The following is a 57,671-nucleotide window of genomic DNA, read 5'->3' on the forward strand; positions in this document are numbered from 1 at the left end:
CGAGGGCGGCCGCGTTCACGTGACGATGGAGGTCGAACCGGCGCACGTGTCGGTGAAGGTGAGCGATAACGGTATCGGCATGTCGGCTGACATGACCTCGCATGCATTCAAACTGTTCGCCCAGGCCGAACGCACTTCCGACCGCACCCAGGGCGGGCTCGGGATTGGTCTGGCGCTGGTCCGAAGCCTTGTGAAACTGCACGATGGAACGGTCTCAGCGAAGAGTGCTGGTGCCGGCGCGGGCAGCGAGTTCACGCTCTGTCTACCGCGGATTGCTACCTCGAAGGACGCGCCGCAGGTGGAGCGCACGACTCTCCTAAAGGCGGTCGTCACCCCCATGCGTGTGTTGGTCGTCGATGACAACGAGGACGCCGCGAACATGCTTGCAATGTTCCTCGAGGCTCTGGGCCATGCAACGTTCGTGGAGTACGGCTCGCGGCAGGGGCTCGCCCGTGCCCTGGCTGAGCAACCCGATGCCTGCCTGCTCGACATCGGCCTGCCGGATATGGACGGGAACGAGCTTGCACGGCAACTGCGAGCGGACCCGCGTACGGCGAGCACGATGCTGATTGCCGTGACTGGTTACGGGCAGGAGCTCGACCGGGCCAGCACGTGTGACTCCGGATTCGACCACCATCTGGTCAAGCCACTGGACCCGTCCGTCCTTGCAGGGCTTCTCGCGGCGGGAAGACGCGCCGGATAGCGCAGTAGAGCGAACGCGCCGGAGTCGAATGCCGGCGCTCCAGTTCATCGCCTCCTGTCTGGGCTGCCCGCGGGTACCGGACATGCTGGCCCTGCCGGCATAGCACCTGCAGCACCGCGCGCTTCGGCAGCGCCGGTCAAGATCAGGCCGCGCGTTGGGGTGCCTATGTTCTCGATGTGCGCCTCTGGCCGAGAGCGGACATGGCCAAATCCAGCGGCGCCAGGCTCGACTGGCGCCAGTGATCAGGCTGATCGGTGTGCGAAGCGGGGCACTGTGCTGCCGTCCCGCTGCTCGGACGAATGTTCCAGCGCCCGCCTTCGCGCAGCGCTGGAACAGCCCAGCCCACTCACCGTGACCGCGGCGGCGGAGCCTCATCGTCAGCTCGCGTTGGCGACCCCGGTTCGATCATCTGCCGCAGCTTCGCCCGCGCCTGGTCGAATCGCGCCTGCATGCGCGGCATCTCGACCTCCCCGTAGCTGGAACGCGCACGGCGCTCGGCGAAATCGATGCCGCGGATCAGGTCTGCCGCTGCAGCAGAACGGGCCTGCGCTTCGGTGCTGCCCACGCGGTTGATCCAGATCGGTGAGGCGTGGACGAAGGGCCTGGCGTGCATGGTCGGCCAGGCGTCCGCGACGGGTGTCGAAGTGTATGCACGCGCCGCGATCCAACCGCCCTGTGGGAGCGTGGTCTCGCCCGTGTACGTGCGGCTCTTGCCGGCCTCCACGCCACCCAGGCGCTGGACGACCGCGCCATTGACCAGGATCTCAAGCACATCCACCGCGACGGTCGAGGTCAACTCGACGCGCCACGATTGCCGGCCGGCCGGCGTGACGCCGCCGGGTTGTACGCCGTTGCCCAGCTGGAAGAGCAGGGCCGGCCCGGTAGTGACGAAACTGCGGCCGACCGCGGCCGCCTCGCGCACCGCCTCGGCCGTCGGATTTGCAGCATCGAGCCGCACATATGTCCGCCCCGTGCCCACGGCCGGTGTGCGGTGGAAGTCCACCCACATGTCTGTCCCGGACATCGCCGCCACGGGCTGGCCCACGTTGAGCAGGCGATACCAGAGATGGGAATTGCCCAGGGGACTGGTCCAGGCGCAGACCATTTCCAGGCCGATGCGGTCGGCCAACACCGCATCCGACAGCAACTCCGTCGGGATCGGCGCGTCCTCGAGATGGGTGAACGGATCGACGTCCGTCGCGATCGGGTGGACGTAGGTGACGAACGCATCGTTGGACCGTGCGAACGCGATCACGTCGCCGTTGGTGAGGTCTGGATTGCCCAGCGTCGGGTTGCCCGGGCCGAAGAACCACGGCGCGAACGGCCGTTCGGTGCCCAACAGGCTGACGTGGCCGTGGAAATGCGAACGGACCTCCTGGCCCTGATCCACCACGCGTCCGGCCTCGGTGGTTTCAACCCCGATCAGGGGCGCATCAATGCGGCGCTCCCAGCGATCCCAGGACATCGGCGACACCTGCTTCAGGTCTTCGCCTGCCAGCAGGCGCAGCGCGTCCTGATGGGTCGCGCGATGGTGCCCATCCCCGTTGAGGTGGATGTGGTGGTCGGCCGAGACGTAGCCCGCCGAGCTGGCATCCCACAACGGCGCCAGGGTCGCGGCGACGGTCGCGGCCGCATCTGCGCGCACTTGGACCTTCTGAGTAACCACCGACACCATCGGGCCGCGCGCGACGGTGACCTGATACTCGCCGACGGGCACATTCAACGTCGCCTGGCCCGGAACGTAAAAGTAGTGCCGGCCGGTCTGCGAATCGAAATAGGTGGCGTCCCGGTCAAACGCGACCGGATGCCCGGTGCCCGATTTCGCCGATCCTGCGATCGCGACCCGCGCGGTGACCGGTTGGCCGGCTGCATCGGTCAACGACAGCGACAAGGTGCCAGTCGGCGCCTGGTAGTCCCATCGCTTGATCTCCACCAGCGACGCCTCGCCGCCATAAGTGCGCATGCGCTTGATACGGAACTGGCGCGCCTCGTCCAGATCCACGAAGTACACGTGCTCGCCGTCGGCGCTGAAGGCCGGGGTGAGTGCGAACGACTTGCCATCGGTCAACCGGTGCCTGACCGTGGGATGGTCGATATCGAGCGTCCACAGGTGGTAGTCGTTATCGATCGGCGCGCTGTAGACGATCAGCCGCTGCTTCGGGTGGGTATCGGCGGTGAGGTGATAGGTCTGGGTTTCGGCGTGGATGACCCGATCGGTGCCCGTGACGAACTCACGCATGCGCAGCACGCGGCTTTCGCGGTTGCCGTGCAGGTAGATCAGCCCACCGGGCATGCGACGGGCATTGCGCTCGACCTGCGGCAGATCGGTGAGCTGCTCATCCACACCGGACGACAGGTGGCGTCGCCAGAGGCTCAGTACACCGCCGCGGCCGGAGCTGTAGTAGAGGTAGTCGCCATCGGCCGAGAACTCCGGATCCAGCTCGATCGACGGCGTATTGATGACCTGCTCGCGCCCGGTGGCGGTGGACAGGATGACGATCGAGGTGTCCTTGCCGTCATCGCGCACCAGCGCCAGCCGATCGCCGCTCGGTGACCAGCGCGGGCGCGAGTCCACGCCGCTGCCATCGGTGAGGCGCGTGGCCACACCGGATTCCAGGTTCAAGCGCCAGATCCAGCCCTTCGCCGCGAAGGCCAGGGTCTTGCCGTCAGGCGCCGGTGCGGGATCGGTAGGCCCGGCGGCCAGAATCGGCAGCTCGTGCTGCTCGAAATAGACGTGGTGACCGAAATCCGACAGCTTCTCGTAGCGATTCGTCCACTGCGCGCAAGCAGGCGTGGGTGATAGCACGCCGGCCACGCCTATCGCGACGGCACAGCAGGTTAGCAATCGCAAAGTCATGCAATTTCCCCAGGCTGACAGGACACGGATCAGGACGCCGTGTCATTAGCGAGCGTACACGCGGCCGGCTGACCGGGCCGCTCACGACGGCGTGCTCGCGTCATCCCGCCATGCGCGGACATTTGCGCCGCGTTCGCGGCAATCAGTGCGGGCCTATTCGGTGGCGCTGTCGCGATGAAGTCGTTGCGACTTCAGGAGGAGCCGCAGATCAGGCTTGACGAGGCCGGGGTAGGTCTCCCATGCAGCTTTCTCGGTAGCAACCGCGGGCAGCAAGTTCCGCAAGCCAGCGCCGCGCCGCGGGAGGCTCCTTGAGCGTGCATCGCGCAGCCAATGTCCGCTTCTTGCCGATAGCGCACGAGGCAAGCCCCTCAGGCCAATCGCGTGGGGTTGATGCTCGCCACCGACAGTCCAGGTGCGCCTACTGACGAGCGAGGACGTGACCAGCCGGCGTGCCAACAAGCGGTCAGGCTTCGAAGCTGGCGTCCTTGGCTGGGAAATGCAAAAGGCTGCAGGTCGGCGTACTGGGCAGCGGCGTGCTGGTCCTTCCGCGCCGGTCGTAACCCCGCTGTTCGGGCTGCCACTCACGTCGTGAGTCACCGGGGACACGACGCGCCGTGTCCCACTAGGGAGCTGCAGCCGACACCGCTGGGCGATCGGGCTTAGTTCGGGTGTCTGAAGCGGCCGCGATGCCGTCTGAAGCCGCCGTTATCAATCCGAGCGGCCGCGGAAACGTGCCTGGTGGGCCTTCCGGGTGTTCTGGCGGCGCTGGCACGGTTCTGTATGGGGGTGGAGTCGCCCGCATCTCACTCAAAGCCTCAAGGCGGGGGCATAAGCCTCCACCGGGCCGTTAGCAAGCTCTTCACGAAAAATTCTCGGCACGCTTACGAATGCCCGAGCGCCCGCTGTGGGCAGGGTTCCGTTACTCTTGTGACGCGGTTCACACCACGGGTGAAAACCGCGTCAAGGATCGGGCCGGTCGGCCTCGTCCAGCCAGTGGGCTCAACAGGGAGAGCACAAATGAACATCAAGACATCGCCGGCGCGCCTGCGCGCGCTCGGCGCGGTGGCGCTTATCGCTTCTGCATGCGCAGGGCAGGCCGCCGCCGCGACAGTCACCGCCGGCTGCGACAACGCGCCGTCGAAGGCCACCGCCATCTTCACCAACCTCGCCAACCAGGCACCGGGCGCGCCAGAGGTGGTCGTCTCGACCGCGACCGCGACCAACAGTGGTGACGTGCCCTGGGGCACGAACACCACGTCACTCACCTATTCGCCGATCGAGTTCAGCTACAACGGCTCGAGCCTGACGGGCAAGGCCCGCGGCACGAGCGTCGGGCTTGCCTCGGGCTCGATCGGCCGGGCGAACTTCGCCCGCATCACGATCCACACGGCAAGCGATGACAAGCAGCACCCGATCACCGTCCAGCTGCAGAACGCGATGGTGGGCCCGGTTCCGCTGGGCACGCTGAAGGCCGGCGCCGTCAAGTGCTGGACGGTCAGCAACATCACGCTCGATAGCAGCTTCTCCGTTACCGGCAGCCTCGCGCTGAAGGGCAACATCCCGGGCGGCAAGGCGTCGGTACAGATCGACGTCGGCTATGTCGGGCCGTCCGACGTTGACGCGCCGGTCGTGACCGACGTCGACGTCAATCCCGACCCCGTCGTCCTCAATGGCACCGCTACCGTTTCGGCGATCATCAACGACGTCGACACCGGCGGCAGCGTGATCACCTCGGCGGAGTATTCGCTCAACGACGGCGCGTGGATGCCGATGGCGGCGGTCGACGCATTCGATACCTCGCTCGAGGGCGCGCTCGCGAGCTTCACGGCCGCCAAGATCGGCGAGAACCGCGTCTGCGTCCGCGGTACCGATGCGGCCGGCCTCACCAGCGCGCCGCAATGCCAGCACTTCCGGACCATCTACAACTTCGAGGGGTTCTACAGCCCGATCGACATGGGCATCCTGAACTCGGCAAGGGCCGGGCAGAGCATCCCGACGAAGTGGCGCCTGACGGACGCCAACGGCGCGCCGATCAACGATCCCGCCAGCTTCCGCGCGCTGTACTCGTCCGCCAATGCCTGCGCCGGCGGCCTGCCGACGGACGCGATCGAAGAGGACGCCTCGGGCTCCAGCGGCCTGCAGTACCTCGGCGATGGCTACTGGCAGTTCAACTGGAAGACGCCGAAGACCTACGCCAGCACCTGCCGCGGCATGTATGTCGAGTTCCAGGGCGGCCAGACCTCGCCGCTCGTGCTGTTCCAGTTCCGTCGCTAAACGCTTCGGGACAGGCTGACCAACGGGGCCCTTCGGGGCCCCGTTGCGTTTCCGGCGGAGCAGAATCGCGGGAGCGTCGACCGTCCAGCCTGCACGCTGCAGACCTGTCGATGTCTCGTTCCGACCGAAGCGGACATACTCCGCAGGAACCCCAATTTGGTCTAGCCATGGTCGCCACAACGCTGGTACGCCGACTGGAAGTCGATCCTGCTTCCCATCCCAGGGGACAGCCGCACATCAGCTCGGCCAGCGGCCTGGCCATCATCGGCGACTGGTTCTACTTCGTCGCCGATGACGAGAACCACCTGATCACCGTGCCGACAGATGACGTCGAAGCCGGGGCCTTCCAGATGCTGCCGCTTGGGGCAGGCCGACTGCCGACCGACGACGGGGAACGCAAGCGGCGGAAGAAGGATCTGGAACTGGTATTCGATGTGCCCGCGAGTGCAGGCGCACCGCGCATGCTGGTCGCGTGGGGTTCGGGTTCGCGCCCTTCGCGCGATGCCGGCTACGTGATGGCACTCGCCCCGGACGGAAGCCTCGAGAGCAGCCCGCGGCGCGTTTGCCTGGCGCCATTGCACGAGCTGCTGCGCCGCCACACCCCCGAGTTGAACATCGAGGCCGGGCTGGTGGTCGGCGATGAGCTGCATCTGTTCAGCCGTGCGAGCGCGAAAGCGCCGTCGAACGGATGGTTCCGGATCGACCTGGACGCGGTCATCGCGTTCCTGCTGGCCGACGGTGGCACCTCGCAGGTACCCGCCGTCCGCTTCGCGGAGCTGGACCTGGGGCGGATGGGGGGCGTACCTCTCGGCATCAGCGATGCGACCGCGCGCACCGATGGAGGATGGCTGCTCAGCGCGTCGGCTGAACACACGTCGGATGCCTATGACGATGGGCGGGTCGAGGGCAGCGTTCTGCTGGCGTGTGCGCAGGACGGGAGCATCACATGGCGCGCGCAGCTGGATGGTCATCACAAGGTAGAAGGCATCGCATTCGACGGGCGAGGCGCGCTGTGGATGACCACCGACGACGACGCATCCGACGTGCCCTCGCAGCTGCGCCGCCTGGCATGGCCGCCATCAGGCTTCGCCGGGTAGAGGCCGCCGTGGCGGGCGCCCCTCAAGGCGGCGCTCTAGCGCGCCTTGGCAGCGCTAGCCTGCCCTGGTGTGAAAGTTGAATCCATTTGCGCCCGTGGATGCATCTAACTGATGAATCCCCTCAAATGGAACGGCGTTGATGAAACGTTACTCCCGGCCTGTTGCCGCTTCGGCCAGCGCCGTCTTTCTCGCCTGCCTGGCCTCGGTGGCCGGCGCGGCCCCGGCGACATTGCCCGACACGGCGGCGGGCAGGCTCGCGGGGGAGCTGATCCACCATGTGAATGCCGGCAACCCCGACCAGATGCGTCGGTGGGCGCCGACCATCCTGTCTGCGGACATCGCCCCGCCCGAGCAAGCGGGCTTCGTGCAGAAGCTCGTGGTAGCGACGCGCGACAGTGGCGGCGTGGACGTACATGACGTACGCACCCACCCTCGCCAACCCGGCCTGCTCCAGGTTGCCGTCAAGGGTCGCCGCACCGGCCGACATGCCTTGTTTGTCATGGAGGCAGACCCCGCAAAGCCGGACAAGCTGGCGCTGGCCGACATGGTGGGGATGCAGGATCCTTCGCTGTATGCCGCCTGGCCCAAGGGGCCTGTATCCCAGGCGGAGCTGCAGCGTCTGATCAACACCACGCTGGATCGGCTGGCGCAGGCTGACGACTTTTCCGGTTGCCTGTCGGTATCGGACGGCAAGAAAACCATCGTCGACGAATGCCGCGGCCTGGCCGAACGCAACTTCGGGGTCGCGAACGATCACCGGACCCGGTTCCACATCGGCTCGCTCACCAAGATGTTCACCGCGGTGGCCGTCGCCCAGCTCGTCGAGGCCGGCAAGCTGTCGTGGGATTCCACGCTGGCCCAGTTGGTGCCCGAGTATCCCGACCAGGCGACGGCCAGGAACATCACCGTCTGGCAATTGCTGCATCACACGTCGGGTCTGGGCGACTTCTTTGTCCCCGAGTTTTTCCAGAATCGGGAGCAGTACGTCGACCCGCAAGACTTCCTCGATCTGATTGCTCGCCAACCCGTTCTGAGCGAGCCGGGGAAGCAGTGGAACTACAGCAACTCCGGTTACGTCCTGCTTGGTCGCATTATCGAGAACGTGTCCGGCGAGAGCTATTTCGACTACGTCCAGCAACGCGTGTTTGCGCCAGCTGGAATGGCGGACAGTGGGTTCGACGCCATCGAAGACATCACTCCGAACCTGTCGGTCGGCTACTTTCGCGACGGACCGCTTGCGGCCGAACGGAAAGCCGCCTGGATGAAACTACCGGTCAAGGGCGTTCCGGCCGGTTCGAGCTATTCCACGAATGCCGACCTGCTCCGTTTTTCGCGGGCCCTGCGCGAAGGCGAGCTGGTCAAGCCGGCGACGCTCGCCAAGATGTTCGATGACCCGGTGCCGGCCGGCCCCGGCGGCTATGCAGCCGGCTTCGGCGAACGCCTCTCGCATGGCCGCCATATCCGCGGGCATACCGGCGGCATCGAGGGCACGACTGCGAACCTGGCGATCGTCTGGGAAACCGGAGCGGCCGTGGCCCTGACCAGCAATGAAGGGCCCGCGGAGAACTGGCTGCTGGCCGAGCGCATCGCCGATCTGCTGGCAGCCGGGACCGTGAAGCCATGAACGCCCGACTGCATACACAACTCAACGTCCGCCATTCCGAAACCACCACAGGAGCAACACCATGCCCCCTCATGTCTTCGTCCCATTCGTCTTGATGCTGGCGCCTGTACTCATTGTCCTGATCGTTCTGCGCTACCGCCATCGGCAGGCGAAAACGCGCTACGACGCACTGGTGCAACTTGCCGAAAAAGGCGTTGAGCTGACGCCGCAGCTTCTGGCCGAGCCGCACGTGGCGTATTCCGAGAGGCGGCGGGCGTTGGTGTTGATCAGCGCCGGGATCGGGCTGATGGTGACCCTCATCGCGTTGCCGGGCCGCTTCGACAACGGGCTCAGCGTCGGCAGCCTTTGGGGGCTGGGCCTGTTGCCGCTGATGATCGGCTTGGGCTATCTCGCCAGCTGGTGGTTGAACCGGCGCGGTGACATGCGTGGCTGACAGCGCCGCCGAGGCTCGCATCGACCGGGCCCTCGTGACGCGTGTTCTGCTGAATGGTGACCGGAACGCATTCGACCAGTTGGTGCGGCGGCACCAAGGCCTGGTTCGCGCCCAGCTGCGCCGTCTGTTGAATGGCGACGCAGCTGGTGCCGACGATCTTGCCCAGGAAGCTTTTCTGCAGGCGTGGCGCAAGCTGCACCAGTTTCGTGGCGAGGCGCAATTTTCGACCTGGCTTTACCGCATCGCCTACTCGTGTTTCCTGCAAGGATGCCGGAAAAAATCGGAACTTTCCGACGATGCGGATGCACGCGAGGCGGAGCAGCTGCACGCACCCGAGCAGGCCGTGGACCTGCAACTTGACTTCCAACGGGCTGTGGCACGCCTGTCAGCCGCGGAGCAAACGGTGTTGCTGCACTGCACGCAAATGGGCTTGAGCCACGAGGAGGCCGCATACGTGCTGGCGATGCCGCTTGGAACCGTGAAAACCCACGCTACACGTGGAAAGGCGAAGTTGCAGGGCTGGTTGGCCGCATGGCGAGCTGCTGCGTGTGAGGAAACAACACCATGAATCCATTGCCACAAGATGAAATCGAAGCGCTGTTGCGCAAGCAGTTCGACGGTCCGATCTCCGATGACGGTTTCAGCGACCGGCTCATGCGACAACTGCCGCCGCACCGTCAGCGTCGAGCGACCTGGCCGCTATGGGCCGGCATCATCACGGGCGCAGCCGCTTGCTGGCTGGCTCTGCTGCCGTCGCCCCTGCTGCACCTGGGTTGGCGCGACTCGTTCAACGGCGAATGGTCTGCTGCGTCCGTCAGCATGGTGCTGGCGATAGTGGTGATGGTCATGCTGGCTTCGGCCTGGGCCATGCTGGAGGCCGATAACCGCTGACGCGGGTCCGCATCGCGCGCGGGCACGGTCGTCCGATGTCGTGTCCGCCGCGAGACCGGGGGCGACAAAAAGGGCAGGTTTTGTTTTTCTATGAAAGCACGGCGCCTCGGCTGCGCCGCCTCCCATTGTTTGTGGCAGGCCCCAACCCGTCTCACCTGCCGGCGATCAGCGCCTCAAGCGACTGCGGTCGGGCAAAGAAGTAACCCTGTCCAAGTTCGCACCCTAGTGCGATCAGGGCGTCCCGCTGGCCTTGGGTTTCGATGCCTTCGGCCACCACCTCCATGCGCTGCGACGTCGACAGCGCCATGATCGCGCGTACGACATCCGTGCTGCTTCGCTCCTCGTTCGCCTCCAGGTCGCAAATGAACGAGCGGTCGATCTTGAGCGTGTGCATGTTGAATCGATGCAAGTAGCTGAGCGACGAATACCCTGTTCCAAAGTCGTCGAGGGCGATCTCGATGCCGATCTCGTGCAGGCGACGGAACACGGCCCCTATTTGCTCGGAGTTCTCCAGCAGCGCCCCTTCAGTGACCTCGATGCGGACCTGGCGGGGCTGTATTCCGCACTTGTTGATGAGCTGGACAAACCGCTCGTCGATGATCGGCGAGCGGAAGTGCCGCGCTGAAAAGTTGAGATTGATGTACTGATCGGGCTCCAGCAGATGCGGGATAACCCGCATTGCATGCTCGAACACCTGCCAGTCCAGCATCTCCATCATCCCGCTTGCTTCGGCTACATGGAGAAACGCACCTGGCGGAAGGATGCCTTTGTCGGGGTGGTTCCAACGCATCAGCGCTTCGTAGCCCACGACGCTGCCATCGATCAGGCGCACGATTGGTTGGAAGTACGGGATGAACTCCTGTCGGTTCGCCCCGCGGCGCAGGTCGCTTTCGGTCTCCAGAAGTGCCAGCGCCTGGTCGTGCAGCTTCTCGTCGAACAACTCGAACCGGTGGCGCCCGCCGGCCTTTGCCCGGTACATCGCGATGTCAGCGTCCCGCAGTATGTCCTCGGGCGAGGAGTAATGCGGCGCGCAAAGCGCAATGCCCACGCTCGCGCCGGTGAACAACTCCTTGCCTTCGACACGGACAGGCTCGCGAAGTGTGGTCAGGATGCGTCGGGCCATGCGTACGCAGCCGTCGGCGCCGTCCATTTCCATGTAGATTGCAAACTCGTCCCCGCCCAGGCGCGCGACCATGTCGCGGCCGCCGCGGATGCAACGCGAGAGTCTCGTTGCGACCTCCTGCAGCAGCGCATCACCCACCAAGTGGCCCACGCTGTCGTTGATGACCTTGAAGCGATCGAGGTCGATAAACAGGACGGCGAAGTGGAAGTCCGGATTGCGGGAGCGCTGCGACAACGCACGGACGAGTTGGTCACGCAGGTACGCCCGGTTTGGAAGACCCGTCAGCGAATCGTGCAGCACCTGGTGCTTGAGCCGCTGCTCGATGCGCTCGCGCACTTCGATCTGTTCGGAAAGCTCGACAGTTCTCTCGGCGACCCGCTGCTCGAGATCGGCATAGGCATTGAGCAGATCGGCCGCCGCCCGCTGACGCTCCAGGCCGTTCGCGATCTGATAGGAAATGAAGGTCAGGATCTGAAGGTCTCGCTCGGTGAACCCCACGCCTTCGGTATAGCTCTGGACGGCCAGCAGCCCGACGACGCGCTCGCCGACCACGAGAGGCACTCCCAGCCACGTCACGCAGTCGCGGCCCTTGATCAGCAACTCGCCGCGTTCCTCGAGCGCTTTGATCATCTCGATTGTTGATGGATCGCGCATGTCCAGCATCAGCGGCTTGCCGTGTCGCATGCCGTATTCGGTCACGCCGATGCCGACCTGTCGACTCTGCCCCTTGCCGCCGTACTGGTCGACGTAATAGGGGAAATGGACGGTGCGGCCGTCGTCCGAGAGCGTGGCGATATAGATGTTTCGCGCGTCGAGGAACTCGCCGACGATGCGGTGGACTGAACGGTAGAACTCGTCGAGGTTGGTGGCCGTGTGGGAAAGCTCGGCGATTCGGAACAGTGCCTTCTGGACGTTGACGCTGTGCTGCAGCTCCTGCGTGCGCCGCTGGACCCGGCTCTCGAGCTCTTCCTGGGCGAGCTTGCGATCGACCGCGGTCAGGATGTGGCTGCCCACATAGGTCAGCAGCGCCTGGTCCGCGGCCGTGTAGCGTGGACGCTCGATGTAGCTCTGTACCACCAGACCGCCGCGGACGCGCTCACCGACGATCGCAGGAACACCCAGCCAGTCGAAGCACTCCATTCCGATTTCGCGGGTGGGACCGGACACCTGCCTGCGGATGTCGTTGGGCGCGCCCATCAGCGGCTTGGCGTCGCGGATGAGGTACCAGGTGAGCCCGCCTTCCATGACGGACATCGGGATGAACTGATTGGCGTCGCGAACGATCGGGTCGGTCGTGTCCTTGAGGTAGATGAAGCGCAACGCGTCCTTTTGATCGTCGTAGAGCGTGATGTAGAAGTTGGCCGCGTACATGAAGCGGCCGACGATCGAGTGCAGCTCGGGCAGCATGTCGCCCAGGTCCATGTCCGAGCTGGCCATGTCGGCAATCTCGAACAGCGCAGCCTGCAGCTGCTCGGAGCGCGCGAGCTGGTGCATCGAATCGGCCATCCGGCACTTTTCGAACATGGTCTCCGCGAGCGGCTCGAGCAGTTCGCAGAGGTCCTCGATGCGCACCCGCGAGGCTTGGGTACCGTCGCAGATGAGCCCGAAGCCGTACCGGCCTTCCTCGGAGTGGATCGCACAGGCAACGCGCCCTCGCGCTTCGTCGACGGCCCAGCCTTCGCCTGACCGGGCGTCCCGGGCCAGTTCCATGTCTCCTTCGCGCAGAGCAGACCTGTCGTGAACATGGGAGACGCCGTCGTCCATTCGCCAACCGACCACGACGCTGGCCAGGCCCTCGCGCTCGAGAAACTCGGCCGTGTGGCAGGCAAACGTTCTCATGTCGGCTGCGCCCAACAGGCGCTTCAGCAAGCGCCCGGCCCGACGCTCGGGCGTCACCGCTCGGCCGCTTGTCGGCAGACGTATCACTGAGCCCATGTGTCCTCGCTTTCCGTGTCGAACGGCCGATCGTCCCGGATGCAAGGCAAGCGGCATGCCAAGGCGACTGCCGACCGGGATGCGTGCTGCGCTCGTGGTGCGGCCTTTCCCGCCGAGGGCGCGATCCTCTGAGTGCGGCGCCAGTTCCGGAAAGCGGGGAGGTCAGCACGTGCTGGTGCCCATCACCGCGAGTGCGTTGTCGCTGGATGCGGATTCTCGGCGAAGGTTCGTTCGCACTCTGCCGCGGCGGGGCGGGCGGACGTGGGTTCCGGCGCTGGTCTCGCAGCCTTCCAGCCGCGGCTGCCGGAATCCTGTCGCGGGCGCCAGGCGCCTGACGCAAAGAGAGCATCGGACCCAACCGCGGTGCGACTGGCTCAGGTCCGTGCATGCGCCGCTCGCCCTGGCTTTGCGCTCGGCGAGGAGCAGGCCGGCTCTGCCGGTTGGACAGCCGGCAGAGCCCTCCGCCTGGTATGCGCAGATTCGCCGGCGGCCCTCATGGCCGTTCTGATACTGGAGACCTTCCGGGTCCACGGGCTCGCGGCGGGGTAGGGTTCAACTTTCTATCCAGGCCGAGGCCGCGTCGAGACTCGGCTTAACTCAGGTCTGCGCGCGCCGGCCGGCGTCCGCTACAGGCCAAAGCGGACCTTCCCGGCCAGCACCGCAGACATCGACTTTTCCAGCCGTAGCCTCATTGCGATAACGCACCAGCTGACAGCGGCAATGGAGCCGGGGCGGCGCGGCCGCCCCGGCGGAAGTCGAGCCGACTAGCGCGAGTTCAGATCCAGGAATATGTCGCGGGCAGCGACGCCGATGTCGGGCTGGTCGATGAAAAAGCCCTGCACGCCGAGAGAGTAGAGGTGCACTGCTTCGCCCAGCGCCGTCTGCGCTACCCCGTTGGGCAGCTGCGTGAGGTAGGGCTCCTCCGCCCGCACGGTGTACGGGTGCACGACGAGCCCGGCACCGAGCGCATGTGCCAGCATCGGATGCACCAGGCCGGTGTTGCGGGTGCCCAGCTCGGCCTTGCCGTCCTCGTTCGCGTCCACCTTGGCCGGCAGTGCCTCGCGAAGCAGCAGGTTGCCCTTCCAGGGGCCGACGCCGGACGCATAGGTCGCCTTCATCCACGTGAGCACCGGCGCCGTTGCGAAGGCGCCGTAGCGGGTATCCGCCGCCAGGCCGCCGTCGACCTTCGTCGCGAGGCCGCCGTAGATCCCCCGCAGGTCGGCACCGCGACGGGCGTTGTAGCGCACGTCGTAGGGTGTCGCGCCGTAAAGGTCGTCATACAGCTGCACGAGGGGGAAGCGCACCTTCGCGCGCGGCATCAGCTGGGTCTGCAGTTCGATCAGGTTTTCGAACTCGAAGCTCTGGATGTAGACGCGCCGTGGGTCAGTGAAGCGCTCGGCGACCAGCGTCTCCACAACCTTGGCGCCCAGCGAAATCCTGATCGGCGTTCCATCAAGGCGTCGACCCTCATGGGCGAAGTAGGTCGGGTGCTTGGTCTCGGGGTAGACGCCGACGACGCGCCCGCCGCGGCTCATCCGCTGCGCGAGTCGAATCACCTCGGCGAACGTCGGCACCTCGTAGCGGCCGTCGTACCGCGTGTTGTCAGGGCGAATGGCCGGGATCCGCTCCTTCGCCCGAAGCGTCTTGATCTCCGCCAGCGTGAAGTCCTCGGTGAACCAGCCCGTGTAGGACACGCCGTCGATGACCTTGGTCGTGCGTCGCGATGCAAACTCCGGCTGCGTGGCGACATCGGTGGTGCCGGAAATCTCGTTCTCGTGCCGCGCGATGAGCACGCCGTCCTTCGTGGCGACGAGATCGGGCTCGATGAAATCCGCGCCCTGGCGGATCGCGAGCTCATACGCGGCGAGCGTGTGCTCGGGGCGGTAACCGCTGGCGCCGCGGTGGCCGATGACGATCAGGCCGCGATGGTCGGGATGGCGCATGGTGTCGTTGCGCGAAGGAGAGGGTGCCGGTGTGGCGACCGCGACCAGACTGGCAGACAGCAGAATGGCACCGAGTGCGGCGCCAAGCGAACGGCGCGTGCGGGCGGCGCGGGGGCGATGAAGAGTCATGTCGGCTCTCGAAGTGGGGGATGGCCGATGCCCTGTCCATCGGCAGGCCGATGCTGAGAGGCGCAGGTTGCAAACACTTGACCGCCGCATGTCGCCTGCGAGATCCGCAAGGGGCCCGCACGCCCGTGCATTGCTATGAGGTGCCCGCGGCGCCGCCGTTCCTGGGCTTGCGTTTGAAGGGTCGCCGTCCGGTACTGGCGGAAGCGGACGTGCACTCTCTAATCAGGCGGAGGCTCGGCCTGGCAATGCGAGGTGCCGCCAAACCTCCATGGCGCACCCGGTGTCCGCGGTCGAATGGTCACCGGCGCCCGCGCCGACTTGGTTCTGCTCGACGCCAACCCGTTTGAGCAAATCAGTGCAACCCGCGCTATTCATGCCGTCTTCAAGGGTTGCATCTACTTCAACCGCGGTGAACTACGACGCTTGCGCTCATTCGCCAAAACCCAGGCAAACAGCCATGCGCTCAATGCGCAGCTGTGGTGGGCATGGGTCGGAGGATGATTGCGACGAACTGCGCGTGGATTCATTCAACGCGTCGGTTCGCAATAGGTGCCGGCCGGGCGACCTGTGCTGCGATGGGTGCCAATTGAGTACAGCAACAGCGAATGCAGGCCATTGGCGGCGTGACGTAGCCCGGTCTGTTGCGCGGGATTCGGACACTCTGCGTGCCGAGGCTTCGGTCGAGGTGATCTCCGCTTCCGACCCCTGGCGGACATTACTTTTTCTGCAGGGCGTGCTTGGCGTGCCCGGTTGGTCGCTGTGCAGATGTAAGAGTCAACGGCGGCGGGCCGACTATGGTGGCTCTTCAGCGCCACCCGTGTCCGAGAGCACTTTGCCTACGGTTATCCCGGAGGCTGTGTCCGGTGCGTCGGCGGTCGCTGCTTCAGCGATCGACCAGTCACCGACCGAAATTCCGGCCCAATCGCAGCGTCCGCGTTCCCGCCGGCGCCCACGAGCGCCACAGGGAATGATGTAGGCCTGCTCTTTTTCATCGCGCGTTTCCTGGGCTCCGTCAGACACATCCGCACTTCGTCGCACTGACCCGCTCTCAATGCTCGAGCTGGGGCAGTCTCACGCCAGCGCTGCATGTCCGGCGGCCTGGCGCTGCCGACCTCCCTTGCCCTTTAGATGCCAACCCATGAATAGACGAGTGATCCGCCGGTCCGCAAGGACCGTTACCGCACTGTGTGTCGCGCCGTTCCTTGTCGCGTGCGCCAGCTTGCCGCGGCTTGACGGCACGGCCAGCCTGCCCGGTCTTTCCGAGCCCGCGCGCATTGATCGCGATGCGCTCGGCGTCGCCACGATCACGGCGGCCAGCGAAGCCGACGCAATGCGCGCGCTGGGCTACGTCCACGCGCAGGAGCAGTACTTCGAAATGGACCTGATGCGCCGCTCGGCCGCGGGCGAACTGGCCGAGCTCGTGGGCGCCCGTGCGGTGGAGATGGATCGCAAGCATCGTGTGCACCGCATGCGTGCGCGGGTTGAGCGCGACCTCGAAACCATTGCCGGCGACAAGCGCGCGGTGCTGCAGGCCTATACCGATGGCGTCAATGCGGGACTGGCCGATCTCAAGTCGCGGCCCTGGCCCTACCTGCTGCTGCGCACGAAGCCGCAGCCGTGGCGGATCGAGGACTCGGCGCTGGTCGGCTATGCCATGTTCTTCGAACTGGAAGACGAGGCGCACGAACGTGAGCTCACGCTGTGGCGCATCAAGCCGCACCTACCCGACGCGCTGTTCGCGCTGCTGACGCACAACGGCAGCCAATGGGACGCGCCGATCGTCGGCGAGGCCAAGGGCAATGCGAGGCTGCCGTCGCCGGAGGAGGTCGATTTGCGCTCGCTCGCATCGGCGAGCGCGGCGAAACCGCTTCGGGTCGCGACGCCTTTTCCCGTCGGCAGCAACAACTTCGCGGTGTCGGGCGAGTTGACCGCGGACGGCCGGGCGATCGTCGCCGGCGACACGCACATCGGTCTGCGCGCGCCGAACATCTGGTTCCGCGCGCGGCTGCTGTACCCGGATCAGCGCGCGCCCGATGGGCGGGTCGACGTGAGCGGGTTCACGCTGCCCGGCGTTCCGATGGTCGTTATCGGCAGCAATACGCACATCGCATGGAGCTTCACCAACGGCTACGGCGATTGGTTGGACTGGCAGCGCGTGCCTGCATGTCCAACCTCCGGCGACGCTCCGTCGGAGCCAGCCTGCGCCGTCCGCACCACCGAGCGCATTCGCGTCGCCCGTGCGGACGACGTGCTCCTCGAGGTGGAAGAAACCCCGTGGGGCCCGGTCATGCACCGCGAGCCCGACGGCTCCGGCCTGGCGCTGCGCTGGGTGGCGCACCTGCCGGGATCCATCAACTTCGCTCTGACGGACTTCAGCGTCGCCGGATCCGCCGGCGAGGCCATACGCATGGCCGACCGGGTCGGCATGCCGAACCAGAACATGCTGGTGGGCGACCGCGACGGCCGTATCGCCTGGCGGCTGGCCGGCCTGATCCCCGCACGTGACGGCGCGTGCGTACCATCTCCCGTGGATGCCGGCACCGGCCGTCCCGTTGAGGGCGCCATGCTGGAAGGCTGCACACCATGGACCGCGACCGCGGTCGGTGCCCCGGCCGTGGTGGCGCCGGCGTCCGGACGCCTGTGGACGGCCAACAGCCGCGTCGTGGACGGCGCCGCGCTCGACCACCTCGGCGACGGCGGCTACGCGGACGGCGCGCGTGCCGCGCAGATCCGCGACAACCTGTTTGCGCGTGAAAGCTTCAACGAGCGCGACCTGCTCGCCGTGCAGCTCGACGACAGCACGAAGTTCATGCAGCGCTGGTGGGAGCTGATGCAATCCGCCGCTGCTCGTGCACAGACGCCCGCCCTGCAGGCGCTGGTCGCCGCTGATCCGAACTGGTCGGCGCGCGCGGACACGGACACGGTGAGCTATCGCATCGTCCGAGCCTGGCGGCAGCAGGTACATAACCGGATCGCGACCGGGCTGCTGGCCCCGGCGCGCGAGAGGATGGGGGCGGAAGTCCCTGAAATCCGCCTTCCGCAATTCGAGGGCGTGGCCTGGCCGATGGTGACGGAGCGACCTGCGCATTTGCTGCCGGCCAAGTTCAGCAGCTGGGATGATCTGTTCGAGGACGCGGCGAAAGAACTGCAGGCCGCCCTCGCTGAGAAGGGCCCGCTGGACACGCTCACCTGGGGCGAGCGCAATACCGCAAAGATCTGCCATCCGCTGGCCGATGCGCTGCCCTCGCTCGTGCGCTCCCGGCTGTGCATGCCCGGTGACCCGCTGCCGGGCGACACCGTCGGCATGGCGCGGGTGCAGAGCCCGGATTCCGGAGCGGCGCAACGCATGGTGGTGGCCCCGGGCCGGGAAGCCGACGGCATTATCCACATGCCCGGCGGCCAGAGTGGCCATCCGTTCTCGCCGTTCTGGGGCGCAGGCCATGACGATTGGGTGCATGGGCGGCCAACGCCATTCCTGCCGGGGCCTGCACTGCATTCGCTTCAGCTGAGCGTGCCGGCAAGCAAGTGATCCGATCGACAGCAGGCACTTGGCATAGGGTCAGTGCCCGCGGGCCAGCGGGCGCCTGCCGCGCTCAACGCATCCCCGGCAGCGCGGCTGGACAGAGCAAAGCGCCAGGCCACGGCAGCAGCCGATCGCACGTCACAAGGTCCGCTTCTCACCCAAAGTTGTGAGGCGCTGGCCGCTAGAACATGCGGTTTCCGAAGGGCTGCTCTGGGCATTCGTCACTGCGTCGGTCTTTGCGGCGGCGCGCGTCCATGAGTCCATCGGTTGGCAGCATTGCGCGTTGTGTAGGGACACGCCACAGTTCGACCGTAAGGCCCGGCCGCGCGGCTGATTGTTTCCAGCGACGGCCTCTTCGCACTCGACTCGGCTCGAGTCTGGGCCCAGCCACACACTGTCAGGGGATACCGGTGAAACCATTTCATGTGCTGATCGCGCTTGCGCTGGGCGCGTCGTCGGGATGTGGCGACGGGAGCGACAACCAGCCGCTGCCGACCGTCGATTCAGAAGGCAGGCTGACGATACCGGCAGGGTATAAACCGGGCCCGGACATCGAACTGTCGAGAGTCGACTGCGAGGGGTATCTCGCCATGACACCGATCGACATCCGCGAAGAGGCCCGCAGGATGTGTCTGCAGAGCACGACGGACACGGAGCGGGCGGCGAATCCGTACTGCAAAGCACATCGCGTCACCGAGTACTGCACGCCTGCGAAGTAGACGTGCCCCCGGGTTCACCGGATCGGGCTCGGCGGAGTAGTGAAACCTGCCGGGCGCGTGCGCCCACCCGAACTTCAAATCTTTCGAGATCGCCCCTCATGCGCATGTTGCTTATCACCCTGGCGCTGTCGGCCTTTTCGTCGACCGCGCTTGCCCAGAGCGTCCAGCTCAAGGGTGGCGCAGTCTCAATCGGTGATTCCGTCGACAGCCTCCTGAAGGTGGCCGGTAAGCCGGACCAGGTCCGGCCTTTTCCGGGGTCGCCGTCCTTCACGCTATACGAGTACTCGACCGGCGACCGACACGTGAATGTAAGCGTCAAGGACGGCAAGGTTACCGGCATCGCGGACGGCACCCTCGTCAGCATGCCGACGCCGGCGCGCTGGACAGGCGTCGAGCTCCACGGAACCCGGATCGTCATCGGTGACAGCCTTGCGAAGCTCCTGGGCGCAGCCGGGGAGCCGGCCAGCATCCGGTCGTTCGCCGACATGCCCGGCCTTTCGGTGTATGAGTACTCGCTCGAAGGCCGGGAAGTGACCGTCTCGATCACCGACGGCAAGGTCAGCGGCACCTCCGAAACGAAAGCCGTGAAGAAATGATGGGCGCTGCGGGCGAGAGCGGAATCTGATGCAATTACGCGCCGCTGCGCGGTCCACTTCCCGGCCGTTCGGCACGCTCGAATACGCAAGCAGGCTGAAAGGCGAAGCTTGCGGAATCGGAAGTTCGGCGCTTCCGGAGCGGGTCGTGGTGGACGCGGTTCTGACGGTGGTTCCGCTGGGTGCTAGGCGCGGTGCTCATCTGCGCCGCAGCCGGCCATTTCAGTGGCTGCAAGCCCGTCGCACGCCCATCGTCACTCCGGGCACTTTGCATCGGGCTTCAGAGTGTCTTCGCCCGCTGAACCGCACGCGATGCCGTGGTCCCGGAATCCGCAAGCGGCTCGCCCAGTGCGGCCGCGGTCAGTTGTCGCGCGATCGAGCCCGGCTCGCGCCCGCGCGACGGCGAATCGCTGTTGTGCAGTACGACGACCGAGAGACCGGGCTCCGGGACGTAGATGAGGTGCGACGTAAAGCCGAATATCCAACCGCCATGCTCGAACGCAGGCGAGCCCTGCTCGCGCGAGATCGAGATGCCGTAGCCGTAACCCGACTCGGTGGCTTGCCCGACAGGTGTGATCATGCGCATGTACAGATCGGGCCGCAGTACGCGGCCACCGTGTAGGGCGCGGCTCCAGCGGGCGAGGTCGTCGACGGTCGAGACCAGCGCGCCACCGGCATGGGGTTGGGTCATGCTGAGCGGCTTGGCGGGCACCGCGCCGTGTCCGTCGGTGCCATAGCCCTTGACCTGACGAGCGGTCACATCGGGGTCAGCCCCATAGCCGGTGTCGTTCATGCCCAAAGGCGTAAACAGCTCCTGCTTGAGGTACCTGTGCCAGGGCTGGCCACTGACCGTTTCGATGACGGCTCCCACGAGCACGTAACCGGAGTTGTTGTACTTCCACCCACCGCCCGGTGCGAAGTCGGGCGCTTGGCCCTTGAAATGATCGACCAGCTGCTCGGTCGTGAGGTCGCGCTGGATGGGCCCCTCCATGATGCCGGGCATCTCGGTGTAGTTCCCGATGCCGGACGTGTGGTTGAGCAGCTGCTCCACGGTGATCCGCGCGGCGCCGGGGTAGCGGGGCAGATACTTCGACAGCGGATCTTCGAGCGCAACTCTGCCTGCTTCGACGAGCTTGAGCAGCCCGGCTGCGGCGATCTGTTTGGTGACCGACCCGATGCGAAAGCGAGCGTCGGGACTCAGGGGTACGTTGGCGTCGACATCAGCCAAGCCACGGGCGCCGCGGAACAGCACCTCGTCGCCGCGCATCACGAGCACGGCCGCACCCGGCGCGTCGGGGTCGTACGCGGCCGCCAGTACGGTTTCCGCAAGGCGCGCGACCGCGGAGGCCGCTGGTGGCGTGGCCGCCGGCGCGGTGGCAGGCGTCGCGCTACCGACAGGAACCGGCCTGTGGTCATAGCTCAGCACGCGAGCCACCCTCCACGCGCCGTTGCTTTCCTTGCGCCACAGCGTGCTGAAGCGCGCCGCGGTATACGTTTGCGCGCCGGCCTCGATGAAGCGGTGCTCGCCGGTCTGCAACGCACCGACGTGGGCGATCGGGAAGGCGCGCAAGGAGCCTTCGACGAGTTCGCGGCGGATGCCTCTGCCCGCCGGGCAGTCGGCGGTCAAACGCTCGAAATCCTTGATCACGTCCCCTCGCTGGCGCAGTCCGCTGCGGTCGTGCACGAATTCGATGTCCTCCGCGAGCATTCCGCGAATTCGCACTATGTCGCAGGCGACGAAGGCGGCGTGGAACAGGGCCGCGTCGAGCCGCGCAAGTTCATCATCCAGCGACACTGGGTCTGCGTCAGCCGGTGGGTCGATCCGTACGCCCTGCATGCGCGCGCCGGGCATCACCACCACCACGCGCTCCGCCCGACCGGACGGCGGCTCGAACGTGATACGGGCATCGGGCTGGGCGGCGGGCCGGAACGTGCGAGCTGACAGCGGCTCGAGTACCGTCGGATCGTTTCCGCCGAGGCGTCCAAGCAACTGACCCTCGTGCTCTGACACCTGCAGCTCGGGCCCGCCGTCGAGCGTGTACCGGCCGACGACGCTCGCATGGCCTGTGGCCTCCACGGCTGGGCGGGATTCGGTGGCGGTGCTACCTGCAGAGGCATGCGCTCCGATCGACGGGCACGCGCAGAGGAAGGCGGCGGCTAGCGCCACCGGCAGAAGGTTTTTCATGATGACTCCGGTAGGTTCGGCGCGGGAGGCGCCGATGGGATGCGGGACGGCGGATCACCCGGCCGCGCGGTTCAGGTCAAACGACGGACCAGAGCGAAGTGCCCGAGGTTGGCGACGCCCAGTGCCCCCAGCACCAGCGCCAGCGCGCCAGCGGAAAACGCGGGCAGGCGGGCGAGCTCGATCACGGCGAAGGCGATCGCTAGGCACACCAGGTTGAGCCCCCATTGCAGGGCGCCGAACCGACGGGCCCGTGCCTCGCCCTCGACGATCGAGGCGACCAGTGCATCGGAAGCGCCATCGCGGATGACCAGGATGCGCACCACGGCTCCGACCAGTACGCTGAATCCGTAGGTGATGCAGACGAAAAGGACGATCGGCACGATGATCTGCTTGAGTTCCACGATGGGCTCCTGCACGGCCGCGATGACCGTTCACCTCCCCATGGATACGCCCTGCAGCGTTCCGGTTGCACCCACTTTGCAACCGAAGCCGGGGGGGCACGTATCTAACCCGTCCATGACCAGGGATTCGACATGAGTGCCGACCGCGACCTCGTCACCGCCGTACTGGCGGGAGACGTCGCGGCGTTCGAGCGGCTCGTCGTCGAGCACCATGCGCTGTGCTGGCGGATCGTCGTGCGCATCGTGCGCGATCCCGAACACGCCCACGACATCTGTCAGGAGACCTTTCTCCGGGTGCATCGCTCGCTGAGCCAGTACCGGCACGAGAGCGCATTGCGGACGTGGATCGGCCGCATCGCGTACTCGCTGGCCCTGCGCCATCTGGAGCGCCAGCGCGGCGGCGTCCAACTGGTCGGTGCGCCCGATGCGGGCGAAGTCTTCGAGGCGGTGCCCGACAGCGCACCCGGCCCGCACGAGACTCTGGCGAGCGCGCAGGCCCATGCGCGTCTTCATCGCGCGATCGACGCGCTGCCGCCGTTGCAACGATCCATCGTGCGCCTCTACCACATCGACGAGATGCCGATTTCCGACATCGCCGACATCACCGGCGTGCCGACCGGCACGATCAAGAGCCACCTGTTCCGCATCCGCGCACGTCTGCGCGGGATGTTGGACGACCCATCGGAGCGGATGCATGACCCAGCATGATGGCGACCTCGAGAGATCCTGGCGATTGCAGGAGCAGGCCCTACAGCGGGCCTTGGCTGCTCAGCCCGGCCCGAGCAGCGATGTGCGCGACCGTCTGCTCGCAGAAGCGCTTGCCACGGAGTCCATGCCGCCCCCGCCAGCGCATCTCGTTGCGAGCATCCTCGCCGACCCGCGCCTCCGTCGACCGGTCACCCGCACCGGCGGCGCCTGGCTCGTACTGGCCGTCTCGGCCGTGACGTTCGCGGCGCTACTCGCCACGGCCGTCGAAGCCTATGCCGGCGGTATCGCGAACATGCTGACAACCCTCGATGCGGATCCGGGAGCGCCCGCGTTCGCACTCGCGGCAGCCTCGATCATCGTTCTCGTCATGCTTCGCCTTCCAGGCGCACTTGCTCCGGAGCGCGGCCAGAGAGCAGCAATGACGTGAGCCGCCGAGGCGGCTTTCAATGAAGGTTGTGAAGAAATAACAAGACGCTTGGGAGGGGCGCATCTGATGCAACCACGCCGCCGCTGCGCGGCTCATCTCGTCCCGCCTGTTCAGCGCTCGATTGCGCAAGCAGGTTGAAAGGTAAATCTCACGGCATCGGAAGCTCGGCATTTTCCGGAATGTGTCGTGGGGGTACGCGGTTCCGACGGTGGTTCCGTTAATCCAAGTGTTGGCTCATCGGACGACGTCCGCTTCGCCACGCTGCGATTGACCACGTCCGCTATCGACCGCAATTGGAGGTTGCTCGAGCCAGCCGGGCTGGTTGGTCAGCGTGCCTGCTGGTTTTGGCGCTGCCGTGATCAGCCCTGCTCTGGTGCTGATCACGGGCGACCTCGACGGAGGAGCAGCTTCTCGCAGACCCACCGCAGCAGGAGAGCGTGGTGGCGCGCCACCGAGTGCGTGATGCAAGATGCCGCACCGGGGAATCTGACGAACTTCAAGATGAATGCACGAGCGGCGCTACGGCTCGGCGGGGCCGCCGTATACGTTCTACTGCTCAGCGCGTTGTGGGCAGGGGCTGCGATCGCTGCACCTCCCAGCCGCGCGGAACAGACGTTTGAAGAGTTCTGGCGGTTTTTCGATGAAAACTACGCGTTCTTCGCTGAGAAGAACATCGACTGGAAGCTCGAATACGAGCGCAGTCGCCCCTTGGTGAATGGGCGAACGACCGACGAGCAGCTTTTCGACGTGCTCACGACCATGGTCAAACCCCTTGGCGATCGGCATGTGATCCTTATCAGGCCGGGCGCGAAGGAGTTTGACGCGCGCCGACCCTCGCGCATCAACGCCGAGTTCGGCGGCAAGGGGCAGCCAGGTGCGTTTGGGCAAATGGTGAACAGCACCCTGCAGGCCCAGGGGTTTGCTCCGCTCAAGTTCGCGGGCCCGGTGGCCGGCGGCAAGCCGCTCTTTTCCTACTCGAGCAATGCCCGGACTGGCTATCTGCGCTTCACACGTACCTGGGGCCAAACACTTGGCGGTCTCCCTCTCCCGGTGACGCCGGGCCTCGACACCACGTTGGAAACAATCTTCCGTGAGTTCGCAGGGAAGGACGGGCTGGTCATCGATGTACGCTTCAACGAGGGTGGCTTCAGGCAAATTCCGTTCGCTGTCGCCGGGCGCCTGACCGAAACCCGATTTCTTGGCCACTATCATCAAAACAAGAATGGCAAGGGGCATGGCGAATTCGGTGAGCTGATTCCAAGTTTCATCGAGCCTGCGAAGGGAACACGCTTCCTCAAGCGCGTAATGCTCCTCACCAACGACCAAACGGTCAGTGGCGCTGACGAATTCGCATTGGTGATGACGCAGCTGCCCAACGTCACCCTGATCGGTGAAAGATCCAACGGCAGCTTTTCCGACCGATACCCATATGTGCGTCCGAAGGTGCTGCCGAACGGATGGAAAATCCATCTGAGCAATCAGCGCTATTTCTCGCCCGACAAGGTGAACTACGAAGGTGTAGGCGTTCCGGTAGATATCGAGGTTCAGAACATGTGGGCCGACAAGGATGGCCCCGGAGATGCAGTCCTTCTCAGGGCGCTACAGGAGCTGCCCCGATAGCCACCTGAATCACATGTTCGGCTCCGACCGGGGAGAGGCACGGGCCGGTCAGCACCGGCAGGGTTGTCAGCCCGACCTCCCGCAGCCTCGCGGCCTGAGCTTCTCACGCAGACCTGGCTAGTGCATCAAGCGCCTCATCAAGGCTCGATCTCATATTTCCACTTTGCGATAGATGCGCGCACTAAGGCGGCGGCTTCGAACTGTCGCGCGTGCGCCGTGCGCTGCCACGAGACAATGGCGCTCCCTGGAAAAGGTTCGAAGGCGATTCCACGGCGCCTCGACGACAGCGGGCAAGCCCGGCAAGAGCTCCGAGAAGGAGGTCGTCCAGTTGCCCGAGGCCACGCAGCTGCCGGGGCTCTCATGGTCAGGCGGCGCGCCTGGCCGGCCGGCGTCGCGGAGCTCGCAACCGTCATGCTGAAGCTCCGACTTGAACAGCGCGTGGGCATGGAGCCGGCTTCAGCTGCCGGGCCGAGCAGGGCAACCGTCTCGAGTGCCACGCATGGCCCCGAGCTTGGCGGGCGCCGACGCTCAGTATCGCCATAGCCACCGTCCGTTCGCGAACACGAGGCCGATGTGTGCTGCTGGCCGATAGCGGAGGTCGGACAGACAGGTAGGGCAGGTGGCCGGGAGCGGCAGACGGCGGGCGTCTAGCGGTCGGTCAGAGGGGATGACGGGCCAAAGGGAGGCGGTCGGTGCCAGCGCCTGCCTGAGAGCCCTGGCCTGCCGCTCTGCTGTGGGTGGCGACTTCTGTGGTGCCCCCGCGGCCCCGCGGCGACTTCCTACTGTCCGGCGGGCGGCGCGGCCAATTTGCCTCTTGCAGCCATTGCAGCCCAGGCCGGTTCCGAGCTTCCGCACCTTGACCTGATCCCGCTGCCGGATCCGTCTTACGACTGAGCGCCATGGAGCTCTGGCGGCGATCGCGCGGCTGGATGCCCGACACCGACACCCGAGACCACCGCCATGCAGTCACCGTCCCGTCGCAATTTCGTCCGCGGCCTCGCCACCGTCCCCTTCGGTCTGTGGCTGGCCAGCAACGCCTATGCGAATACGCACTACGTTCGCTACGACATCGCCACGCCCGAAGGGCAGGAGATGCTCAAGGTGTTCGCGGACGCAGTGAAGCTGATGAAGGCGCGCAGCGAGGCCGACCCGCGCAGCTGGACCTGGCAGTGGTACACGCACTTCGTCGCCGGCAATACGACGAAGGCGAATGAGCTCACGCGTATTTTCGGCGACACCGTCAGCCCGATGCGCACGCTGGCCGACGAGATGTGGAACACCTGCCAGTCGCACGCGGGCCAGAACGCGAACAACTTCCTGCCCTGGCATCGCATCTATGTCTGGTACATGGAACAGATCGTGCGCGACATCACCGGTCGCCCCGATTTCACCCTGCCGTACTGGAACTACACCTCGCACGACCCGGCCAAGCGCGGCATTGTGCCGGCGCAGTTCCGCATGGCCACCGACCCGGTATTCGGCTCGCTCTATCGATCCAACCGCACCAGCCTCGCGAACACCGGCAAGCCGATCCACCAGGCGCAGCCGACCGACTCGATGGACATCAGTGCTGCGATGGCGGCCGCCAATTACAGCACCGTCGGGGAAGTGCAGGGTTTCTGCCGCGCGATCGATTCGGGCATCCACGGTCAGATCCACGTGCTGACCGGCACCACCTCGAACATGGGCAAGATCTCGTACGCCGCGCAGGACCCGCTGTTCTGGGTGCACCACGCCAACGTCGACCGCCTGTGGGCGAGCTGGAACCGCAACGGCGGCCTCAACCCGAGCTCGGGCACATGGCAGGACCGCTCCTTCGTATTTGTAGATCGCGTCGGCCAGCGCGTGGTGGGCAAGCTGCGTGATTTCTTCGACTGCGGCGTGCTCGGCTACGGCTACGACCGCCTGGTGGCGTCGAACGGCCATGAGGACGGCACGATGTCCACGCTGAGCGCGCGCAGCGCGCTTTCGGGGCCGGCGACGCGCGTGCCGGAACGCATCGCATCGGCCGCGTCGGTGGAGCTGGGCGCACGCCCGGTCCGCACGCAGCTCAAGCTCGGCGAGGGCAAGCCGCTCACCGCGCTCGATCCGTCGGGCCGGCGGCGCACCTACCTCGTGGTCAAGGACCTGCATACCTGGGAGCAGCCGGAAGTGCTGTACCACCTGTACCTCACGCCACGCGGAAACGGCCCGGCGCGCGCGCTGCATGTCGGTACGATCAACTTCTTCGATGCCGAGTTCCACGACCATGGCAACTCGAAGCTCGACGAAGCCCTCGGCGAGAACTTCTACAGCTTCGATGTAACGCAAGTGCTGCAGCAGCTCGCGAGGAACGGCGTAATCCGCCCCGACGCGCCTCTGGAACTCACCGTGGTGCCCGGCGGCACCCCGGCGGCCGGTGCAAAGCCGTTGGTCGGCAGCATCCGCCTCGTTTGGCAGTGACATCACGCGGCGCGGTGACGCCGCGCTGAGCAGCAGGCTGCGTGCGCGTCAGTCGTGCACGCAGCCTGATCCGAGACATGCGCCGCCTGCCGTCGACACGCTGATCAGTGGATCGCGGAGTCGGTTGCCGAGATCTGCGCCGGCATCACCGGCTGAACTCGCCAGCCTTATTGCCGGGTCAGTCACCGATGCGGTCGTGCAGACCGTTCGCAGTCCACCCGGGCGAGTCCGCTTCGCAGCGCTGCTTGGTTGACGCATCACGGTGCCTGCGGATCGCGTTCTTGGCCGAGCGGGCTCGACAGGCTGCGCAATAAGCTCGGCCGTGCCCGAGCCGTCGGAGCGGGGCGCTGCGTCGGAGAGCTGAGTCCTGGTGCCGGAGCCTGTCCCTCCGAGACTTCCGCGAGGCAAAGATTCAGCCGGCCTCGAGGATGCAAGGGCGGGCCCTGCGGTCGATCCGGCTGAGAGTGAGCTCAAGCGAATTCTCAACCGCAACGTCGTTGAACGAACCATTGCGATCAGGACGCGCCGCTGGCCCGCGGCGGCGGGTATGTCATCCGCCACAATTAGGGAACATCCGGCCGTCCAGCGCGTAATAATGCAGGCACTGTGTCTCGCATTTCCGGGTAGGCCCATGCCCCAGTGGCTCAGCGACGCGCTCGAAAAAAGCGCGTACTTCATGCCCCACGGCCACTGCTATCTGTGGATCCCGTGGTTGTTGTGGCTGCACGTGCTGTCGGATTTCCTGATCGGCGCGGCCTATCTGGGAATCTCGCTGATCCTCTGGGCGCTGGTCCGGAAGATCCGGCTCCCGTTCAGTCCGGTGTTCATCGCGTTCGGCCTGTTCATCGGGCTGTGCGGGATGACGCATTTCATGGAGATCTGGACCGCCTGGAATCCGGACTACATCTTCGAAGGGCTGGTGAAGGCCGCGACCGCAGCGGCGTCCGTCGCAACTGCGATCGGCCTGTTCTACATCCGGCCGCAGGTGGAGGAGGTCGTGTACACCGCGCGCCTGTCCGAGGAGCGCCGGATCAAGCTCGAGAGCACGCATGCCGAACTCGAAGCGACGCTGGCCCAGGTGCGTGAACTCAACGAACTCAAGGGCCAGTTCTTCGCGAACGTCAGCCATGAATTGCGCACGCCGCTGACGCTGATCCTGGGCCCGGCCGAGCACCTGTTGGCCGACGACACGCTGACGACTTCGCAGCGCCGCCAGCTCGAGAGCATCAGTGCCAACGGCAAGATGCTGCTGAAGCAGGTCAATGATCTGCTGGATCTGGCCAAGCTGGACTTCGGCAATGCCGAGCTTGCATACGCCGAGTTCGATGTCGCCGCCTGGCTGCGGCGTCTGGTCGGGCAGTTCGAAATTGCCGCTGAGCAGCGCGAGCTGCGCCTCGTGGTGCAGTCGCCGGATCGGCTGGTTGTACACGCTGACCAGGACAAGCTGGAGCGCATCGTCGTCAACCTCCTGTCGAACGCGCTGAAGTTCACGCCGCGTGGCGGTGCCGTCGAGGTGGGCCTGTCCGAGCAGGATGGAATGATCCGCATCGCGGTAAGCGACACCGGGCCGGGTGTGCCGGTCGATCAACGCGAGGCGATTTTCGAGCGCTTTCGCCAGGCGGAAGGCTCGGCCACGCGTGAGCACGGGGGTACGGGGCTCGGCCTGGCGATCGTCAAGGAATTCGTCGAGCTGCACGGCGGCACCGTGACGGTGTCCGATGCGGCGGGTGGCGGGTCGAGTTTCATCGCCGCGCTGCCGAAGGCCGCGCCGCGGGCGCTGGATGTCAGCCCGGCGCCAGTGGGCGCGGGCAGTCGCGCCCCCGCGCTGGAAGGCGCCCTGCATGAGCTGTCGGTGCAGGCTTCGACCACGAGCGGGGAGAGTCTGCCATCGGTTGCGGGCAGGCCCGAGGTTCTCGTCGTCGAGGACAACCCCGAGCTGCGCGCATTCATGGCCGGCGCGCTCGCGGAGCGTTTCAACGTGATCACTGCAGCCGACGGGGTCGAAGGTCTGACCGAAGCCAGGGCGCTGAGGCCCGACCTCGTGATCACCGACGTGATGATGCCGCGCATGAGCGGCGACCAGCTTGTCGAAGCCCTGCGTGCGGACGCGCAGTTCGACACGGTCCCGGTCCTGCTGTTGACCGCCAAGGCCGATGACGAGCTTCGCGTGCGCATGCTCGCAAGCGGCGCGCAGGATTACCTGACCAAGCCGTTCCAGCCCCAGGAGCTGCTCGCCCGGGCGGGGAACCTCATCGGCGCCAAGCGCGCGGGTGATGCGTTGCGCACCGAACTAGCCTCGCTCTCGACCGACCTGGTCGGGCTTGCGGAAACCGTCAGCCAGCGCAACCGTCAGCTCCGCCTTGCAGTCGAGACCGCGGAGGTCGCGCGTGAGCAGGCCGAGGCGGCAAGCCGCACCAAGAGTGCGTTTCTGGGCGTGATTTCCCATGAGCTGCGCACGCCGTTGTCGACGCTGAACATGACGCTGCAGGTCATCAGCCGTGACACCCGCAACGAGCTGCCTGCAGCGCTCGCTTCGCGCATGGAGCGGCTCATGCGCGCCTCCTCGCAGATGACTTCGCTGGTGGAAGGCCTGCTCGAGTACACCCGGGTCGAGAGCGGCCGGCTCAGGCTGCAGCTCGAGCGGATCGACGTGACCGAGCTTGCGCGCGAAATCATGCGTGATCACGTCGAGCAGGTACCGCCGGGCGTACAGATGGAGATGCAGCCCGCTCCCGAGGACATGCCAGCGCTCGAAAGCGATCGTCGACTGCTCAGCGTCGTGATTGGGAACCTGCTGTCGAACGCGCTCAAGTTCACGCAGCAGGGCGCGGTCACGCTCCGCCTGGCCCACACCGCAGAGGTCGCTGTGATCGAAGTGGCAGACACCGGCATCGGCATCGCACCGGAGGACCTCGAGAGGATCTTCGAGCCCTTCGAACAGCTCGAGCCCGTCAGGCGCAAGTCCGTGCCCGGCATGGGCCTGGGCCTGGCGCTCGTGCGACAGCTCGTGCAGGCGATTGGCGGCCGAATCGACCTGTCTTCGACGGTCGGCGAAGGCACACTGTTCCGGGTCAGTCTTCCGATCCAGCAACCCCGGAATGAATCGTGACGCACGAAGACATCCTGATCATCGACGACAGCGCGGACATTCGGGACACGCTGCGGGATGTCTTCGAGCTGGAGGGTTACTCGGTGCGCACCGCCGAGAACGGCAGGGTCGGGCTGGACGTGCTGCAGGCCGGCCAGCCGCCGTGCCTGGTCGTGCTGGACCTGATGATGCCGGTCATGGATGGGTGGGAGTTCCTCCAGCGGCTCAGATCGCACGGTGACCGGAAGGTGGCCGCCGTGTCGGTGGTCGTTGTGTCCGGCGCGAGCAGCCCCGGTGAGCTGGCCGACCTCGAACGCCGGTACGGCTGTTCCGTCCTGACCAAGCCTGCCGATATCGGCAGGCTGCTCGGCGAAGCGCAGGGTTGCTGCGGCGACAAGTAAGGCGGGCGGTGTTCAAAGCGGCTGCTTCGCTCACAATGCCGGGCTCGGCTGGGGTTGACCAGCCGTTGGCGCCCGGTTGCCCAGTGGCGGCTTTCGGCCCTAGGCGAAGCGCTTGATAGACACTCAGGTGCTGCGGAGAGCCTCGAAACCGACGCCAGTCAGCAGGCTGATCAGCGCCGTGCCGCGGGTCGCGATAGCGCTTCATGATCGCGGCGAGCGCAACAACCCACGCCAGCCCCGTGCGTCGACAGGGGAATGCAGTAGTCAGCAGCCCGCAGGCTGACGGGCAGGCTGACGCGGTTGGATTCACTTACCGAACCACCCATGAGCCCGCTCTGCCGATGCGCTTGCTCGTCCAGTGGCGTACGCGTGCGCTGCCTTCCCCAGTCGCATTCAAGCCCCGCGAGCTCAATCGGAGCGCCGCTGACATGGTCCGCCTTACGGCTAGCAGCGGCCTCACCACCGCCCTACCCGAAAAATTCCCGGTGGCGCAAGGGCTTGCAGCGTTTTGATGGGGTGGCGAAAAATTAACCAGACTGGGCCGGCGCCCCGTGAGCAAAGGGTCTCGCGTAGTTGTGCTTGTGCTTATCCCGACGGTTATCCACAGGGTGCGTGGAAAGGGTTCCACGGGATGTTCCACCGAGGAATCAGGCTGTCAGCCTGCTCGCGGCCGAGTCAATAGCGAACGGGTGGGCCGGATCATCCGTCGAAACCAGCCTCGAGCGCGCATTCGAACGTCTCGACCCGGCGGTCGGCGGTCTGCCATTGCTCGAGCAGGTAACGCACCGGGCCCTCTTCGAATGCGGCCAGGCCCAGGCGGCGGCGGTCCTTCCATTCCGGGTCCTCGACGACCTCGTGCTCGTCGTGTGCGCTGCCTTCGCTGCAGCCCTTGCAGATCATCCGCACCGAGTACGTCCAGTCCTCGCATTCGACACCGGCGCGCTCGCAGGCGGCCAGCAGCTCGCGCAGGTCCTGCTCGCAGGAGATCTGCACGTCCACCTGGAAGGTCGAGTACGGCGACGACTCGAACGGCTCGAGCACGTTGAACACCGACTTCTCGACCCCGTTGTGCATGCGCGTGCCGGTGCCTGCGCCGTCGTGTAGCACGATGTCGCCATAGGCGAAGCCGGACTCCGGGAACGGCACGCTGATGATCCGGGCGCGCACCGGGCAGATGCGCTGCGCCCAGACCACCTCCGCATCCTCGTGCGGATTCAGCCGCACCGGGTTGATGCCAAAGTCTCCCTCGATCGGGCCGTCGCCCTCGCCGACATCGATGCCGACCTGCTTCCAGGCGGCCCGCGCGGTGGTCCAGTCGCGCAGCGCGGTGGCTGCGATCGCCAGGTTCCACAGCGCGGCTTCGTGATCGGGGGCGAGCTCCGCGGCGCGCTTGTTGAAGCGCCGCGATTTTTCCCAGTCGCCGCGGTACTTGTAGATCAGCCCGACGTTGTAGTGCGTCATCGCGCGCGTGAAATCCAGCTCCAGTGCCTGCATGTACAGGCTCAGCGCGCGCTCCTCGTCACCGGCCTCGTCGGCTTCGTCGCCTTGTTGGTGAAGCGCTTCGGCCCGCAGTTGCTCGGCGGTGGGTTGGATTTCGGCGGCGTCGGACATGGAGCGTGGGCGTGGAGGTGGGCGCCCACGATAGAAGATGCCGCATGGCGATGCGATCACAGGCCGCGGCGTGAAGGCGGTCGACCTGCCCGTGATCCGCTACGGGATAGGCTCGGGCGATGGACAAGATCCGCATCGGCACCGCCAGCTGGACCGACCCCAGCCTCATCAAGTCGGGCCTGTTCTACCCCAAGGGCGTGAACTCGTCCGAAGAGCGCCTGCGCTTTTATGCAGCGAACTTCCCGATGGTCGAGGTGGACTCGAGCTATTACGCACTGCCGAGCTCGCGCAACGCCGAGCTGTGGGTCGAGCGTACGCCGGACGATTTCAACTTCAACATCAAGTCGTTCCGGTTGTTCACCGGACATCAGACACCAGCCAAGGCGCTGCCGAAGGACATCGCCGAGGCGCTGGCGCCGCATTTCGAGCAGAAGAAGAACATCTACTACAAGGACGTGCCCGACGAGCTGCGCGACGAGCTGTGGCGCGGCTACGAGCTGGGCATCCGGCCGCTGAGGGATGCGGGCAAGCTCACCGCCGTGCATTTCCAGTTCGCACCCTGGGTGACGCCATCGCCGGACTGGAAGCGCCACCTCGAGGAATGCGTCGGACGGCTCGGCGATTACCAGCTCGCGTTCGAGTTCCGTAACAAGGGCTGGTACGGGTCGAAGGACAAGGACGAGGAAACGCTTGCGATGGAACGCGACCTCGGTGTCGCACACGTGGTCGTCGACGAGCCGCAGACCGGCAAGGGCCACAACATTCCGCAGGTGTGGGGCGTCGCGTCGCCCGCGCTGGTGATCGTGCGCTTGCACGGCCGCAACCATGAGACCTGGGATGCGAAAGGCGCGAAGGCCGCGAGCGAGCGCTTCAACTACGACTATACCGACGACGAGCTCAAGGACCTGGGCAAGAAGATCCGCAAGATCGCGGTCGAGGCGCCGACCCAGGTCGTGTTCAACAACAACTACGAAGACCAGGGGCAACGCAACGCGAAGTCGCTGATGAAGATCCTGGGCAGCAAGGCGGAGCAGCGCGATGAAGGCTACGAGCCGACGCTGCTCTAGCTGATCACACCCGCGCCACGCCTGCCGGCGACGCGCGAGTGGCCGCTGATGACCGCATCGCAGTGCCGAGCGGCCATGTGTACGCCGATCGGTATCTGTTTCGACCCACTGTATTGCGCAGTCACCGCGCGCCGAGACAGCAGCCCGCGCGGCAACCGGGCGAGCGCTGCCGCGCGTGCGAAGCCCGCGCTCTATCAGCAGTCCAGGATCTCGAACTGCTCGGACGCCCTGCGTTTGGCGAGATACATCGCCTCGTCGGCGCGGCGCATCAGGCATTCGGCGTCGAATGCCGGGCCGTGCTGCACGGCAATGCCGATGCTGGGTTTGATGCTCAGGTGCTGGCCCTTGAACATGAGGCCGGCCTTCGCAGCATCGATGATCTTGCGCGCGATCACCGGCGGGTGGCCGTCGAGGTCGGACACCTGATCCAGCAGCACGACGAACTCGTCGCCCGCCAGTCGCGCCACCAGATCGTTCTTGCGCAGCGTCGATGTCAGCACCCGCGCGAACTCGCACAGCACCGCGTCGCCGGCCTCATGGCCGAACGTGTCGTTGGTCTGCTTGAAGCCGTCGAGGTCCAGGAACATCACCGCGGCAGGCACGCCGGCGCGGTTGGCCCGTGCCAGGCCGCGATCGAGCTCTTCCTTCCAGGCTGCGCGGTTCGGCAGCCCGGTCAGGTCGTCACGCAGTGCGCGGCTTTGCAGCACCTCCGCAAGCCGCTTGTGCGCGGTGACGTCCTGGATCAGCGCATAGAAGCCGGCCACCCCGTCATCGTGCCGATCCGGCACATAGGTCACCTGCGCATGGCGGATGCCCCCGCCCGGCAGCGGGTAGTCGCGTTCGAACTCGACCTGCTCGCCGGCGAACACGCGCTCGATATACGGCTGTGCCTGCTCGAAACGCGCCTGACCGACGATCTCGCGCATGTGCCGGCCTTCGACCGAATCGATCTCGAGCCCCAGCCACTCGTGATAGCCCTGGTTTGCGAACCGGTACCGCAGGTCCTTGTCGACGTAGGCGATCAGCGCCGGCACGTTGTCGGCCACCAGCCGCATCCTCGCTTCGCTGTCGCGTACGCGCTGCTCGGCTTCGAGCCGGGCGCTGATGTCGTGCAGGAACGCGGTGAACATCCGGCGGTCGCCGTGGCGCACTTCGCTGATCGTCAGCTCGACCGGGAATTCGCGGCCGCTGCGATGCATGGCCGGCAGCTGGATGCGCTGATCCAGCACGCGCCGCTCGCCGGAGGCGATAAAGCGCTGCATGCCCGACTGGTGTGCGTTGCGCATCGCCGGTGGCACGATGAGCGCGGCCATCGACTGGCCGATCGCTTCGCTGCGGCGCCATCCGAATGCGGCCTCGGCCGAGCGGTTCCACTCGATGATCCTGCCGGCCTCGTCGATCGCGATGAACGCATCATGCGAGTTCTCGAGGATGCTGCGCATGCGCGATTCGCTGTCGCGCATGCGCTCCTGCGCGGTGTGCTGCTCGGTCACGTCCTGGATCTGCGCCACGAAGTGCAGCGGACGTCCGCGTGCATCACGTACCAGTGATACCGACAGCAGTGCCCAGACCACCCGGCCGCGCTTGTGCAGGTAGCGCTTGTTGAGCTGGCCTCGCGTGCGATTGCCGTTGATCAACTCGCGTACCAGTTCATGACCGGCAGCCAGGTCATCCGGATGGGTCAGCTGCTGGAAATCGGTGACGAGCAATTCTTCACGGCTGTAGCCGAGGATCTGGCACAGCGATTCGTTGACTTCGAGCCAGCGACCTTCCAGCGACACGACCGCCATGCCCTGCGCGGCGGCCGCGAATGCACCGCTGAAGCGCTCGGATGCCAGGCGCGCGTCTTCCTGCGCAAGCAGCCGATCGGTGAGGTCGACCGCCATGCCAAGGTAGCCGGCCACCGTCCCGCATGCGTCCAGTACCGCGCTGACCGACAGCCGCACCTGGCGATGGCTGCCGTCCTTGCAGACGAACGTCCACTGCCGCGTTTCGGAGCGGCCGTCCTGCGTGCCGACCATGAAGTCGTCGAAGTTCTGCAGCGGCCGCCCGAGCTGGTCCTCAAGCTCACGCGCGCGCTCACTGACCTCGTCGGGCAGGTGGAACACGAGCGGTGTGTGCGTGCCGACGATCTCATCCGTGCGATAGCCCAGCAGCTGCTCGGCGCCCGGGTTGAACAGCGTGATCGTGCCGCTGCGGTCGGTGGCGATGATCGCCACATCCAGTGAGGCATCGACCAGCGCCTGCAGCCGGCGACGCTCGGTCGCAACCTGCTCGGTGGCGGCCTTGAGCTCGGTGATGTCGCGCATCGCGCAGACCGCGCCGAGCGATTCGCCGCCCGGCGGGCCCAGCGGGTCGGCATTGCACAGCACGGTGCGCGGCGGCTGGCCTTCGGCCTTGATTACCAGCTGCGCATCGCGCACGACCTCGCCCCTCCAGGCGCGCAGCAGCGGGATCGCGTCGGTTTCGAGCAGGTGCTCGCCTTTCGGGTCGTACAGGTCGAAATGCCGCGCCCACTGATCGGGCGGCAGGGCGCGCGGGTCAAGGCCGTGCCACTGCCGCGCTGCGCGGTTGAACTGGGCCAGAACGCCTTCGGCATTGCAGGTGACCACCCCGTCCGGCATCGCCTCGAGGATGCGCGCGAGTTCCTTACGGGTCGCCTGCGCGTCCAACCGGTCCTGCCTGGCCTCGAGCTGGCTGACGGCCTGGCGTGCGAGCCGGGTCAGGGCCTCGCGCTGCCCGGCGTCGAGCTTGCCGGGGCGGGCATCGGCCACGCACAGCGTGCCGTAGGCATGGCCGCCGCGACCGACCAGCGGCGCGCCGGCATAGAACCGGATCCGGGGCCCGTCGATCACGGCCGGGTGCGTGCAGAACTGCGGGTCGAGCAGGGTGTCGGGGATCTCGAGGATGGTCGACCCGAGGATGGTGTAGGCGCAGAAGGCCAGGTCACGCGGGGTCTGGCTGCCCTCCAGCCCACATTGGGCCTTGAACCACTGGCGGTCGCTATCGATCAGCGAGACCAGGCTGATCGAGGTGTTGCATGCCCTGGCAGCCAGCCACACGAGGTCATCGAAGATCGGCTCGGCCGGCGAATCCAGCACGCGCAAGTGCTTGAGCGCGGCCACGCGCTCGGCCTCGCTGTCCGGAAACGGAGCGGCTACGAAATCGACTGCTTCAGACACTGGTCCACCTTTTCCAGCCTCGCCCGTCATGCGACCGGCCCCCATGCACTGACCGGACGCGGCCTAACGGTGGGTACTGAGCCCGTCCTTCGCGCGCCGATGTGGTTTCGACCGAGCCTTTATCGGCCTGCGGCGCGGAACCTTGACTGGCTTCTCGCACGCGTTCGGCCGGTGATCACAGCGCTGGCGCGGTCGTTTCCTCCGCCTTCCCGGCAGTCGGGCGCCCCCCCTGGGGCTGCAGTGTCACGGCATGTGCAGCTGGACGCTCGCTCAGCGGTTCGCGGGCGCCTCGCCCAGCAGGGCCCTGACCGTATCGAGCAGCTGTTCGATCTCGAACGGTTTGCGCACCACGGCTGCAGCCCACGCCGGCGCATGGCCGCTCGCCGTGATGACCATCAGCGGTACCGTGTCCGCACCGGCGAGGTCGAGCTGAGCGAGCGTCTTCACGAATTGCCAGCCGTCCATGACCGGCATCTGCAGGTCCAGAACGATCAGGTCCGGCGCCGTGCCGCGTTCAACCAGCAGCTCGCAGGCCTGGTGCCCGTTCAAGGCCTGCTGCACCTTGCACCCTTCGGCTTCCAGCACGAGCGCCAGCGTCAGCAGCAGGTCGGCGTTGTCCTCGATGACGAGCACCTGCGCCGTCACGACCGCACACCCTCGAGCGGCAGCTCGACGATGAAGCAGGCGCCGGCGCCGGGTTCGCTTTCGACACGGATCGTGCCGCCATGGGCCTGCACGATGTCGCGCGTGATCGACAGGCCCAATCCCATCCCGCTGCCGTCGCGCGTCGGGCCCAGGCGTTCGAACCGCTCGAAGATCCGCGTCTGGTCCGCAACCGACAGGCCGGGGCCGCTGTCGCGGACGCTGACCCGCGCGATGCGTTCGACCTGCTCGACCTTCAGCGTGATCGCACCGCCGCAGGCATGGCGCACTGCATTCATCAGCAGGTTGTCGATGACCTGGCCGATGCGGACCGGGTCCCAATGCCCGATTACCGAGGCCGGCGCATCCACACCGAGCGTGCATGGCTTGTCCGCGAGCGCCGGTGCCGCGCGATCGGCCGATTCGCGCGCCAGCGCCGCAAGGTCGACCTGGCTGGCCTGCAGCTTGAGCCGGCCCGAATCGATCAGGCTCACGTCGAGCAGGCGGTCCACCAGCGACACGACCACGGCCACGTTCCTCTCGAGCATCGCGAGCACGGGGCCGGTCACCATGACCTGCTGGTCAGCCGCGCCCGAGACCCGCCTGCGCAACAGGTCCATGTTGAGCTTGAGCACCGACAGCGGTGTGCGCAGCTCGTGGCCCACGGCAGCGAGGAAATCATCGCGGGCCGTGAGCAGGCCGCGCAGTTGGCCTTGGTAGTGCTCGATACGCCCGAGCGTGCGTCGCGTGATGACCCACACCGCCGCACCGGCCAGCACGCTTGCGCCGATCACCACCGCGAGCACGGCAAGGACACGGCGTGCCGCCTCATCGACGGAGTCCTGGGCCCGCTCGAACAGTGCCTGTTTTCGCTGTGTAGACGCCTCGAGCTGAGCCTGCAGCCGCTCGGTCAACGGAGCGACCTCCTGCTCGAACACGACCTGCGCCTCGGTCGGCGACGATGTCCCCATGAGACGAAGCACAGCCTGCCAATGCAATTCCTTGAGCCGGACCGTGTCGGCGAGCATCCTGCGCCCGGTCGGGGTAACGCTGCGTGCCGCCAGCGACCGGGCAATGCGAAGGAATTCGAGATGGGCCGCCTTGACAGTCGCGGCGTACTTCGGGTCGCGCGTGAGCACATACGCGCGGTCGGCCGCGACCATGCGCTGGGTCTCGATCCGCAGTTCCTGCACCTGGTACAGGTCGTCGGCATGATCGCCGACCGCCGAGCGTGTGAGGTTGAGCAGGTACATCACGCCAACCATCGCCAGGCTTGCCGTCACCAGCAGCGCCACCAGCACGAGCCCGACCGAGCGCCGGATGCGCGTGGCGAACGCATCACCGCTGCCGGCGACCGGAGGCGGTGGTGTTCGCTCGTTCGGTGGATGATTGCGCATTTCGACTAAGTACTGCCCGGCCAGCCAGCTTAATTGCTTTAACAGCTGCGCCGGAATGCGCGATGAAAAGCCGCCAGAAGCAACGGCAGAGCAGAAGGGCCGGGTCCGTCTTCCGCGAACGCGATGACGCGCCGGTAACTGGCTCTGCAACCACCGGCCGCCTGCATTCGTCGGGACCGAGGCAGCCGTGCTCAGCCACGACCGCGCTGCATGACGTGTAAGAAAAAGGCCCCGCAGTGCGGGGCCTTTTTCATGTGCCGGAACAGCTCGGGATCCGTCGGTGAACGCACCGCCCACGGCCCGTCGCGAACGCCAATCACCTCATGAGCAGAAACAATGCCGTGAGGCCAGCAACACGGGACGCGTATCTCGAGCGTAAGCCAGTGCGGTCAGACCGAGCAGGTGCAACCCAGCGTGGTCCGGATCGCGCGCGCCTGCATCTCGAGTGCCGCCGCTTCCCAGTCGGTGATGCGGCCGGCGACTGCTTCCTGTTCGGTTCGCAGGATGAAGGTACGCAGCGGCGAGCAGGCCTTCTTGTCGTTGCTCGTGTAGCTGTCGTAGAGGTAGGTGCGCGCGCTCGACAGCGGCGGCTTGAGCTGGTCGACGCTCGCGGCTGGCAGGCCCAGCGCGGTCAGCGAGGACAGCAGGTTGTCGACGCCGGCCTTCGTCTTGCCGGTGTAGATGAAGCCGGCGATGTCGATGATGATCGTGCCGGTCGACAGGCGGAAGCCGGCGATGCCGGTGTTGAGCCCCAGCGGCTCGGTGCTGCGCGCTTCGAACTGACCGGACAGCGTGCAGGTGCCGTGCGGCGGCAGGAGGTGATAGGTGCCGTTCGAGCACCACCAGGTGAATTCATACGGCCCGTCCCAGCCCATGCCGTACACGTCGATCGGCGAGCCGGTGTTGTTCTTGAACGTCACCGTCATCCACTTCGATTCGCCACCGGCACGCACCGGCTCGTACTCCAGGAACGTGGTGGAGGCAGTGACAGGCTCTGCAGCGTGGGCACTCAGCGATGCGAGCGCCAGGAAGGCGGCGGCGATCAGGCTTTTCATGGGGAGGGGCTTCCGGTTGGTAGGGGAGTCGCCAGGCGTCATGCGCAGGCGGCGCACCGGCAGCACAAAACAAGGCGCAGTGGGCCTTGCAGAGGCCGCGTACTGCGCACGCTGCGCGCTGCCGAGTGCGCTGCAAATGTAGGGCGGAGAGGTTCCGCGCAGGTTCAGGGCGCGTGGAGAACGCAGTTGCAAATCTGCAACTGATAATGCTCGCGCTTTAACGGTCGCGGCGCCGGAAACCGGCGGAGTCACGTGGCCGAGCCAGTCGGCCCTATCGCCGATGGGCTGAGGTGTCGAACACGCTTCCAGACCTTGCCTGCGTGCGTTGCCGCCTGCCACAGCACAAGAGGTTCACCCGCGCACTGGCCCAATCAGGTGTCTGGAGGAGAAGCCGCATGCCACGAACCGTCGAGATCAGCCTACCGGGCGAACGCACCAAGGAATTGCTGGACCGCCTGCGCACGATCAAGGATGTCATCGGCATCCGCGTGCAGCAGGGCGTCTCGGTGAAGCCGCCGGGCGACGTCGTCGCCGTCACGCTTACCGACCGTTCGCTGCCATCGCTGATGGAACTGCTCGATCGCCTCGACCTGACCACGGGCAACGAGTCGTCGATCAGCACCAGCCGCCCCGACAGCATCATCTCGCGCCCCGACCGCATCCCGATCTCGCACGACCACAGTCGCGCCAGCTGGGAGGAACTGGAAAGCCTGCTCAATCACGAAAGCGCGATGAGCATCAGCTCGATGGCGAACATGGCGATTGCCGGGGCGATCGCGGCGATCGGCATCCTGACTAACAGCCTGCATGTCGTCATCGGCGCGATGGTGATTGCGCCGGGCTTCGACCCGGTCGCGCGGATTTCGCTCGGCCTCATCAGCGGCTGCCTGGCCTGGCATCGCGGCGTGATCGACACGCTTAAGGGATACCTGGCGCTGATCGCAGGCGCAGCGATCGGCACATGGGCCATGGCACTGCTCGGCCACACGCCCTCGAAGCCCAAGAGCACCTATTTCTCGGGCACTGCGCTGCTCGATTACTGGACCGGCATGACCGCGTCGTCGCTGCTGGTCAGCGCCACGGCCGCGATCGCCGGCGGCATCCTGCTGGTGAAGATGCGATCGACGCTGACCTCGGGCGTGATGATCGCGCTCGCACTGATCCCGGCCGCCACGCTGATCGGCATGGGTGCAGCCAGCGGGCGCCTGGACCTCGCTGGTACAGGTGCACTGCGGCTGGTGGTCGAGATGGTGATCGTCGCGCTGATGACGCTGTTCGTGTTCGCGCTCAAGCGCTGGCGGGTCGAGCAGCGGCGGTCGTCGATGTGACCGCTTCGCCAGGCGAGGCTGCGCTTAATGACCCACTTTCGACGCAAGTTTGCGCGCGATACAAGCGCGGCTCTTGAAACCGGAGCTGTGACCCGGATCATGCCCGCGTGAGCCTTTCAACCGATCCGCGCCCGATACCGCCGGAAAAACCACTTCCCACCGACTGTTGCGGCAGTGGCTGCACGGTGTGCGTCAACGATGCCTATGCCGAGGAACTGGAGTATTACGAGGCGCGGCTGGCGGCGTGGCGTGCGCGGCATCCGGATGAGGATGCGAGCGAGGCGGGATGACCGGCATCGGGCAGGGCTTGGTGTGTACGACGGCGTATTCGTCGCTGGCTTAGCATGCAGGCTGCATCGATCCGAGGCCGCACCGACGCGGGCAGGCGCACTCGACGCGATCACGCACTTGGCGGTTTCGACCGCTCCCGTATGGCTAACCGGCCTGCGATTCGTGGCTGGCTTGCGCGTAGGCGGAGTCGAACAGAGGCGGCCTTGCAGACAGCGCGCGTGAGGTGATTGCCCGCAGCACGGGTTGCACATCGGTGGGCTGCGCGACAGCGGGGCCACCTCGGGTCAGCAGCGACACCAGCTCGTCGCTCAACAGCGCGGCCGGGACGCATCCGTCGCCGATGTGGTGCAGCGCGCCGATCCGCAACAGGTCGTCGGACACCACCGTGTCGGCGGTGACCACGACAAGCGCGCCATCCTGAGTCGCGAAAACCTTTACTTCCATGGTGCTATCCAATCGCGCATCACAGCCCGTTCGATTCGGACAAGACGCCAGACGCGGGACCGTAGCAGCGCCTCGCTGAACACTTCACAGATGACGGTCGAGCTTGGCTCGTACGGCCCCGCAGGACGCGGTTCGGCCGAGGCGATGGCGCTGCGGTCGAGCTTGGCGCCGTTAAAAAACGCGTCTAACCGCATCCGCACTACGGTTCCGCGATGGCGCTGCAGGTGACCAATGGCCCCGTGGAGGTCGCGCGGTTCCATGGTTTACTCCCGGTCGGCCGCGCCCAATGACGGGTCGTGGTGTCACCGCATCCATGGAGACCCGCATGCACGACAAGCTCATTCCTGCCGCCGGACTGGCGCTCGCCCTGTCGATGTCCGCCGCGCTCGCCCAGACCGGCCCGACCGCGGCCGAACGGATTGCCGATGTCGAACTGATCCCGCGCGAGGCGCTGTTCGGCAATCCCGAGCGCGCGATGGTGATGATCAGCCCGGACGGCAAGTACCTGAGCTGGGTGGCGCCGGTCGATGGCGTGATGAATGTCTGGGTCGCGCCCGTGGACGATCCGTCGAAGGCGCGCGCGGTCACGCAGGACACGGCACGCGGCATCCGCAACCACTTCTGGTCCTACCAGCCCGACACGCTGCTGTACCTGCGCGACACCGGCGGCGACGAGGACTTCCATCTTTTCAGCGTGGATCTCAAGACCGGCAAGTCGACCGACCTCACGCCGTTTCCGAAGACCACCGCGCAGGTCGTCGGCATCAGCCACACCCAGCCGGGCACGGTGCTGGTCGGCATGAACGACCGCGACCCGAAGTGGCACGACCTGTACCGCGTCGACCTCGCCACCGGCAAGCGCACGATTGTCGAGAAAAACGACGACCAGATCGGCCGCTACCTCGTCGATGACGGCTACCAGATCCGCTATGCGACGCGTTCGAAGCCCGATGGCGGCTCGGAGATCCTCAAGCCCGACGGCAAGGGCGGCTGGACGACGTATTCGGAAATCCCGTTCGAGGATTCGCTGACCACGCAGCCGGCCGGGCTGACTACCGACGGCAAGACGCTGTACATGCTCGATTCGCGTGACCGCAACACCGCTGCGCTGTATGCGGTCGATGTCGCCAGCGGCGAGCGCAAGCTCGTGTTCGAAGATGCGCGCGCCGACATCGGCAATGCGCTTGCGCATCCGAAGACGAAGCAGGTGCAGGCGGCTGCGGTCGATTACCTGCGCGAGCAATGGAAGCCGATCGACCCGGCGATTGCCGACGACCTCAAGAAGCTCGAAGCGATTGGGCCGGGCGAGGTCGGCGTCAATGCGCGCACGCTCGACGACAAGACCTGGATCGTCGCCTATTCGGCGGCCGAGGCCCCGGTCGTGTACTACCGCTACGACCGCGCCAATGGCGGCAAACTGACCAAGCTGTTCTCCGCGCGGCCTGCGCTGGATGACAAGCCGCTGGTGCCGCAGTGGCCGCAGGAGATCAAGTCGCGCGACGGCAAGACGCTCGTCAGCTACCTCACGCTGCCCAGGAGTGCGGACCCCGACAACGACGGCAAGGCCGACACCGCGGTGCCGATGGTGCTGCTGGTGCACGGCGGCCCGTGGGCGCGCGACAGCTATGGCTACAGCAGCTATGCGCAATGGCTGGCGAACCGCGGATACGCGGTGCTGTCGGTGAACTTCCGCGGCTCGACCGGCTTTGGCAAGGAGTTCACGAATGCCGGCAATGGCGAGTGGGCCGGCAAGATGCACGACGACCTGCTCGATGCCGTGCAGTGGGCGGTCGATCAGGGCATCACGACGAAGGACCAGGTTGCGATCATGGGCGGCAGCTACGGCGGCTACGCAACGCTCGCCGGTTTGACGTTCACGCCCGATGCGTTCGCCTGCGGCGTCGACATCGTCGGGCCGTCCAACCTCAACACGCTGCTTTCGACCGTGCCGCCGTACTGGGCCAGCTTCTACGAGCAGCTCGCCAAGCGCATGGGCGATCCGCGCACCGAGGAAGGCAAGAAGTGGCTGACCGAGCGTTCGCCGCTCACGCATGCCAGCAAGATCAAAAAGCCGCTGCTGATCGGGCAGGGCGCGAACGATCCGCGCGTGAAGCAGGCCGAGTCCGACCAGATCGTGCAGGCGATGCAGAAAAACAGCATCCCGGTGACGTACGTGCTGTTTCCGGATGAGGGCCACGGCTTCGCGCGTCCGGAAAACAGCAAGGCGTTCAACGCGGTGGCCGAAGGATTCCTGAGCCAGTGCCTGGGCGGTCGCGCCGAGCCGATCGGCTCGTTCGCGGGCTCGAGCATCAGCGTGCCGACCGGCGCCGACCGCGTGCCCGGCCTGGCCGACGCGCTCAAGGGCCATACGCCCGACGTGAAGAAATAAGCGTCCAGCGGTGCCATGCAGCGGACGGCTGAGTGGCCGTCCGCTGCATTGGCCCTGTTTGAACTTCGAAGCACAGTTGCTGCGACGCGGCGGCGGGCCGGGCCGTCGTCGCGGCACTTTGGAAGAGGGCCGCCCCCATTTCCTCAGCCAGCGCATCCGCTGGTGCCGCAGCGCAGCGGCCTTGCCGACCTGGACAGGAAGGCCGGGCATTCGGATATAGCCAGCACCGCCCCGCGCGCAGCATGGCTGCGTCCTGAACACAGCGGTTCGACGTTACGGCCGGTGTCGCGAGTCGATCACTGCCGCGCCCCTAGCGTGCCGCGCACATGTGACTGTGCGCACGGGGCCCCATGGCGACGCCCGCTTCCACCACACTCAAGCACGGCGTGCGAACGGCCGCGTTGCTGCTGGCCGGCGGCGCCGGCGACTTCGATCCATTGCTCGAACGCATCGGCGATGCCCGGGTGGTGCTGATCGGCGAGGCCTCGCATGGCACCGAGGACTTCTACGACCTGCGTGCGGACATCACGCGACGATTGATCGAGGAGAAGGGCTTCACCGCAGTCGCGGTCGAGGCGGACTGGCCCGATGCCGACCGCGTGAACCGCTACGTGCGCGGCCGCTCGACCGATGCCACCGGGCAGGCCGCACTGGCGGACTTCCAGCGCTTTCCGACCTGGATGTGGCGCAATACCGAGGTGCTGGAGTTCACCGAGTGGTTGCGCCGCCACAACGCCACGGCCGGTGCGAAGGGGCAGACCGGTTTCTACGGGCTTGATCTGTACAGCCTGCACCCGTCGATCGACGCCGTGCTTGCGTATCTGCGCCAGACCGACCCCGATGCGGCGCGGCGTGCGAGCCGGCGTTACGGCTGTTTCAGCCGCTACCGCGATAGCCCCGAGAGCTACGGCCAGATCGTGAGCTTCGGCGAGGGCCGATCGTGCAAGGCCCAGGCCGTCGAGCAGCTGCGTGAACTCGAACGTCGCACGGCGCCTGCGGGCCAGTCCGCCGATGAGCTGTTCTCGGCGCAGCAGAACGCGCGCGTGGTGGTCAATGCCGAACGCTACTACCGCACCATGCTCAGCCCCGGGCATTCATCGTGGAACCTCCGCGACACTCACATGATGCAGACGCTGCAAAGCCTCATGCAGCGTCCTGAAAACGGGCGACCTACCAAGGTCGTGGTTTGGGCGCACAACTCGCACGTGGGCGATGCGCGTGCCACCGAGCTGGGCCCGCAGGGACAGATCAACCTCGGCCAGCTGGCGCGTCAGCACTATCCGAACGACGCGGTGCTGGTGGGCTTCAGCACCTACCAGGGCACGGTGACCGCCGCATCACGATGGGACGGTGCCGCGCAGACAAAACGCGTGCGGCCCGGCCTGCCCGGCAGCTATGAGGCACTGCTTCACGACGTGGGCCTACCGGCATTCCAGCTTCGACTCGACAACCCGAAGCTGGTCGGGCTCGAGGCGCCACGTCTTCAGCGCGCGATCGGCGTGCTGTATCTGCCCGAGACCGAACGCGCGAGCCACTACTTCAACGCATCGCTGACGCGCCAGTTCGACTGGATGATCCACATCGACACGACGAAGGCGGTGCAGCCGCTCGCACGTCAGTGCGAAGCCCGCGCACCGCGTGACGTCAGGCCGCGCAGCGTCGTTCCCGCGGATTGAAGCGCCAGTAGACAAACCTCGCGCGTCGCGGTGCGTCGCAAACGCCGCGCGAACCGCTCAACCGCCTCCCCGTAGCAGCCTTGCCAGAAGCTCACGCCGTGCGCTGTAGGCACTGATGCCGAATACCAGCGCCGTGACCCAGACCAGCCCTTCCGTCGTCAGCGCGGCGAGCGTCGTCAGCACGACCATCGGCCCAGTGCCCGCCTGCACGGCAATGCCGATGCCGAGCGCGACCCAGGACAGCAGGCAGGCCGCACCCGCGAGGTATATCCACTTCCACTTCCGGCCGCCGGGGACTGCAGTTGCGGGCTGGTGCTCGTTTGTCGTGCTCATGGTGCGGTCTCGTGGCGGCATGGTGGCCGCGCTCTTGTGTGGTGGTCGGGTTCGGGTTCGCGGCCGCTTCGATCAGGCCGGGCCGGTGAGGGATAAGCGGTGTCGATCGCGCTGTGGCGCGGCGGCTAGCCGGCGTGCACGCGCAAGCCGCGCCCCACGTCGCCGATGCGGACGTTGTCAACGGCCGTAATCGATACGGGCGCGGCGGCGAAGGCGGGCAGGCTGGCAACGGCTGCCGCCAGCAGGGAGAGCGTGTGCAGATGTCGCATGGTCGGCTCGCAGGTGCTTGCGGATGTGATGTCCTATCAGTCGCCTGCTGCGCCCGATTTCTTACGCCTGCCGTCTGATGAGTTCGGCTGTAAGAAAGCGGCCGTCTTAAGCGACTCATGTTGAAGTCATCCTTGCGCGCTGCCGAATGCATCCACTCTGGTCCCAGGTCGAAGTGCTCCAACCGCGGATCTGGCGCGCCGTCTGCGGGTACGAGCTCAATCCGGCCCTGCGCGAGGAACTGTTCCAGGACGTGCTGCTCGCGGTCTGTAAAAGCCTGCCGCGGCTGGCGGAGCCCGGCCGGCTGCTGCCGTTCGTGCTGCGCATCGCGCACAACCTGGGCGCCAGCCACGTGCGCTCGGCGACGCGTTATCCGGCCCCGCTGCCGCTGGATGACGAAGCCGAAGGCGTGCCGGACCGCTCCGCCCACGACCCGGCGGCCGCGCGGTCGAGGTGGCTGTTCGAGGCGTTGGCGACGTTGCCGGTCGGCCTGAGGCAGGTGCTGATGCTGCAGCTCGAGGGATTCGAGTATCAGGAGATCGCCGCGATGCTAGGTATCTCGGTGCAGAACGTAGGCGTTCGCGTGCATCGCGCGAAGGAACGGCTGAGGGCGATGTCCCTCGAGGAGGGCTCCAGTGAACTTCGATGACATGCTCCGTGACGCCTGGCATCACGAAGCGCCGCACCCGCGATTGGCCGACCTGACCGCACGCGTGCTTCGCCAGCAGCGCCTGCGCCATGCCCAGCGGATCGGCGAGGTCGCGTTGACCCTAGCTGCCGCGCTGGTCTTTGCTCGCGCGTTCGCATCGGGCGCTGCGGGGCCCGGGCATTGGCTGCTGCTGCCGTTCTTCGTGGTGTTCCTTCCGGTGGCCTGGGTCTTTGCGCTGCGCTCGCGCGACGGTCGCAACGCCGTGGTTGCCGAGTCCATGCACGACTACGCACGACTGCGGCTCGCGCAGCTTCGGCTCGGGCTGCGGGACCTCTCGCTGGCGCGGACGGCAGCGGTCTGCCTGCTGGGTTACGCGACGGTCGCGGTCGTGGCGGCCGGGTGGATCGGTGCGCCGGAGTGGCGGTCCGGTGCAGTGGCGCTGCTGGCCTATGCATCGGCCTGGGCTGCCGGCACCTGGTGGCTGAGCCGGCGGCTGCGAGCACGCTGGGTTGCCGAGTACCGCTCCGTGCGGCGCCTGCTTTCGGAGCCCTGAGGCTCGATATTCCGCCGATCGTTACAGGGCTACGCCGGTCACGGCCGTCTTTGCGCTCGGTGGCGGCCCACGGCCGGCGCCGCATATGGCAGCCACGGCCGCATGCGGCGGCAGGCATGCGCCGCCTTTTGCCCCGTCGGGCGCCTCGCCCGGCCGCCGCGCGCCTTCGACCGCGCCTGCGGCATGATCGACCGTTCCGGGAGCACCGCTCCCATTGCCGACCGGAGTCCCCATGCAACGCGTCCTCATCGTGTCCGCCCTGTCCCTGGCACTGTGCGTGGCCTGCTCGCATGGCACCCCACGGGCGGGCGATGCCCAGCCCACGGCACCCGCAACCGCGGCCGTAGAAGCCGGCACCGCTGCGGCCGACGCGCGCCTCAATGCGTGGTTCGAACGCAAGTACGAGGAGAAGCTGCAGTTCAGCCCGGTGCAGATGACGATGCTCGGGCGCAAGGACCGCTACGGCGAGCTCGACGACATGTCCAGCGAGGGCAAGGCGAAGCAACTGGCCTGGCAGGTCGCCGCGTTCGAGGAAATGAAGTCGACCTTCGATTACAACGCGCTCGGCCCCGAGGCGAAGCTGTCGTGGGACCTGTTCGAGTACCAGACCAAGGCCGCGCAGGCCGCCGATCGCTTCGCCGACCACGGCTATCCGTTCGAGCAGATGGGCGGCGCGCAGGCGTTCCTGCCGACGTTCCTGATCAACTTCCACAAGGTCGAGGACGAGTCCGATTACCTCGCCTACGTCGCGCGCCTGCGCGAGGTGCCGCGTGCATTCGGCGGGCTGATGGCGCAGGTCAAGCGCTCGGCCGAACTCGGCATCCGGCCTCCGCGCTTCGCACACGAAGGCGTGATCGACCAGGCCAGCAAGGTCATCACCGGCGCGCCGTTCACCAAGGGCAAGGACAGCGCGCTGTGGGCGGATGCGCAGGCCAAGGCCGATGCGCTGGTCAAGGCCGGCAAGATCGACGCCGAGCGCGCGAACGCACTGAAGGCCGAAGCGCGCAAAGCGCTGACCGAGGCCGTGCAGCCGGCGTTCGCCGACGTCATCGCCTGGTACAAGGCCGACCTGCCGAACGCGGCGGTCAACCCGTCGGGCGTCGGCGCACGCCATCCCGAGGGCGCCGCGTATTACGCCGAGCGGCTGCGCTCATCGACCACGACCGACCTCACGCCCGAGCAGGTCCACCAGATCGGCCTGGCCGAGGTGGCGCGCCTGCGCGGCGAGATGGAAGCGCTGAAGGACAAGGTCGGTTTCAAGGGCGACCTCAAGGCGTTCTTCAAGTTCATCCGCACCGACCCGCAGTTCAAGTACCCCAACACCGATGCCGGCCGCCAGGCGTACATCGATGACGCGACGAAGGCGATTGCGACGATCAAGCAGCAACTGCCGAACTACTTCGGCCTGCTGCCGAAGGCCGATCTCGTGGTCAAGCGCGTCGAGCCGTTCCGCGAAGTGGCGGGCGCCGCGCAGCATTACTACCCGAGCACGCCGGACGGCAGCCGGCCGGGCATCTACTACGCGCATCTGTCGGACATGAGCGCGATGCCGAAGACCGAGCTGGAGGTCATCGCGTACCACGAGGGCCTGCCGGGGCACCACATGCAGTTCGCGATCGCGCAGGAACTGCAGGGTGTGCCCGAGTTCCGCAAGCAGGCCGACTTCAACGCGTATTCCGAAGGCTGGGCGTTGTATTCGGAATGGCTGGCGCGCGAGATGCCGGGCACCTACACCGACCCGTATTCGGAATACGGCCGCCTGACCTCGGAGATCTGGCGCGCGATCCGGCTCGTCGTCGACACCGGCCTGCATGCGAAGGGCTGGACCCAGGAGCAGGCCGTCGCGTACATGGCCGACAACAGCTCGCTGCCGCTGCCGGCGATCGAGGCCGAGGTGCGCCGCTACATCACCTGGCCCGGCCAGGCGACCGGCTACAAGATCGGCATGCTCAAGATCCAGGAGCTGCGTAAGAAAGCCGAGGCCGAGCTGGGCGATGACTTCGACATCCGCGGCTTCCACGACGCGGTGCTCGGCGGCGGTGCAATGCCGTTGACGCTGCTCGAGCGCCGCGTCGAGCAGTGGATCGAGACGAAGAAGAGTTGATCCGACGCGCGGGCTGCTTGCCGCTCCGCCCGCAGGTGCTTCGGCCGGCAGTGCGCCGGCCGGAGCGAAGTGCGCCAGCTGCGCGTGTTGTTGGAAATGCTCGGTGCATATCCCGTCCGCACGAGCAGCCGCTTTACTACACGCGCGCCGTCGGCAACCGATGGGGGAACTGCCGTCCACTCCCTGCGTCGAGTAACGCAGGGTCGTGCGGCGATTCGGTGCGCTGCTGAAGCCGACGCATGCCGGACGTCACGCCGCGGCTGCACGGTCAAAACCGATCGCGGCGCACAGGCGCGAGATCGACAAAGGGGCGGCAACGATGCTCGTCCCGCATCGCACCGTCCGTCGATAGACGCGTAACTGAAACGTCGGCCTCGACGATCGCGGCTGCCGGAAAACGCCACAGCCGGACCCGACACGCGAGCGCCGTCATCGCGGCTTTATGCCCGACCAATTTCGCCTCCCGTCCACCTCGCCTGTGTTCCGTTGAGCGGGTTGAATCCGGAACCCCGCGCAGTCGCGCCCGGGCTGTCCTGCCGGTCGTGGCCGTGCCCACCTGCAAGGAGAAGCGACCATGGCGGCCACGCCCGATCGCATCGGCTCTCGCGCCCTGCACCCGCTGCATGCATTTTTGCTTGCAGCGACGGTGCCGCCGTTTCTCGGCGCCATGCTCACCGACATCGCGTATGCGAAGACGTTCGAGATCCAGTGGACCAATTTCGCTTCGTGGCTGATCGTCGCCGGCTTGGTGTTCGCGGCGCTGGTGCTTGTGTTCGCACTGGTCGACATCGTGCGTGCGCATCGGCGGGATGCGCGTTCGCTCGCCTATTTCGCGCTTGTACTGGCGATTTTCATGGTCGGTGTCGTCAACTCGCTGGTCCATGCGAAGGACGCCTGGGCCGCGATGCCCGGTGGGCTCGTGCTGTCGGTGATCGGCACGGTGCTGGCCGTCATCGCCGCTTGGCTGGGGTTTGCCGGGTATCGATCGGGAGCACGCGCATGAATCGCTTGAGCGTGCTCGCCGTGGCTGCATTGGCAACCGCGCTGGCGGCCTGCAGCAGCGACGCGCCGCCGCCGAACGTCGGTCCCGACCCCGTTCTTCCCGAACGTCAGCGAGGCCTGCTGCCCAGCATGACGATCGCCGATCCCGTGGGTTGGGGCGATGCGCGGCCCACGGTGCCGGCCGGTTACACGGTGACGGCGATCGCGACCGATCTGAAGATTCCGCGGCAGACGCTGCTGCTGCCCAACGGCGACATCCTCGTGGCCGAAGGCAAGGGCGGCAATGCACCGAAGCTCAGGCCGAAGGACGTGCTCGCCGGCTACATCATGGGCAAGGGCACCACGTCGGTGGAGAGCGGCGACCGGCTGACGCTGCTGCGCGACGCCGATGGCGACGGCCGCTATGAGGGGCGCTACGTATTCGCCGACAACCTCAACGCGCCGTATGGCATGGCGCTGATCGGCAACCGGCTGTTCGTGGCCGCGCAGGACGCGGTGATGCGGTTCGACTACCAGGTTGGGCAGACCCGCGCGAGCGCACCGCCGGTGAAGTTCGCCGACCTGCCGTCGGATATCAATCACCACTGGACCAAGGCGATGACCGCGAGCGCCGACGGGCGCACCCTGTTCGTCGGCATCGGCTCGAACAGCAATATCACCGAGCGCGGGCTGGCGGCCGAAGAAAACCGCGCCCTGATCTGGCAGGTCGATGTCGAGACCGGCATGTACAAGCCCTACGCGACCGGGCTGCGCAATCCGACCGCCTTTGCGATCCAGCCGGGCACGGGCCAGCTGTGGGCGGTGGTCAACGAACGCGACGAGTTCGGCCCCAACCTCGTGCCCGATTACCTCACCGCCGTGCGCGAGGGCGCGTTCTACGGCTGGCCGTACAGTTACTGGGGTCAGAACGTCGACCCGCGCGTGCGGCCCCAGAAGCCCGAGAGGGTCGCTGCGGCAATCAAGCCCGACTACAGCCTCGGCTCGCACGTCGCGCCGCTGGGTCTGGACTTCTCGACACCCGCGATGGGCGCGCGCTTTGCCGACGGTGTGTTCGTCGGCGAACACGGCAGCTGGAACCGCGACGTGCCGGTGGGCTACAAGGTCGTGTTCGTGCCGTTCCGCAACGGCCGCCCGGCGGGTAATCCGGTCGATTTCGTCACCGGCTTCCAGCCCGAGGGCGACCAGACGCGCGGCCGGCCGGTTGGCGTCACCGTGGACCCGCGCGGCGCACTGATCATTGCCGATGATCTGGCCAATACGATCTGGCGGGTGACGCCGTCGCGGTGAGATGCCTCATGCGCCGCCGGCCGCTCTGCAGGTCCGGCACGCGCGTGCCCACTGGCCGTGCGATGCGAGGCGGCATCGCCGACATAAACGCGACAAATCCGCGCCAGCCGACGCTACCGGCTTCGACCGATCACTACACAATGTGGAACGCACTCATGAGCGAAGACAAGGCACTGACGAGTTCGACGCATGTCCGGGGGTTGCGATGAACGCAGCGACCGAGCGCGTCGCATTGCGCATCGACTTTGTCTCCGACGTGGTCTGTCCCTGGTGCGCGATCGGCCTGGCTGCACTCGAGCAGGCGCTCGAGCGGTTGCGCGACGCAGTCCAGGTCGAGCTGCATTTCCAGCCGTTCGAACTGAACCCGCAGATGCCCGCCGAAGGCGAGGACATCAACGAACATCTGCGTCACAAGTACGGCCTCAACGAGGCGCAGCTGGAGCAGAACCGCGAACGCATCCGCCAGCGTGGCGCGGAGCTGGGCTTTGTATTCGGCGAGGGCAAGCGCGCACGGATCTACAACACGTTCGACGCGCACCGGCTGCTGGACTGGGCCGGGGCCGAAGGCCGGCAGGCGGCGCTCAAGCATGCGTTGCTGCGCGCGTATTTCACCGATGGCGAAGACGTAAGTGACCACGCCACGCTCGTGCGCATCGCTGAAGCGGCCGGACTGCCGGCGGAGCGTGCCCGCGAGGTCCTCGAATCGGATGCGTATGCCGATGACGTGCGCGCGCACGAGCAGATGTTCCAGCGCGCCGGCATCAACGCCGTGCCGGCCGTGATCATCGACCGCCAGCACCTGATCGCCGGCGGGCAGCCGGTCGAGGTGTTCGAACGCGCACTTCGCGAGATCGTGGCGGCGAAGCGCGGTTGAGCACGGGCGATCCGTCGCGCCCGTACTCGGCGCGATGACGTGGCACGTAGCGCAAACCGGTTAACAGTTGTGCGGGCGCACGATGGCGTATCGTCGGCGTGTGCCTTCCCCCGGTGCTTTGCATGGACTCAGCCGCACTGCCTTCGCCGCTCGCGCTTCTGGATGAAGCGGGCACGGCCTTCGTAAACCGCGTCGTTGCCGCTGCGCGCGGCTACCTCGGCGCACACGTGAGCTTCCTCGCCGAGGTCATCGGTGGCGAGAAGGTCATCCGCCACACCGATGGGCCGGTCGAGCCGTTGGGCTTGCAGGCCGGCGCGCGTTTTCCGCTCGAGAACACGTACTGCCACCGGCTGCTGCAGGGGGTCATCCCCGAGGTGATCTACGACGTGCGCCAGGACGAACGCGCACGTGCGATCCCGCTGACGGCACAGATCGGCATCGAGGCCTACTTCGGCGTAGCCGTCATCGGGCCGGAGGGACGCGCGATCGGCACGCTGTGCTGCATCAACTTCGACGGTGACCCGCAGCGGCGCGAGCGCGACGTGGGTTTCATGCGCTTTCTGGCCGGGCTGATCGGCGCGCAACTTGAAGAGACGTTACGCGCGGCCGAGTTGCAGCGCGAGCGCCACGCCGCAGTGCGCACGGTGCTCGACGCGGGCGGCCCGAGGATGGTGTTCCAGCCGATCGTCGCGCCCGCGAGCGGCGCGATCGTCGGCGCCGAAGCGCTTGCGCGTTTCGATCACGGCGCCGCCCGCGCGCCGGACGTGTGGTTTCGTGATGCGTGGGAGGTTGGCCTGGGCGTCGAGCTCGAGCTCGCGGCAGTGCGCAATGCATTGCCGGCCCTGCAGGGGCTGCCGGCGCATGCGTTCCTGTCGATCAACGCCTCGCCGCGCACGCTTGCCGACCCCGGGTTTGCCGATGCGATCGCAGGCGTTGCGGCCGATCGCATCGTCGTGGAGATCACCGAGCACGCCGTGGTCGAGGATTACGCGCCGCTCGTCGATGCGGTCGCGCGCCTGCGGAAGGCCGGCGTGCGCGTGGCGATCGATGACGTCGGCGCCGGCTACGCAAGCCTGCGCCATGTGCTGTGGGTTTCGCCCGACATCGTCAAGCTGGACATGAGCCTGACGCGCGGCATCGATATCGACCCGGTCAAGCAGGCACTTGCCTGCGGCCTGATGGCGTTCGCCGCGCGCACCGAGTTCATGGTCGTGGCCGAAGGCGTGGAGACCGCCGCCGAAGCCGAGGCGCTGCACGAGGTGGGTGTGCGCTACGGGCAGGGCTATCTATTCGCTCGACCCGGGGCGTTGCCACCGCATTGATGGGCGGTGGTCGCGAGCGTGCGGGGGCGGTGGGTCGGTACGCGCGGTTAGTGCGCGTTGGTACCGCGGAGTGGGTGCCCTGTCGCCTCGCTGTCCCGTAGCGCGTGACACCGCGAGCTGTGCGGTAAGCGGTTACACAAGTTTACAAACGCGCCGCTGCCGGGAAACACGCCCGGCCCATGCTGGCTTCGGGCATCGCGATCGGCGCGGTGCACGTATCCGGAGCCATCCCATGTTCAAAGCACAGCATCTTCCAGGCCTTGGCCGCGCGCTGTTCGCGCCGGCGCTCGCCATCGGACTCATCGTCGGTTTGGCGGTCGGCAGCGCGTCCGCGTGGACACGGCAGGCGTATGACGCGCACACCGCAACGCCACGGGCAGGCTCGCAGGGCCAGTACGGCGCGATGACTGATGAGCATCTTCGCAAGCTCATGCACCACCTGATGGAGACCGTCGATCCGCATCAGCGAAGCCGACTGGTCGAGATCGCCGAACGCGCCAGGCCCGAACTCGAACGCTTCGAGCAGCGTGCACGGCAGGCACGCGCGCCGCGTCGCGACATCCTGCTGGCTGATGTGGTCGATACGCAGGCGCTCGACCGGGTCCGCGCCGCCGAGATGCAGGTCGTGCAGGAGCGCGCTCGCCGGGTGGACCAATTGCTCGTCGAAGTGGCGAGCGTGCTGACGCCTGCGCAGCGCGCCGCGATGAAGTCGGACATGCAGTCACCCGCGCACTGAACCGCAGCCGGAGCCGTCACCTATAGTGTGGCGGCTTCCGGGGGAGAGTCCGAACGATGCAGCCTTCATCGCGCCGCGTGCTGCTGGTTGACGACGACCGCCGGCTCACCGACATGCTCGCGTCCTATCTGCATCAGCACGGCCTGCATGCCGAAGCCGCGCCGGGCTGCGAGGCCGCGTTGCAGCGTCTGCGCTCGGGCGCGGGCTATGGCGCGATCGTGCTCGACCTGATGCTTCCCGACGGAGACGGCCTCGACCTGTGCCGGCGTATCCGATCGCTGGGCAATGCCGTCGCGGCGACGCCGGTGATCATGCTCACCGCAAAGGGCGACCCGCTTGACCGAGTGGTCGGGCTGGAACTCGGCGCCGACGACTACATGCCCAAGCCGTTCGAGCCGCGCGAACTGCTGGCGCGGCTGCGCGCGCTGGCCCGGCGACCGCCGCTCGCCGAGCACCGTACTGCGCTGGTGCTCGGCGACGTTCGCATCGACCGCGATGCGCGCCGCGTCCACGTCGGCCAGGCCGAGGTGCAGCTGACCTCGAGGCAGTTCGACCTGCTGCAGGTGCTGGCCGAATCGGCCGGGCGGGTGCTGTCGCGCGACTACCTGATGGACGCCGTCGGCAGCGAGGCGGCGGACTCGACCGACCGCGCGATCGACGTGCAGATCGGACGGCTGCGCGCGGCGCTTGGCGACGATCCGCGCCAGCCGCGCTACATCGTGACCGTGCGCGGCATCGGCTACTGCTTCAGGCGGCCGGATGCCTCGGGGCGCGGCAATGGCTGATGCGGCGCGGCGGCCGCGGATGCAGCGCAGGCTCTACCTGCGCATCTACCTCATCGTGCTCGGCATGGTCGCGACGCTGCAGTTCGGGCTCGCGGTGGCTTGGCACATGCACACCGATCCGTCGCTTTTCGGCCGCGCGCTGGCCGGCTTCGGCAGAGGCGTCGATCGCGAGCTGCAACCGCAGCTTCCGCCGGCGCTGCAGCAGGTCGAGCTCGACGAGTGGGCGATGCGCATGAACGCCGACATCGCGCTGTACGGCGCCGACGGCAGGCTGCAGGGCGAATCCGGGCAGCAAGTTTGGCCTGCAGCGATCGCAGCGGCAGGCGGGCCCGCCCCGGTCGCGGGTGACTACAGCCTCGGGCTCTCGCACGGACGCACGCTGGCGATCCACCCGGTGCCGCAGGGCCGGCTGGTGCCGGGGCCTGCCGGCACCGCAGGCGTCTTTGCCGTCATCGCGCTGCTGGTCGGCATCGGCTGCTATCCGCTGGTGCGCGGGCTGACGCGGCGTCTAGAACGCCTGCAGCGCGGCGTCGAGGCCTGGGACGGCACCGACCACCTGCCGCGCGTCGCCGTCGATGGGCGCGACGAGATCGCGGCGCTCGCGCACAGCTTCAACGGTGCGGCCCAGCGGATCGAGGACCTACTGCGCGCGCAGAAATCACTGCTCGCGAATGCATCGCACGAGCTGCGCTCGCCGCTGGCACGCATGCGCCTGGCGATCGAACTGCTGCCGGCCGACACGACGCCCACCCTGCGCGCGGAGGTCGCCCGCAACATCGCCGAGCTCGACGCGCTGGTCGACGAGGTGCTGCTGACGAGCCGGCTCGATGCACTCGGCGCGTCGTGCCTGCAGTTCGAGCGCGTGCGTCTGGATCAGCTGATCGATGAGCTGGCTCAGGGGGCCGCCGTGTCGATCGACAGCAGCGCCACCACGGTCGACGGCGACCCGCGCCTGTTGCGGCGGATGCTTCGAAATCTGATCGAGAACGCTCAGCGGCACGGTCGCGGGAGCGTGGTCGAGATCACGCTGCGCGGCGCTGACGGCGGCCTGCAGGTCGAGGTCTGCGATCGCGGCCCCGGCATTGCGGCGGCCGAGTGCGAACGGATATTCGAGCCGTTCTACCGCGCGCCGGGCGCGAGTGAGTCCGACGGTGGCGTCGGGCTGGGGCTGAGCCTGGTGCGGCAGATCGCGCAGCTGCATCGCGGGCGCGCTTCGTGCCGCCCGCGCGACGGCGGTGGAAGCTGTTTCCAGGTGTGGCTTCCTGCCGCGGCGTAGCACCCGGCTGAGCGGTTGCGCTGGGGGCTACACCTGAGCGCCCCGTATCGTCCGCTGTGCACCTGCTGCATGGATCGTGCGGTTGGGGCGTCGCACCGCGTTCGCGCAGTCGGGCTAGCCATATGGCCGGAGCTCGGCCGTCGAATCACGACCGGAACGTCGTCTCGTGATGCGCAGCTTGCACCGGACGCACATCACTCCAGCCGCTGCAGCCGATGCTCGGCACGCTCGCAAACGACAAGCGCGTTGTCGGGGCCCAGTGTGCCGGTGGCCTGCACGCGATCG

The 57,671-nt window shown here is 66.7% G+C and carries 47 protein-coding genes (2 of these 47 cut by a window edge); 32 read left to right on the forward strand and 15 right to left on the reverse strand.

Features of this window, described 5'->3' with window-relative positions; translation table 11 throughout:
• On the forward strand, positions 1–703 hold the end of the coding sequence (locus ACFFGH_RS17280; RefSeq protein WP_386670522.1) for a hybrid sensor histidine kinase/response regulator. It extends 2,225 nt beyond the left edge of the window; only the last 703 of its 2,928 coding nucleotides appear in the window; the start codon falls outside the window, past its left edge; it ends in the stop codon at positions 701–703.
• Between the two features lie 346 nt (positions 704–1,049).
• On the opposite strand, the gene ACFFGH_RS17285 is transcribed toward ACFFGH_RS17280, so the two are convergent.
• Positions 1,050–3,560 carry a CehA/McbA family metallohydrolase gene (locus tag ACFFGH_RS17285; RefSeq protein ID WP_386670523.1) on the reverse strand — a complete coding sequence of 837 codons (2,511 nt, stop codon included), beginning with the start codon at positions 3,558–3,560 and terminating at the stop codon, positions 1,050–1,052.
• Positions 3,561–4,577: 1,017 nt separating this feature from the next.
• Here ACFFGH_RS17285 and ACFFGH_RS17290 point away from each other — a divergent pair.
• From ACFFGH_RS17290 to ACFFGH_RS17315, 6 genes are all read left to right on the forward strand, one after another.
• Positions 4,578–5,834: a PxKF domain-containing protein gene (locus tag ACFFGH_RS17290; protein ID WP_386670525.1), complete on the forward strand. Its 1,257-nt coding sequence runs from the start codon at positions 4,578–4,580 to the stop codon at positions 5,832–5,834.
• 110 nt (positions 5,835–5,944) lie between these two features.
• Positions 5,945–6,931, forward strand: coding sequence for a DUF6929 family protein (locus ACFFGH_RS17295; protein ID WP_386670527.1), 987 nt, complete (start codon positions 5,945–5,947; stop codon positions 6,929–6,931).
• 139 nt (positions 6,932–7,070) lie between these two features.
• Positions 7,071–8,555, forward strand: a complete 1,485-nt coding sequence (locus tag ACFFGH_RS17300) for a serine hydrolase domain-containing protein (RefSeq protein ID WP_386670529.1) — start codon at positions 7,071–7,073, stop codon at positions 8,553–8,555.
• A 61-nt stretch (positions 8,556–8,616) separates the two neighbouring features.
• The gene (locus tag ACFFGH_RS17305; protein WP_386670530.1) at positions 8,617–8,988 is read left to right on the forward strand and encodes a DUF6249 domain-containing protein; all 372 of its coding nucleotides are present in this window, start codon (positions 8,617–8,619) and stop codon (positions 8,986–8,988) included.
• Positions 8,981–9,556 carry an RNA polymerase sigma factor gene (locus tag ACFFGH_RS17310; protein ID WP_386670532.1) on the forward strand — a complete coding sequence of 192 codons (576 nt, stop codon included), beginning with the start codon at positions 8,981–8,983 and terminating at the stop codon, positions 9,554–9,556. Before ACFFGH_RS17305 ends, ACFFGH_RS17310 begins: the two co-directional genes overlap by 8 nt.
• A complete protein-coding gene (locus ACFFGH_RS17315) occupies positions 9,553–9,879 on the forward strand; it encodes a DUF5056 domain-containing protein (RefSeq protein ID WP_386670534.1) in 327 nt (108 codons plus the stop codon). The genes ACFFGH_RS17310 and ACFFGH_RS17315 overlap by 4 nt, the downstream gene beginning before the upstream one ends.
• A gap of 151 nt (positions 9,880–10,030) precedes the next feature.
• On the opposite strand, the gene ACFFGH_RS17320 is transcribed toward ACFFGH_RS17315, so the two are convergent.
• Together ACFFGH_RS17320 and ACFFGH_RS17325 are read right to left on the reverse strand one after the other, a co-directional pair.
• On the reverse strand, positions 10,031–12,898 hold the full coding sequence (locus ACFFGH_RS17320) for an EAL domain-containing protein (RefSeq protein ID WP_386670536.1): 2,868 nt from the start codon (positions 12,896–12,898) through the stop codon (positions 10,031–10,033).
• Between the two features lie 803 nt (positions 12,899–13,701).
• Positions 13,702–15,009: a glycerophosphodiester phosphodiesterase family protein gene (locus ACFFGH_RS17325; protein WP_386670538.1), complete on the reverse strand. Its 1,308-nt coding sequence runs from the start codon at positions 15,007–15,009 to the stop codon at positions 13,702–13,704.
• Positions 15,010–15,303: 294 nt separating this feature from the next.
• Between ACFFGH_RS17325 and ACFFGH_RS17330 the strand changes: the two genes are divergently transcribed.
• The 4 genes from ACFFGH_RS17330 (at position 15,304) to ACFFGH_RS17345 (ending at position 19,847) form a co-directional block, all read left to right on the forward strand.
• On the forward strand, positions 15,304–15,510 hold the full coding sequence (locus ACFFGH_RS17330; protein WP_386670540.1) for a hypothetical protein: 207 nt from the start codon (positions 15,304–15,306) through the stop codon (positions 15,508–15,510).
• Positions 15,511–16,147: 637 nt separating this feature from the next.
• The gene (locus ACFFGH_RS17335) at positions 16,148–18,538 is read left to right on the forward strand and encodes a penicillin acylase family protein (RefSeq protein ID WP_386671269.1); all 2,391 of its coding nucleotides are present in this window, start codon (positions 16,148–16,150) and stop codon (positions 18,536–18,538) included.
• 404 nt (positions 18,539–18,942) lie between these two features.
• Positions 18,943–19,251, forward strand: coding sequence for a hypothetical protein (locus ACFFGH_RS17340; RefSeq protein ID WP_386670542.1), 309 nt, complete (start codon positions 18,943–18,945; stop codon positions 19,249–19,251).
• 107 nt (positions 19,252–19,358) lie between these two features.
• On the forward strand, positions 19,359–19,847 hold the full coding sequence (locus ACFFGH_RS17345; RefSeq protein ID WP_386670544.1) for a hypothetical protein: 489 nt from the start codon (positions 19,359–19,361) through the stop codon (positions 19,845–19,847).
• A gap of 277 nt (positions 19,848–20,124) precedes the next feature.
• Here ACFFGH_RS17345 and ACFFGH_RS17350 read toward each other — a convergent pair whose 3' ends face one another.
• Both ACFFGH_RS17350 and ACFFGH_RS17355 read right to left on the reverse strand, forming a co-directional pair.
• On the reverse strand, positions 20,125–22,029 hold the full coding sequence (locus ACFFGH_RS17350; protein WP_386670546.1) for a serine hydrolase domain-containing protein: 1,905 nt from the start codon (positions 22,027–22,029) through the stop codon (positions 20,125–20,127).
• Between the two features lie 71 nt (positions 22,030–22,100).
• Entirely contained in the window at positions 22,101–22,430 is a 330-nt protein-coding gene (locus ACFFGH_RS17355; protein ID WP_386670548.1) for a hypothetical protein, read from the reverse strand.
• Between the two features lie 132 nt (positions 22,431–22,562).
• Between ACFFGH_RS17355 and ACFFGH_RS17360 the strand changes: the two genes are divergently transcribed.
• The 6 genes from ACFFGH_RS17360 to ACFFGH_RS17385 all read left to right on the forward strand — a co-directional run bounded on the left by ACFFGH_RS17360 (position 22,563) and on the right by ACFFGH_RS17385 (position 31,116).
• Positions 22,563–23,138: an RNA polymerase sigma factor gene (locus tag ACFFGH_RS17360; RefSeq protein WP_386670550.1), complete on the forward strand. Its 576-nt coding sequence runs from the start codon at positions 22,563–22,565 to the stop codon at positions 23,136–23,138.
• Positions 23,125–23,565, forward strand: coding sequence for a hypothetical protein (locus tag ACFFGH_RS17365; protein WP_386670552.1), 441 nt, complete (start codon positions 23,125–23,127; stop codon positions 23,563–23,565). Before ACFFGH_RS17360 ends, ACFFGH_RS17365 begins: the two co-directional genes overlap by 14 nt.
• Positions 23,566–24,027: 462 nt before the next feature.
• Positions 24,028–25,185 carry a S41 family peptidase gene (locus tag ACFFGH_RS17370; protein WP_386670553.1) on the forward strand — a complete coding sequence of 386 codons (1,158 nt, stop codon included), beginning with the start codon at positions 24,028–24,030 and terminating at the stop codon, positions 25,183–25,185.
• 960 nt (positions 25,186–26,145) lie between these two features.
• Positions 26,146–27,627 carry a tyrosinase family protein gene (locus tag ACFFGH_RS17375; protein ID WP_386670555.1) on the forward strand — a complete coding sequence of 494 codons (1,482 nt, stop codon included), beginning with the start codon at positions 26,146–26,148 and terminating at the stop codon, positions 27,625–27,627.
• Between the two features lie 547 nt (positions 27,628–28,174).
• Positions 28,175–30,736, forward strand: a complete 2,562-nt coding sequence (locus ACFFGH_RS17380) for an ATP-binding response regulator (RefSeq protein ID WP_386670557.1) — start codon at positions 28,175–28,177, stop codon at positions 30,734–30,736.
• Positions 30,733–31,116 (forward strand): response regulator transcription factor, encoded by a 384-nt coding sequence (locus tag ACFFGH_RS17385; RefSeq protein WP_386670559.1) that lies wholly within the window; start codon positions 30,733–30,735, stop codon positions 31,114–31,116. Before ACFFGH_RS17380 ends, ACFFGH_RS17385 begins: the two co-directional genes overlap by 4 nt.
• A gap of 699 nt (positions 31,117–31,815) precedes the next feature.
• On the opposite strand, the gene ACFFGH_RS17390 is transcribed toward ACFFGH_RS17385, so the two are convergent.
• Complete coding sequence (locus ACFFGH_RS17390; RefSeq protein ID WP_386670561.1) at positions 31,816–32,727, reverse strand: tetratricopeptide repeat protein; 912 nt, start codon at positions 32,725–32,727, stop codon at positions 31,816–31,818.
• Between the two features lie 119 nt (positions 32,728–32,846).
• Here ACFFGH_RS17390 and ACFFGH_RS17395 point away from each other — a divergent pair, with 119 nt between their 5' ends.
• Complete coding sequence (locus ACFFGH_RS17395) at positions 32,847–33,794, forward strand: DUF72 domain-containing protein (RefSeq protein ID WP_386670563.1); 948 nt, start codon at positions 32,847–32,849, stop codon at positions 33,792–33,794.
• 194 nt (positions 33,795–33,988) lie between these two features.
• Here ACFFGH_RS17395 and ACFFGH_RS17400 read toward each other — a convergent pair whose 3' ends face one another.
• The 4 genes from ACFFGH_RS17400 to ACFFGH_RS17415 form a co-directional block, all read right to left on the reverse strand.
• Positions 33,989–36,976, reverse strand: a complete 2,988-nt coding sequence (locus tag ACFFGH_RS17400; protein WP_386670565.1) for a PAS domain S-box protein — start codon at positions 36,974–36,976, stop codon at positions 33,989–33,991.
• 270 nt (positions 36,977–37,246) lie between these two features.
• Positions 37,247–37,621: a response regulator gene (locus tag ACFFGH_RS17405; protein ID WP_386670567.1), complete on the reverse strand. Its 375-nt coding sequence runs from the start codon at positions 37,619–37,621 to the stop codon at positions 37,247–37,249.
• Complete coding sequence (locus ACFFGH_RS17410) at positions 37,618–39,165, reverse strand: sensor histidine kinase (RefSeq protein WP_386670569.1); 1,548 nt, start codon at positions 39,163–39,165, stop codon at positions 37,618–37,620. Before ACFFGH_RS17410 ends, ACFFGH_RS17405 begins: the two co-directional genes overlap by 4 nt.
• A gap of 239 nt (positions 39,166–39,404) precedes the next feature.
• Positions 39,405–40,409, reverse strand: coding sequence for a hypothetical protein (locus tag ACFFGH_RS17415; protein ID WP_386670571.1), 1,005 nt, complete (start codon positions 40,407–40,409; stop codon positions 39,405–39,407).
• A gap of 56 nt (positions 40,410–40,465) precedes the next feature.
• On the opposite strand from ACFFGH_RS17415, the gene ACFFGH_RS17420 reads away from it, so the two are divergent.
• Complete coding sequence (locus tag ACFFGH_RS17420) at positions 40,466–41,398, forward strand: DUF389 domain-containing protein (protein WP_386670573.1); 933 nt, start codon at positions 40,466–40,468, stop codon at positions 41,396–41,398.
• A 107-nt stretch (positions 41,399–41,505) separates the two neighbouring features.
• On the forward strand, positions 41,506–41,688 hold the full coding sequence (locus tag ACFFGH_RS17425; RefSeq protein WP_386670575.1) for an oxidoreductase-like domain-containing protein: 183 nt from the start codon (positions 41,506–41,508) through the stop codon (positions 41,686–41,688).
• Between the two features lie 145 nt (positions 41,689–41,833).
• Here ACFFGH_RS17425 and ACFFGH_RS17430 read toward each other — a convergent pair whose 3' ends face one another.
• Positions 41,834–42,145, reverse strand: a complete 312-nt coding sequence (locus tag ACFFGH_RS17430; protein WP_386670576.1) for a hypothetical protein — start codon at positions 42,143–42,145, stop codon at positions 41,834–41,836.
• Between the two features lie 313 nt (positions 42,146–42,458).
• Between ACFFGH_RS17430 and ACFFGH_RS17435 the strand changes: the two genes are divergently transcribed.
• Together ACFFGH_RS17435 and ACFFGH_RS17440 are read left to right on the forward strand one after the other, a co-directional pair.
• Positions 42,459–44,522, forward strand: a complete 2,064-nt coding sequence (locus ACFFGH_RS17435) for a S9 family peptidase (RefSeq protein ID WP_386670577.1) — start codon at positions 42,459–42,461, stop codon at positions 44,520–44,522.
• Positions 44,523–44,872: 350 nt separating this feature from the next.
• The gene (locus tag ACFFGH_RS17440; protein WP_386670579.1) at positions 44,873–46,198 is read left to right on the forward strand and encodes an erythromycin esterase family protein; all 1,326 of its coding nucleotides are present in this window, start codon (positions 44,873–44,875) and stop codon (positions 46,196–46,198) included.
• Positions 46,199–46,255: 57 nt separating this feature from the next.
• On the opposite strand, the gene ACFFGH_RS17445 is transcribed toward ACFFGH_RS17440, so the two are convergent.
• Positions 46,256–46,531 carry a hypothetical protein gene (locus ACFFGH_RS17445; protein WP_386670580.1) on the reverse strand — a complete coding sequence of 92 codons (276 nt, stop codon included), beginning with the start codon at positions 46,529–46,531 and terminating at the stop codon, positions 46,256–46,258.
• Positions 46,532–46,656: 125 nt separating this feature from the next.
• The gene (locus ACFFGH_RS17450; RefSeq protein WP_386670582.1) at positions 46,657–46,800 is read right to left on the reverse strand and encodes a hypothetical protein; all 144 of its coding nucleotides are present in this window, start codon (positions 46,798–46,800) and stop codon (positions 46,657–46,659) included.
• A gap of 146 nt (positions 46,801–46,946) precedes the next feature.
• Here ACFFGH_RS17450 and ACFFGH_RS17455 point away from each other — a divergent pair, with 146 nt between their 5' ends.
• The 3 genes from ACFFGH_RS17455 (at position 46,947) to ACFFGH_RS17465 (ending at position 50,104) form a co-directional block, all read left to right on the forward strand.
• On the forward strand, positions 46,947–47,447 hold the full coding sequence (locus ACFFGH_RS17455; protein WP_386670584.1) for an RNA polymerase sigma factor: 501 nt from the start codon (positions 46,947–46,949) through the stop codon (positions 47,445–47,447).
• The gene (locus ACFFGH_RS17460; protein ID WP_386670586.1) at positions 47,434–48,000 is read left to right on the forward strand and encodes a hypothetical protein; all 567 of its coding nucleotides are present in this window, start codon (positions 47,434–47,436) and stop codon (positions 47,998–48,000) included. Before ACFFGH_RS17455 ends, ACFFGH_RS17460 begins: the two co-directional genes overlap by 14 nt.
• Positions 48,001–48,232: 232 nt before the next feature.
• On the forward strand, positions 48,233–50,104 hold the full coding sequence (locus tag ACFFGH_RS17465) for a DUF885 domain-containing protein (protein WP_386670587.1): 1,872 nt from the start codon (positions 48,233–48,235) through the stop codon (positions 50,102–50,104).
• 268 nt (positions 50,105–50,372) lie between these two features.
• On the opposite strand, the gene ACFFGH_RS17470 is transcribed toward ACFFGH_RS17465, so the two are convergent.
• A complete protein-coding gene (locus tag ACFFGH_RS17470) occupies positions 50,373–50,537 on the reverse strand; it encodes a hypothetical protein (RefSeq protein WP_386670589.1) in 165 nt (54 codons plus the stop codon).
• A gap of 141 nt (positions 50,538–50,678) precedes the next feature.
• On the opposite strand from ACFFGH_RS17470, the gene ACFFGH_RS17475 reads away from it, so the two are divergent.
• The 7 genes from ACFFGH_RS17475 to ACFFGH_RS17505 all read left to right on the forward strand — a co-directional run bounded on the left by ACFFGH_RS17475 (position 50,679) and on the right by ACFFGH_RS17505 (position 57,386).
• Entirely contained in the window at positions 50,679–51,107 is a 429-nt protein-coding gene (locus ACFFGH_RS17475; RefSeq protein WP_386670590.1) for a DUF2231 domain-containing protein, read from the forward strand.
• Positions 51,104–52,393, forward strand: coding sequence for a PQQ-dependent sugar dehydrogenase (locus ACFFGH_RS17480; protein ID WP_386670592.1), 1,290 nt, complete (start codon positions 51,104–51,106; stop codon positions 52,391–52,393). Before ACFFGH_RS17475 ends, ACFFGH_RS17480 begins: the two co-directional genes overlap by 4 nt.
• 205 nt (positions 52,394–52,598) lie before the next feature.
• Positions 52,599–53,267 (forward strand): DsbA family oxidoreductase, encoded by a 669-nt coding sequence (locus tag ACFFGH_RS17485; RefSeq protein ID WP_386670594.1) that lies wholly within the window; start codon positions 52,599–52,601, stop codon positions 53,265–53,267.
• A gap of 122 nt (positions 53,268–53,389) precedes the next feature.
• Positions 53,390–54,589 carry a sensor domain-containing phosphodiesterase gene (locus ACFFGH_RS17490; protein WP_386670595.1) on the forward strand — a complete coding sequence of 400 codons (1,200 nt, stop codon included), beginning with the start codon at positions 53,390–53,392 and terminating at the stop codon, positions 54,587–54,589.
• Positions 54,590–54,821: 232 nt separating this feature from the next.
• Positions 54,822–55,325 (forward strand): Spy/CpxP family protein refolding chaperone, encoded by a 504-nt coding sequence (locus tag ACFFGH_RS17495; protein WP_386670597.1) that lies wholly within the window; start codon positions 54,822–54,824, stop codon positions 55,323–55,325.
• A 56-nt stretch (positions 55,326–55,381) separates the two neighbouring features.
• Positions 55,382–56,110, forward strand: a complete 729-nt coding sequence (locus ACFFGH_RS17500; protein ID WP_386670599.1) for a winged helix-turn-helix domain-containing protein — start codon at positions 55,382–55,384, stop codon at positions 56,108–56,110.
• A gap of 19 nt (positions 56,111–56,129) precedes the next feature.
• Entirely contained in the window at positions 56,130–57,386 is a 1,257-nt protein-coding gene (locus ACFFGH_RS17505) for a sensor histidine kinase (RefSeq protein WP_386670601.1), read from the forward strand.
• Positions 57,387–57,580: 194 nt separating this feature from the next.
• Here the strand turns inward: ACFFGH_RS17505 and ACFFGH_RS17510 are convergent, their stop codons facing one another.
• Positions 57,581–57,671: the 3' portion of an NEW3 domain-containing protein gene (locus ACFFGH_RS17510; protein ID WP_386670603.1), read on the reverse strand. It continues 248 nt past the right edge of the window; only the last 91 of its 339 coding nucleotides appear in the window; the start codon falls outside the window, past its right edge — the gene reads right to left on this strand; the stop codon is at positions 57,581–57,583.

Source organism: Lysobacter korlensis, assembly GCF_042434515.1.

What these genes read in the sequence shown, in the direction of transcription:
- ACFFGH_RS17445 (WP_386670580.1), bottom strand. Translation starts at nt 46,531, where the DNA reads ATGAGCACGACAAACGAGCACCAGCCCGCAACTGCAGTCCCCGGCGGC.
- ACFFGH_RS17360 (WP_386670550.1), top strand. Translation starts at nt 22,563, where the DNA reads ATGAGTGCCGACCGCGACCTCGTCACCGCCGTACTGGCGGGAGACGTC.
- ACFFGH_RS17485 (WP_386670594.1), top strand. Translation starts at nt 52,599, where the DNA reads ATGAACGCAGCGACCGAGCGCGTCGCATTGCGCATCGACTTTGTCTCC.
- ACFFGH_RS17375 (WP_386670555.1), top strand. Translation starts at nt 26,146, where the DNA reads ATGCAGTCACCGTCCCGTCGCAATTTCGTCCGCGGCCTCGCCACCGTC.
- ACFFGH_RS17370 (WP_386670553.1), top strand. Translation starts at nt 24,028, where the DNA reads ATGCAAGATGCCGCACCGGGGAATCTGACGAACTTCAAGATGAATGCA.
- ACFFGH_RS17490 (WP_386670595.1), top strand. Translation starts at nt 53,390, where the DNA reads ATGGACTCAGCCGCACTGCCTTCGCCGCTCGCGCTTCTGGATGAAGCG.
- ACFFGH_RS17420 (WP_386670573.1), top strand. Translation starts at nt 40,466, where the DNA reads ATGCCACGAACCGTCGAGATCAGCCTACCGGGCGAACGCACCAAGGAA.
- ACFFGH_RS17300 (WP_386670529.1), top strand. Translation starts at nt 7,071, where the DNA reads ATGAAACGTTACTCCCGGCCTGTTGCCGCTTCGGCCAGCGCCGTCTTT.
- ACFFGH_RS17395 (WP_386670563.1), top strand. Translation starts at nt 32,847, where the DNA reads ATGGACAAGATCCGCATCGGCACCGCCAGCTGGACCGACCCCAGCCTC.
- ACFFGH_RS17315 (WP_386670534.1), top strand. Translation starts at nt 9,553, where the DNA reads ATGAATCCATTGCCACAAGATGAAATCGAAGCGCTGTTGCGCAAGCAG.
- ACFFGH_RS17380 (WP_386670557.1), top strand. Translation starts at nt 28,175, where the DNA reads ATGTCATCCGCCACAATTAGGGAACATCCGGCCGTCCAGCGCGTAATA.
- ACFFGH_RS17495 (WP_386670597.1), top strand. Translation starts at nt 54,822, where the DNA reads ATGTTCAAAGCACAGCATCTTCCAGGCCTTGGCCGCGCGCTGTTCGCG.
- ACFFGH_RS17365 (WP_386670552.1), top strand. Translation starts at nt 23,125, where the DNA reads ATGACCCAGCATGATGGCGACCTCGAGAGATCCTGGCGATTGCAGGAG.
- ACFFGH_RS17480 (WP_386670592.1), top strand. Translation starts at nt 51,104, where the DNA reads ATGAATCGCTTGAGCGTGCTCGCCGTGGCTGCATTGGCAACCGCGCTG.
- ACFFGH_RS17290 (WP_386670525.1), top strand. Translation starts at nt 4,578, where the DNA reads ATGAACATCAAGACATCGCCGGCGCGCCTGCGCGCGCTCGGCGCGGTG.
- ACFFGH_RS17335 (WP_386671269.1), top strand. Translation starts at nt 16,148, where the DNA reads ATGAATAGACGAGTGATCCGCCGGTCCGCAAGGACCGTTACCGCACTG.
- ACFFGH_RS17465 (WP_386670587.1), top strand. Translation starts at nt 48,233, where the DNA reads ATGCAACGCGTCCTCATCGTGTCCGCCCTGTCCCTGGCACTGTGCGTG.
- ACFFGH_RS17390 (WP_386670561.1), bottom strand. Translation starts at nt 32,727, where the DNA reads ATGTCCGACGCCGCCGAAATCCAACCCACCGCCGAGCAACTGCGGGCC.
- ACFFGH_RS17505 (WP_386670601.1), top strand. Translation starts at nt 56,130, where the DNA reads ATGCAGCGCAGGCTCTACCTGCGCATCTACCTCATCGTGCTCGGCATG.
- ACFFGH_RS17470 (WP_386670589.1), bottom strand. Translation starts at nt 50,537, where the DNA reads ATGACGGCGCTCGCGTGTCGGGTCCGGCTGTGGCGTTTTCCGGCAGCC.
- ACFFGH_RS17350 (WP_386670546.1), bottom strand. Translation starts at nt 22,029, where the DNA reads ATGAAAAACCTTCTGCCGGTGGCGCTAGCCGCCGCCTTCCTCTGCGCG.
- ACFFGH_RS17450 (WP_386670582.1), bottom strand. Translation starts at nt 46,800, where the DNA reads ATGCGACATCTGCACACGCTCTCCCTGCTGGCGGCAGCCGTTGCCAGC.
- ACFFGH_RS17295 (WP_386670527.1), top strand. Translation starts at nt 5,945, where the DNA reads ATGTCTCGTTCCGACCGAAGCGGACATACTCCGCAGGAACCCCAATTT.
- ACFFGH_RS17325 (WP_386670538.1), bottom strand. Translation starts at nt 15,009, where the DNA reads ATGACTCTTCATCGCCCCCGCGCCGCCCGCACGCGCCGTTCGCTTGGC.
- ACFFGH_RS17455 (WP_386670584.1), top strand. Translation starts at nt 46,947, where the DNA reads ATGCATCCACTCTGGTCCCAGGTCGAAGTGCTCCAACCGCGGATCTGG.
- ACFFGH_RS17330 (WP_386670540.1), top strand. Translation starts at nt 15,304, where the DNA reads ATGGTCACCGGCGCCCGCGCCGACTTGGTTCTGCTCGACGCCAACCCG.
- ACFFGH_RS17440 (WP_386670579.1), top strand. Translation starts at nt 44,873, where the DNA reads ATGGCGACGCCCGCTTCCACCACACTCAAGCACGGCGTGCGAACGGCC.
- ACFFGH_RS17500 (WP_386670599.1), top strand. Translation starts at nt 55,382, where the DNA reads ATGCAGCCTTCATCGCGCCGCGTGCTGCTGGTTGACGACGACCGCCGG.
- ACFFGH_RS17435 (WP_386670577.1), top strand. Translation starts at nt 42,459, where the DNA reads ATGCACGACAAGCTCATTCCTGCCGCCGGACTGGCGCTCGCCCTGTCG.
- ACFFGH_RS17305 (WP_386670530.1), top strand. Translation starts at nt 8,617, where the DNA reads ATGCCCCCTCATGTCTTCGTCCCATTCGTCTTGATGCTGGCGCCTGTA.
- ACFFGH_RS17285 (WP_386670523.1), bottom strand. Translation starts at nt 3,560, where the DNA reads ATGACTTTGCGATTGCTAACCTGCTGTGCCGTCGCGATAGGCGTGGCC.
- ACFFGH_RS17475 (WP_386670590.1), top strand. Translation starts at nt 50,679, where the DNA reads ATGGCGGCCACGCCCGATCGCATCGGCTCTCGCGCCCTGCACCCGCTG.